This is a genomic window from Curtobacterium herbarum (assembly GCF_016907335.1).
Taxonomy (GTDB): Bacteria; Actinomycetota; Actinomycetes; order Actinomycetales; family Microbacteriaceae; genus Curtobacterium; species Curtobacterium herbarum.
The window spans coordinates 2,671,547-2,729,217 of sequence record NZ_JAFBBT010000001.1 but is presented as its reverse complement, the minus strand read 5'-3'; the positions used below and the strand labels follow the sequence as shown (position 1 = coordinate 2,729,217).

The following is a 57,671-nucleotide window of genomic DNA, read 5'->3' as shown; positions in this document are numbered from 1 at the left end:
CCTCGACCGGAGGTGCGACACGCCCGGGCTGGTACTGGTAGGCTTGCCCACGACTTCGGCGAGGGCCGCGTACGCGCGGCCGTGATCGACGCAGTGGGAGACCCGGCCAGACTCTGGGACCGTTCCTCACGCGTGCACGCGTTCGAGTTGCAACACCACAGACCCCCGATGCCGGCACTCCGGCGTCGTCCCGACACCAGGAGGCATCATGGCTGACTACACCAAGCTCGCGGCGGAAGTCCGCACCAAGTTCGGCAAGGGTGCGGCGCGCAAGCTCCGCGCTGCCGACAAGATCCCCGCCGTCGTCTACGGCCACGGCACCGAGCCGAAGCACATCAGCCTGCCGGGCCACGAGACCATGCTGCTCGTCCGTACCGCCAACGCGGTCGTCGACCTCGACATCGAGGGTGCGGCGCAGCTCGCCCTCGTCAAGGACGTCCAGCGTGACCCGGTGCGTCAGATCATCGAGCACATCGACCTCGTCGTCCTCCGCCGTGGCGAGAAGGTCACCGTCGACGTCCCCGTGGTCGTCGAGGGCGAGTCCTTCTCCGGCACCATCCACGTGCAGGACCTCAACACCGTCTCGCTGCTCGTCCTCGCGACGGACATCCCCGAGCACGTCGTCGTCGACGTCGAGGGCCTCGAGGACGGCAAGCAGATCGTCGCCTCCGAGCTGACCCTCCCCGAGGGCGCCGAGCTCGAGACCGACCCCGAGGCACTCGTCGTGCAGATCGTCACCCCGCGTGGCACCGCTGACGACGAGGCCGCGGACGAGGCCTCCGCCGAGGCCGGCGCCGAAGCCGGTGCCGAGGGCGGCTCCGCTCCGGTCGACTCCGAGTAAGCAGCACTCCGAAGAGGCATCTGGTCGACGCTGATGGCAGATCGTTCGTTCGTCGTGGTCGGGCTCGGGAACCCCGGGCCCGACTACTCGGGCAACCGCCACAACGTCGGCCAGATGGTCCTCGACGAACTGGCCGCCCGCATGGGTGCCACGTTCAAGAAGCACAAGACCCCGAACCAGGTCGCCGAGGGGCGCCTGGTGCCGGGCGGCCCGAAGCTCGTCCTCGCGAAGCCCGGGTCGTTCATGAACACCTCCGGGGGGCCGGTGTCGGCTGTCCTCGGGTTCTACTCCGCCTCGCCGGAGGACCTGATCCTGGTCCACGACGAGCTCGACCTGCCGTTCGACACCGTGCGTCTCAAGGGCAACGGCGGACACGGCGGGCACAACGGCATCCGTGACGTCATCAAGGCGACGAACACGAACGAGTTCGCGCGGGTGCGGGTCGGCATCGGCCGTCCGCCCGGTCGCCAGGACCCGGCCGACTACGTCCTGCGTGACTTCGCCGCCGCCGAGAAGAAGCTGCTGCCGAACCTGCTGGCCGACGCCGCCGACGCGGTCGAGGCGATCGTGACCGACGGCCTGCTCGCCGCGCAGCAGCGCTTCCACGCACCGGCATGACCACCGCCGTCGTGCTCGCGACGAACCCGCTCGCGATGGGCGCGATCATCGTCGTCGCCGTCGTGGGGATCACGTTCGCCGGGACAGCGCGCTTCCTCGTCCGCCGCTCGGCCGCGCAGGCGCGCGCGGACGAACCGACGCCCCCGCCGGACGACCTGGAGCCCGGTCGGTCCTGACACCGGCCCGGCCAGGAGGCCCGTCCCGCCTCCGCCACGCCCCTCCTGTTCGCCGGTCGCGCACGGGGCAACCGCTGTCGGGGGCCGCCGGTACCATCGTGTGAGTGACGATCTCGGGCCTCATCCCTGCGCTCTCGCGCGCCTCCTCCTTCGATCGTGCGCTCCGTGCCGCTCCTCGTGACGCCGACTTCTCGGTCGTCGACGGGCTCCGCGTGCCGCTGTTCGCCGCACTCCTGGCCGCCCGGACCGGCCCGCAGTGCGCCTTCGTCATCACCGCCACCGGGCGTGAGGCCGAGGCGGTCCGCGACGCCCTGAGCTGCACGATCCCGGACGCCGACGTGCTCGAGTTCCCGGCGTGGGAGACCCTGCCGCACGAGCGCCTCAGCCCGAGCCCGCAGACGGTCGGCACCCGGATCGCCACGCTCCGCGCGCTGCAGCGGTGGCAGGACACCCCGGTCGACGAGCGCCGCACGACCGTCGTCGTCGCCAGCGTCCGTGCGGCGCTGCAGCCGATCGCCGACAACCTGACCGAACTCGCGCCGGTCGTGCTGCACACCGGGTCGCGCGGCAACGACCTCAGCCGTCTGGCGTCCCAGCTCGTCGACCTGGCGTACGCCCGTGTCGACCTGGTCACCCGCCGTGGGGAGTTCGCCGTCCGCGGTGGCATCCTCGACGTCTTCCCGCCGACCGCCGACCACCCGGTCCGCGTCGACTTCTTCGGCGACGAGATCGACGGCGTCAAGGCCTTCTCGGTCGCCGACCAGCGTTCGACGGAGGACGACCTCGGCTCGGTCGAGCTGACGGCGTCCCGCGAACTGCTCCTCAGCGACGACGTCCGGCAGCGGGCGCGCGAGATGCTGCACGAGTTCCCGAACCTGTCCCAGATGCTGGCGAAGGTGGCCGAGGGGATCCCGGTCGAGGGCATGGAGTCCCTCGCGCCCGCACTGGTCCGCAAGCTCGTGCCGGTCACCGACTACCTGCCCGAGGCGGCGACGATCGCGGTGTTCTCGCCCGAGCGGGTGAGCGGCCGTGCGCACAGCCTGGCCGAGACCAACCAGGAGTTCCTGCAGGCCGCCTGGAGCGCCGCGGTCGCCGGTGCGCAGGCGCCGATCGACCTGGACGCCGGCAACTTCATGACCGTGCAGCAGCTCCGCAACACGCGTGGGCAGCGCACCTGGTGGACGGTGTCGCCGTTCGACTCCGGTGCCGACGAGCCGGTCTCCGACTCCGACGCCGTCGCCGAGGCGGGGGAGTACATCCGCGTCCCGGGTGAGTCGATCCCGAGCTTCGCCGGCAGCGCCGACGGTGCGGTCGCCCACGTCAGGGAGCTCACCGCCGACCAGTGGGCCGTCGTGGTGACAGCGCAGGGCCAGGGGCTCGTCGAGCGTGCGGTGCAGGTGCTGGCCGACGCCGGGGTGGCCGCGCGCGCCGGGGCGTTGGACGGGCCTCCCGAACCGGGTGTCGCCATCGTCACGACCGCCAGCGTCGAGCACGGGTTCGCCGTTGCCGACCCGCGCATCGCGCTGCTCAGCGAAGCCGAGTTCTACGGCCGGAGCGTCCAGCAGGGCGCCCGGACCGTCAAGAAGCTCGCGAGCCGCCGGAAGAACGTCGTCGACCCGCTGCAGCTGAAGCCGGGCGACGTCGTCGTGCACGCGACCCACGGCATCGGCAAGTTCGTCGAGCTCGTCAGCCGAGAGGTCTCGAGCGGCGGCCGGAACGCCGTGAAGCAGCAGCGCGAGTACCTGGTGCTCGAGTACGCGCCGTCGAAGCGGAACTACCCGGGCGACAAGCTCTTCGTGCCGACCGACCAGCTCGACCAGCTGTCCCGGTACGTCGGTGGCGAGAACCCGACCCTGTCGAAGATGGGTGGCTCGGACTGGTCCGCGGCGAAGTCGAAGGCGCGCAAGGCCGTCCGCGACATCGCCGTCGACCTGGTGAAGCTGTACTCGGCGCGGATGGCGTCGAAGGGGCACGCGTTCGGCCCGGACACCCCGTGGCAGCGCGAGCTGGAAGAGGCGTTCCCGTTCGCGGAGACCGCCGACCAGCTGACCACCATCGACGAGATCAAGCGCGACATGGAGAGCCCGATCCCGATGGACCGGCTGCTGTCCGGCGACGTCGGCTACGGCAAGACCGAGGTCGCGATCCGGGCGGCGTTCAAGGCCGTGCAGGACGGCAAGCAGGTCGCGGTCCTGGTGCCGACGACGCTGCTCGTCCGCCAGCACATGGAGACGTTCCAGGAGCGCTTCGCCGGCTTCCCGGTCAACCTGCGCGCCCTCAGCCGGTTCCAGACCGAGAAGGAGTCGAAGGAGACGCTCGCCGGCCTGGCCGACGGCACCGTCGACATCGTCATCGGCACGCACCGGATCCTGTCGCAGAACGTGCAGTTCAAGGACGTCGGGCTCGTCATCATCGACGAGGAGCAGCGGTTCGGTGTCGAGCACAAGGACCAGCTGAAGAAGCTCAAGACCAACGTCGACGTCCTGGCGATGTCCGCGACGCCGATCCCGCGCTCGCTCGAGATGGCGGTCACCGGCATCCGCGAGATGTCGACGCTCGCGACCCCGCCGGAGGACCGGCACCCGATCCTGACGTTCGTCGGCCCGCAGTCCGACCTGCAGGTGGCCGCGGCGATCAAGCGCGAGATGCTCCGCGAGGGCCAGGTGTTCTACGTGCACAACCGCGTCAAGGACATCCAGTCGGTCGCCTCGCACCTGGCCGAGATCGTGCCGGACGCCCGCATCGGTGTCGCGCACGGACAGATGGCGGAGAGCACGCTCGAGCAGGTCATGGTCGACTTCTGGGAGCGCCGGTTCGACGTCCTGGTGTCGACGACGATCATCGAGACCGGCCTGGACATCGCGAACGCGAACACGCTGATCATCGACAAGGCTGACAAGTACGGGCTGTCGCAGCTGCACCAGCTCCGCGGTCGTGTCGGTCGTGGCCGGGAGCGCGGCTACGCGTACTTCCTCTACGACGCCGACAAGCCGCTGTCCGAGACCGCTCAGGACCGCCTCGAGACGATCGCCGCGAACAACGAGCTCGGCGCCGGCATGCAGGTCGCGATGAAGGACCTCGAGATCCGCGGTGCGGGCAACCTGCTCGGCGGCGAGCAGTCCGGTCACATCGCGGGCGTCGGGTTCGACCTGTACCTCCGGATGATCGGTGAGGCGGTGTCGCAGTTCCGTGGGGACGTCGCCGAGGGGCAGACCGAGCTCCGGCTCGAGATCCCCGTCGACGCGCACATCCCGGACGACTACGTCGAGTCCGAGCGGCTGCGCCTCGAGGCGTACCAGAAGCTCTCCGCCGCGTCGGCCCCGGCCGCGCAGGCCGAGGCGATCGACATGGTCCTCGACGAGCTCACCGACCGCTACGGCACGCCCCCGCAGGCCGTGCTCACCCTGATCGAGGTCTCCCGCCTGCGCCGGATGGCGCAGCAGGTCGGCCTGTCCGACGTCGTCGTGATGGGCTCGAACCTGCGCGTCGCCGGCAAGGAACTGGCGGACTCCGCGCAGGTGCGGTTGAAGCGGATGTTCCCGGGGGCGCGCTGGTTCCCGCAGCAGGACGCGGCGAGCATCCCGGTGCCGAAGCCGCACGGCGAGACCCTGCCGGACGACGCCCTGATCGGCTGGGTGGAGAGCATCCTCACCGCCGTCTACGGGGCGCCGGCGCGCGAAGAGGCGTCGACCGCCTGAGACGGCGGTCGGTCCGGTGACCGCCGGACGGACGGGAGGCCCGTGGCGGATCCGCCACGGGCCTCCCGTCCGTCAGCTGGTCGCCCTGGTGCGCCGCCAGCCGCGGCCGCTACTCGGTCGCCTCGGCCTCGGACAGTTCGCGACGCCCGCGGTACCGGCGTGCGCGGACCGAGACGACGACCGCCGAGGCGACCATCGCGATGCCCGAGCCGACGAGCACGGCGAGGACTCCCTCGTCGACGATCTCCTCGTTCGCGGCGAACGCCAGCTCGTTCATGAGGAGCGACACGGTGAACCCGATGCCGCCGAGCACGCCGACGGTCATCACCGAGCCGAACGACAGCGTCGACCGGCCCGGCCCGCGGAACAGCCGTCCCGCGATCGTGCCGAAGAGCGTGATGCCGATGACCTTGCCGACGGGGAGCGACAGGGCCACGCCCCAGAACGTCGGCGACAGGTCGCTGATGCCGACCGCGGGGACGACCACCGCGGCGGAGACGAACGCGAACACCGGCAGGACGACGGCGTTCGACCAGGGCTCGACGTGCTCGTGGAACGTGCCTGCCGGACGGCGGGGGAGGACGAGTCCGAGCGCCACGCCCGCGATCGTCGCGTGGACGCCCGAGTGGTAGACGAGCCACCAGGTGACCAGGCCGACGATGACCATCGCGACGATCAGGTACGGCTGCGCGCGACTGCCGGGGCGCAGCCGACGACCGAGGACCGCGAACACCACGAGCAGGACCGCGGCGCCCCCGAGCGCCAGGAAGTCGGTGCCGTGTGCGAAGACCACCGCGATGATGACGATGGCGATGAGGTCGTCGAGGACGGCCAGGGCCAGCAGGAACACCCGGATCGTGCTGGGCAGGCCACGACCGAACATCGCCAGGACCCCGAGGGCGAACGCGATGTCCGTCGCCGTCGGGATCGGCCAGCCGTGGGTGTACGGGGTGCCGGCGGTGACGAGCAGGTAGACCAGCGCCGGGACGAGCACGCCGCCGACCGCGGCGATGGCGGGGACCACGGCGGTCTTCGGGTTCGCGAGCTCCCCGGCGACGAGTTCGTGCTTCAGCTCCACGGCGACGAGCAGGAAGAACACTGCCAGCAGGCCGTCGCTCACCCAGTGCGCGATCGACAGGTCGAGGCCGATCGCTCCCCAGGGGGTGTGCCAGTCGAGGCCCCGCTCGAGGCCAGGGCCGAGCGCGGTGTTCGCGATCACCAGACCGAGGACGGCGGCGGAGAGCAGCGCGACGGCGCTGAAGCGGGGGGAACGGAGGAAGGAGGGCATGCGGCTCCGGGGGCGTTTCGGGTACGGGGAACGGATCGTCGACCAGACTTCCCGACACGCCACCACCATCCTACCGGCTCGGCCCGCTGTCCGATCGGCGCGCGGTGGGTCCGATCGGCGCGGAGCCGTCGGTGGCAGCATGGCGTCATGACCTCCGTTGACGCACTCGTCGCCGTCGTGGACCGCCTGCTCGACCCCGAGCACGGCTGCGTCTGGAACCGCGAGCAGACCCATGCGAGCCTCGCCCGGTACGCCGTCGAGGAGACCTACGAACTGGTCGACGCCATCGACGGCGACGACACCGAGGAACTGCGCGAAGAACTCGGCGACGTGCTGTACCAGGTGGTGCTGCACGCCGGGATCGCTGCACACCAGGGGCGGTTCGACCTGGACGACGTCGCCGACAGCGTCCGCGAGAAGATGCAGCGCCGCCACCCGCACGTGTTCGGGGACGAGGAGGCGCACACCGTCGAGGACGTCGTCCGCGTCTGGCGTGCTGCGAAGGCCGCGGAGAAGGCGGGCCGCAGCAGCGTGTACGCCGGAGTGCCGCGGGCGATGCCGCCGCTCGAGCGTGCGGTGAAGCTGTTCGAACGGCTGGAGGAGCGCGGGGACCTGCACGCGGCGGTGGCCTCGGTCGCGGACGGCAGCGTGGTGGAGCAGGTCGGGACGGTCGACGGTGGGGCCGACCCCGTGGCGCCTGCGGTGCCTGCGGTCGGTGAGGCGGCGCAGCAGCCGTTCGGCAGCCGGGTCGACGTCGCCTGGGGAGCGGGGATGCTCGCCGAGGTGGCGGTGGTGCACGAGCAGGGGATCGACCCGGTGGCGAGTCTGCGGGCGGCGGTGGCGCTGCTGGAGGCGGCGGCTCGCCAGGCGGAGCAGGTGTCGGCCGAGGAGGTGGCGGGGTCGTAGACGTCCCCGCGCCGGAGTCGCCGTCGCCAGCACCGGGATCGCAGTACGGAGACGAAGAGCGGGCGTCCTCCTGACCCGAACCAGGAGCGGGACCCGAACGAAGAGCGGGCGCCCTCCTAACCCGAAAAAGGAGGACGCCCGCGAGCGGGAGAAGACGCCACCAGGGAGCAACGTCGTCAGGGGATCCCGCTCGAACCGCGTGGGCGTTTGCAGCACTTGCCCCCGCTGACGACCGATGCGTGGATCAGGCACCCACCGGCCGAGGTTCTGGATGAAGCATATCACCGGACACCGAGCCGCTGCAACCGGGCGTCGCGCTCTGCGAGAATCGACGGCATGGCGACGACCGTGACGGCCCCCCGGGGCATGCGAGACCACCTCCCCGCGGACAAGGCCCGGCGCGAGCACGTGCTCGGCGTCATCCGGGGTGTGTACGCGCGCCACGGGTTCGACGAGATCGAGACCCCCGTGCTCGAGGACGCGGCGCGGCTGCACTCCGGACTCGGCGGCGACAACGAGAAGCTCGCGTTCGCGGTCATGAAGCGCGGCCTGAGCACGGAGGACCTGCACCGTGCCGAGGCGCCGCTGGAGCTCGCCGACCTCGGCCTGCGGTTCGACCTGACCGTGCCCCTCGCCCGCTTCTACGCGTCGCACCGTGCCGAGCTGCCGACCGTGTTCCGCGCCGTGCAGATCGCGCCGGTCTGGCGTGCCGAGCGGCCGCAGAAGGGTCGCTACCGCCAGTTCGTGCAGTGCGACATCGACATCCTCGGTGAGCCCGGGCAGCTGGCCGAGATCGAACTGATCCGCGCGACGACGGCGGCGCTCGACAGCCTGGGCATCGCCGGCACCTCGATCCGCATCAACGACCGCCGCATCCTGCTGGCACTCCTCGCCTCGTGGGGGATCGCCGAGCAGACGGCCGCCGACCGGGCCCTGATCACGATCGACAAGCTCGACAAGATCGGACCGGACGGCGTCGCGAAGGAGCTGAGCGAGTCGCTGGACCTCGACGGCGCCGGGCTCGCCGACACCATCCGCGCGCTCGAGTCCGCCGACTGGGACAGCGTCCAGGGTGCCGAGTGGCTGGACGCCCAGGCCTTCGCCGAGCTCGAGCGACTGCGGGCAGCGCTGCCCGGCGTCGACCTGCGCTTCGACCCGACACTCGTCCGCGGCATGGGCTACTACACCGGGACGATCTTCGAGGTCGCCCACCCGGACTTCGGCTACAGCCTCGGTGGCGGCGGACGCTACGACGGCATGATCGGCCGCTTCCTCGGCCAGGACGTCCCCGCGGTCGGGTTCTCGCTCGGGTTCGAACGGCTCGTCGACCTGGTCACGCTGCCGGACGCCGACGCACAGGACGCCGTCGTCCTCGTGTACGACAAGGACACGGACCCGGTGCGCCTCGCAGCCCTGAAGACCGAGGCCCTCGGATCGCACCACCGGGTGCGCCTCGAGAAGCGCACGAAGAACATGAAGAACCTGCTCGCCGTCCTGGTGGAGCAGGGCTTCGGGTCGTTCGCCACGGTGGACGCCGACACGACGACGCTCGATGGCGTCGCGTTCCGGCCGCTCGCCTGATCGACGCCCACCGGTCATCCACAGGCCGCCGTCGGCAGCAACCGGCGTCGCTAGGATCGACCGTGAACCACAACAACCCAACGACAGGGAGTACCCAGTGGCAGTGATCGATGCCGTAGGCGCACGCGAAGTCCTCGATTCCCGAGGCAACCCGACGGTCGAGGTCGAGGTCCTGCTGGATGACGGCGTCGTCTCGCGCGCGCTCGTCCCCTCCGGTGCCTCCACCGGCGCCTTCGAAGCGTACGAACTGCGTGACGGCGACGACTCCCGCTACGGCGGCAAGGGCGTGCTCAAGGCCGTCGAGGCCGTGCTCGACGAGATCGGCCCGGCGCTCGAGGGCTTCGACGCCACCGACCAGCGCCTCGTCGACGCCGCGCTCATCGAGCTCGACGGCACCGAGAACAAGTCCCGCCTCGGCGCGAACGCGATCCTCGGCGCCTCGCTCGCCGTCGCCCGTGCCGCGGCCGACTCGGTCGACCTGCCGCTGTTCCGCTACCTCGGTGGCCCGAACGCGCACACGCTGCCGGTCCCGCTCATGAACGTCGTCAACGGCGGTGCCCACGCGGACACCAACGTCGACATCCAGGAGTTCTTCCTGGTGCCCTACGGCGCCGAGTCCTTCTCGGAAGCGCTCCGCTGGGGCGTCGAGACCTACCACGCCCTCAAGGGTGAGCTGAAGAAGCAGGGCCTGGCGACCGGCCTCGGTGACGAGGGCGGCTTCGCCCCGGAGCTCGCCTCGAACCGTGCGGCGCTCGACTTCCTGCTCGCCGCCATCGAGAAGGCCGGCTTCACCCCGGGCAAGGACATCGCGCTGGGCCTCGACGTCGCCAGCACCGAGTTCTTCCACGACGGCAAGTACGCGTTCGAGGGCAAGCAGCTCTCCAGCCAGGAGTTCACGCAGTACTTCGTCGACCTGGCGCGCGACTACCCGCTCGCCACGATCGAGGACCCGCTGGCCGAGGACGACTGGGAGGGCTGGACCCACCTGACCGCCGAGCTCGGTTCGAAGCTGCAGATCGTCGGCGACGACCTGTACGTCACGAACCCGAAGCGCCTGCAGCGTGGCATCGACGAGAAGGCCGGCAACTCGATCCTGGTCAAGGTGAACCAGATCGGCACGCTGACCGAGACCCTCGACGCGGTCTCGCTCGCGCAGCGCCACGGCATGACAGCGATCCTGTCCCACCGCTCCGGTGAGACCGAGGACACCACCATCGCCGACATCGCGGTCGCGGTCGACGGCGGCCAGATCAAGACCGGTGCGCCGGCTCGTTCGGACCGTGTCGCGAAGTACAACCAGCTCCTCCGCATCGAGGAAGAGCTCGGCGACGCCGCGGTCTACGCCGGCCGCTCGGCGTTCCCGCGCTCGGCTTCGCTGTAGTCAGCACCTCGGAACGTCAGCACCACCGGAACGCCGTCCTCCCGGCAGGGGAGGGCGGCGTTCTGCCGTGTCCACGGGCCGTGTGCACGGGCCGGGGGCGTACCCGGGAAGGTGCGGCGCGCCTCCCGGCCGAGACGCCCCCGTCTGCGGACGGCGCCGCGCTCTGGGTGCGACGCCGCGGATCCCGGCGGTGTCTCACGGACGTCGCGGCGTCTCGCCGGCAACGCGGCGTCTCGCCGTCCGGCCGGGAGGCCCGTGGTTCGCCTCCGCGCCGGCCGCGGTCCCTGAGAGGGTCCGGCACACGCGCGTGCCGGAGTGCCGGACCTCCGGCGCCGGGTTATCGTCGAGACGTGCCCAGCCAGAAGCCCCGCGTCCGCCGCGTCCCCGTGGCGATGCCCGAGGGAGCCGCCGCCGCGCAGCCCTGGTACCGCTCGCTGCACTTCTCCGGCTTCAGCCTGCTGATGCTCGCGATCATCGTGCTCTTCGTCGTCGTGCTCGCGCCCTCGCTGCGGACCCTCGTGCAGCAGCAGGAGCAGATCAGTAGCATGGAGCGACAGGTGGCGGCGCAGAAGGCCGACGTCGCGCAGAAGAAGCACGACCTTGCACGCTGGGACGACCCCGCGTACATCGAGGCGCAGGCCCGCGACCGCCTGCTCTACGTGTACCCGGGCGAGGAGAGCTACCTCGTGATGGGCGCGGAGAAGGGCGCCACGGCGACCCCGGCACCGACCACCGAGTCCGGGACGCCGGTCAGCTCGACGGTGCAGACCCCGAAGGTGGACTGGGTGCAGTCGATGCTGACCTCGGTCCTGCAGGCCGGCCTGTCGGACGAGACGCGCAGCGAGCTCGAACGCACGGGCAGCAAGGGCAGCACCGACAGTAAGGGCAGCACGGACAGCGGCTCGTCATCGAAGTAGGGCCGACGCCGGGATTCCGGTAGGCTCACGTCCCCGTGACGACCCCTCCGTTCGACCCGCCGACCGACCACGACGTCCGGGTGGTGTCCGCCCAGCTCGGACGTCCCGCTCGCGACGTCATCGGCATCGCGGCACGCTGCGTCTGCGGCAACCCGACGGTCGTGTCCACGAAGCCACGCCTGGGCAACGGCACCCCGTTCCCGACGCTGTACTACCTGTGCCACCCTGCCGCCACCGCGGCGGTGAGCACCCTCGAGGCGAACCAGGTCATGCCCGAACTGGCCGCACTCCTCGAGGACCCCGACACCGCTGAGCAGTACCGACGCGCACACCAGGCGTACCTCGACGACCGCGAGTCGATCGAGCACGTCGAGGAGATCGTGGGCATCAGCGCGGGCGGCATGCCCACCCGCGTCAAGTGCCTGCACGCGCTCGTCGGTCACGCCCTCGCCGCCGGCCCCGGCGTCAACCCCATCGGCGACCTCGCGCTCGAGCGCGCGGACTGGTCGCCCTCCCGGTGCGAATGCCGGGCATATGATGAGGGTGCAGACGCCGGAGTCGGGGCGGGTGGCGGCGAGAACTGACCAGCCTCCCAGCAGCTCACCCCACCCCAAGGAGAACACGAACCGTGCCCAAGATCCTCGTCGTCGGCGGCGGTTACGCCGGCTTCTACACCGCCTGGAAGCTCGAGAAGCACCTTCGCAAGGGCGAAGCCGACGTCGTGATGGTGGACCCGCTGCCGTACATGACGTACCAGCCGTTCCTGCCCGAGGTCGCCGCCGGGTCCATCGAGCCGCGTCACGCCGTGGTCTCGCACCGCCGCCACCTCAAGTCGACGCGCGTCGTCACCGCGAAGGTCACCAAGGTCGACCACGCGAACCGCACCGCGACGATCACCCCCGAGCTCGGCGAGCCGTGGGAAGAGTCCTACGACCAGATCGTGATGACGGCCGGCGCCGTGTCCCGCACGTTCCCGATCCCGGGTGTCGCGGACGAGGCCATCGGCCTGAAGACCATCGAAGAGGCCGCCGCGATCCGCGACAAGATCCTCACCAACTTCGCCAAGGCCGCCAACATGCCGGCCGGCCCCGAGCGGCAGCGTCTGCTCACGGTCGTCGTCGTCGGCGGTGGCTTCGCCGGCATCGAGGTGTTCGCCGAGCTCCGTTCCTTCGTGTCGGACCTGCTCAGCAGCTACCCGCAGATCGCCTTCGAGGACACGCACTTCCACCTGGTCGAGGCGATGGGCCGCATCATGCCCGAGGTCTCGCTCGAGACGTCGCACTGGGTGCTCAAGAACCTCGCCGAACGCGGTGCCACGGTGCACCTCGAGACACAGCTGGCCTCGGCCGTGGGCGGCGTCTGCCAGCTCAAGGCCAAGGACGAGTCGATCGAGGTCATCGAGTCCGACCTGATCATCTGGACCGCCGGCGTCATGGCGAACCCGATGGTCAAGGGCACCGACTTCCCGCTCGAGCCGCGCGGCCGCATCACCGTGCAGCCCGACCTGCGCATCGTCGACGAGGACACCGTCATCGCCGACGCCTGGGCCTGTGGTGACGTCGCAGCCGTCCCCGACCTCACCGGTGGTGGCGTCGGCGGCATGTGCGTGCCGAACGCCCAGCACGCGGTCCGTCAGGCGAAGCAGCTCGCCAAGAACCTCGTCGCCACGATCCGCGGCGAAGCGACGGTCGACTACAAGCACGAGAACCTCGGCGCCGTCGCGGGCCTGGGGCTCGGCATCGGTGTGTTCCAGTCCGGCAAGTTCGCCATGAAGGGCTTCCTCGCCTGGGGCGCCCACCGCGGCTACCACGGCCTGGCCATGCCGTCGTGGGAGCGCAAGATCCGCGTCGTCGGCGACTGGGTCGGCAACTTCTTCCTGGGGCGCGACATCGCGTCCCTCGACGACCGCGAGACCCCTCGCGCCGCGTTCGAGGCCTGGGCCTCCCGTCCGAAGCCGGCCGTCGAGGCTGCTCCGGAAGCGGAGTCCCCGGCCGCCGGCCAGCCCGCCGGCGCAGCAGGCCCCGCCTACGCGACGCCCGCCGAGGACGTCTCGAAGGAAGCCGAGCCCGTCGCCGCCGGCGAGTCGGCGAAGACCGAGTAAGCCGACCGAGCACGCAGCTCGAACACGTCCGGAGGAGGGCGGTCACCCGGTGGGTGGCCGCCCTCTTCCGCGTCGGTAGGCTGATCGGGCCCGACCGGCAGCGGTCGTGCGCCCCCGTGGCCCAATCGGTAGAGGCACGCGACTTAAAATCGCTGAGTTGTGGGTTCGAGTCCCACCGGGGGTACGAGAACCGACCGCCCCGGACTCGTTACGCTGACCCTGTGGTCGGGATCGGGAGTGCGCTGACGAACCTCCGGGACGCGCTCCGGCGCCCCGAGGCCCACGTCGAGGTCATCGACGGCGAGACCGTCCCGATCGGCATGCTCCTCGGCACGCTCGGCGCCCTGCTGCTGGACGCCGGCAGCTCGGTCACCGACGTCCGGTCCGCCCTCGAGAAGACCCGCGACGCCGCCGGGGTCGACGGCCTGGCGGTCGGCGTGCTGCCGGCCCTGGTGATCGTCAGCGAGACGGCGACCGGCGCCGCCACCATCGTGAACGCCGAGGGCATCGAGCTGTCGTTCCGCCAGTCCGCGCGGGCGAACCGTCTGGTCCTCGGACTCGAGCGGGGCGCGATCGCCCTGGCCGAGATCCCCGCCCGGGTCCGCAGCATCCGGCAGGGCACCCGTCCGCCGGCACCGCTGCCCTGGGTACTCGGCAACGCGCTGACGTCGGCCGGCCTCGCCGTCGTCTTCCGCTGCCCGTGGTGGGCGGTGCTCGTCGCGCTGGCGGTCGGCGCCCTCGTCGGTGTGATCGGGCTGCTGCTCCGGCGCTTCCGTGAGGCCATCGCCGTCGTCCCGTTCCTCGCCGCGTTCTGTGCGACCGCGGTCGTCGGGCTCGTGGCCGCGAGCACCGGGTTCGACCACGTCCCCCTGTACGCCGTCTGCGCCCCGGTCGCGGTGTTCGTGCCGGGAGCGCTCATCACCAACGCGCTGCTCGAGCTCACCGCGGCGGACATCGTCACCGGCTCGGCCCGGCTGATGCAGGGCCTGATCATGCTCGGCTTCATGGCGGCGGGCATCGCGGCCGGCAGCGCGGTCACCGGTCTGCACGTCGACCCGACCTCGGCTGCCCTCGTCGGCGAGGTCGCCGGCATCGGCACCGACCGCGCCGGGTGGGAGGCCGTGCCACCACTCTGGGCATCGTGGGTCGCCGTCGTGGTCCTGGCGACCGGCATCAGCCTGGTCTTCGGCTCGGGCTGGCGGCTCACCGCGGCCTCGGTCGTCGTGATGGTCACCGCCTACGCGGTCGTCTCGTGGCTGACCCCGTTCAGCGGCAGCGTCGTCGCGACCGGGCTGGCCGCCGCACTGCTCTTCGTCGCGACGCGTGTGCTGGAGCGGATCGTGCCCGTCATCCCGGCGACGGTGTCGTTCCGTCCGGCGTTCCTGCTGCTCGTGCCCGGCACGGTCGGGCTGGTCGCGCTGTCGACCTTCGACGCCGGGGCGCTCGCGACGCCGCTCGCCACGTTCATCAGCCTCTGCGTCGGCACGAAGATCGGCGGCCTCCTGCCGGGCCTCTTCGCCCGCTCGGCCCCCACGCACTGACGGCGCCGTCGCGCTGACCGCGCTGGCGTACTGACGCACTGCAGCACCGACGTCGGGGCCACGCCCCGACCAGCACGCGGGACGCGGTGCGGTGCCGTGACGGTGCCGGCGGCGGACGGGAGGTCCGTGGCGGGGCCGCACCGCGCCTCCCGTCCGACAGGACCCCCGGCTCCACCGCACGCAGCGAGCGGGGCGACTCAGGACCGGACGGCGGCCCCGTCGAACCGGAGCCACGCCCAGGCGGCCGCGGCCGCCAGCAGGACCACGCCGACGCCGGTGGCCATCGCGGCGACGGGGACGTGCGTGCCGGCCGTGCCGGAGTAGACGGCGGCGGCGAGGCCGACGCCGACCGCCGCGAGGGCTGCGTACCGGGGCCGGGAGACCGAGGCGAGCGCGGCACCCGCCGTCCCGCGGAGGGGCAGCAGCGTCACGACGAGCGATCCGAGGCCGCCGACGCAGAGGGTACTGGCGAACTCGGAGACGAGCGAGCCGGCGAACCCGGAGGACGGGGTGACGCTGTGCAGGACCCAGCCGACGACCGCCAGGACGAGCAGTGCGACCGACCGCCAGGTCGCACTCCGCGCGCAGGCCGCGACGCTCCGGCCGAGGTGCAGGGCGGCGGTGTCCAGGTCGGTCCGGGCGACCGGCACGAGGAGGACGCCGACGACGAGGGCGGGGGAGAGGTCCGCGGCCCGGGTCAGCCCACTCGCCAGGACGGCGGCCAGGAGCAGACCGGGGGAGAGCCGGTAGGTGACGGTGTGGCGGTCCTCGCCGGCGGTCCAGCGCGTGGTGAGGACGACACCGGCGCTGAGCACCGCGACCCCGGCGACGACGCCGATCGCGAGGCGGACGTAGCGGGCCTCCAGCGCGATGCCGGTGCCGAGGAGCGCGAGCAGACCGGCGACGGCGATCCCGATCGTGATCGTGATCCAGCTCGCGACGGCGTCGTCACCGCGGCGGCGTTCGGAGCGGGTGCGGTTGCGGCCGGTGAAGCGGGCGGCCCCGAACGGCATCCGACTCCGGACGGCCCCGGCGAGGACGCGCCCCGGACCGGCGACGAGCAGGAGGAACGCGGCCGCGACGCCCGCGGCGACGGCGAGGGTGCGCCAGGAGAACGCGGACTGGATGGTGGGGACGGCGTGGTCGTAGCCCGTGGCGACGGTCCAGTCGCCCGCCGGACCCGTCCAGTCCGGACCACCGCCGTGGCTGCCGGGTCCGCCGGGCAGTGCGCTGCCGGGGGTCCCGGCGCCGCCCGAACCGGAGCCGCCGGCCGGGCCGCCGGTCTGCCCGGCGCCGCTCGTCGGGCCGGCACCGTTCGTCGGGCCCGAGCCGGTCGTCGAGCCAGCGCCGTCGGCGGGGCTGGGACCGCCGGTCTGGCCGGCACTGTTCGTCGGGCCGGTGGACCCGTCGCCGGTGCCGTCCGCGCCGCTGCCGGTCCCGCTGCCCGAGGTCGACCCGGGCGTGCTGGTGGCCGGAGCGGACGATGCGGTCCCGCTGACCCGGAAGCTGAGCGCGGTCGCGGGGGACGAGGCGTTGCCCGCTTCGTCCTGGGCGACCGCCCGGACCTGGTGCGACCCGGCGCGGAGGCTGTCGGCGGCCCGGCAGGACCACGTGCCGTCGGCGGCGACCGACGCCTGGCAGACCGCGGTCGAGTCGACGTAGGCGGTGACGACGGTGTCCGGCTCGGCGGTCCCCGCGATCCGGACCCGCTCGGGACCGACCGTGGCGGACCGGGCCGGCGCGGTGATCCGTGGTGCGGCCGGGGCGGTCCGGTCGACGACCAGGGTCCGGGCGGCGGAGGCGGCACTCCGGAGGTCGGAGCGGTACCCGGTCGCGGTGCTCGCCGTCTGGGTGGCGCTGACGCTGACGGGGCCGTCGGCCGGTGCGCTCGCGCCGGAACCCCACCGGGCCGTCCAGGTGCCGCCGGCGGAGACCACGGCGGTCAGCACCGCGGTGGAGCCGGACCGGCTGACGGTCACGGTGGCGCCCGGGTGGCCGGTCCCGGTGACCGTCCCCGTGCTGGGCCGACGGGCGTCGATGGTCGGCGGGACGATGACGTCCGACGGCGCGGCATCGGCACTCGGCAGTGCGGACGCCGTCGTGTCCAGGACGGTGAAGACCTGCGCGGGGCCGGAGTGGACCGTCCCGACGCAGGACCAGTCCCCGGTCGTCGTCGCCGTGGCACGGCAGACCGAGGCAGAGGGGACGGCGGGTTCGGCGACACGGACCTGGTGGCCCGGGGTCGCCCGGCCGGTGAAGCGCGCGAGGGCGGTCGTGATGTCCCCCGGGTCCACGATCGTGGGTGCGGTCGGGGCGCCGCCGGACGGTGGGGTGGGGGTGGTCGTGGGGGCCGGGCTCGTGGCGTCGCTCGCGCCGGGGGCCGGTGCGGGGTTCGTGGAGGCCGGGGCCTTCGTCTGCGACGCCTGGGTTGCCGGCGTGGCTGCGGTGCCGGTGCCGGTGCCGGTGCCGGTGCTGGAGTCCGTGCCCGCGGCGCGGGTCAGCGTCTCGGCCCCGGGGAGCGTCGTCGCCAGGGCTGGGACGGACGCCAGGGGCAGGAGCACCAGGCCGAGCGCCGCGACCAGCAGGCGGGCCGCGGCGGTCCTGCGGGGTCGTCGAGGTCGGGCGTCGCCCCCGACGTCCCGGTGCTGCACGTTGTCCCCGGCCGTGTCCATCCGGTCCATCCCACGCGATCCGGGCGCTCCGGTCAACACCCCGCGCGGAGGAACACCCCGCTTCCGCGGCTCCGGCGGCCGTTCCTGAGTGGGACCCGGGGGCTGTACCGGACGTGGCCCGCGAGCTCGGTGTGCGTCACTCGGGAATCGGCCGTGAAGATGGGCCGGCGGAGAGGGTGCTCAGAGGTGCTCGGTAGGATCGATCCGGACCGCTGAGGTCCGACCAGCGGGCTGCGGAGGTCCGCACGCAACTGCGGCCCGACGCGCAAAGGAGTACGCCCGAATGGACACCGGACTCGTCACGACGCTCATCGTGATCGGCGTTGTGGTCGTCGTCCTCGTGGTGATCGGGATCTGGTTCTGGGCGAGCCAGAAGTCCCTCACCGCGCTGCAGCACCGCGTCGACACCGCCTGGGCCGAGATCGCCGCCCAGCTGCAGGAACGCGCCGAGCTCATCCCGACGATCGTCGACACCGTGCAGGGTCACGCCGCGCACGAGAAGTCCGCGATCGCGGCCGTCACCGACGCCCGCGCCGAGACGCTGGCCGCGCACGACGCGGTCGCCGCCTCCGCTGCCGAGGGGCACATGCAGAAGGCGCTGCGGGGCGTGTTCCGGGTCGCCGAGGGGTACCCGCAGCTGCAGTCCAGCCAGTCCTTCCTCGAGCTGCAGTCGCGGCTGGTCTCGACCGAGGACAAGATCCAGTCCGCCCGCCGGCACTACAACGGTGGCGTCCGCGAACTCAACACCAAGGTGAAGTCGTTCCCGGCGTCGAGCATCGCCAAACGTCGCGGGGTCGGCGAGGCACCGTTCTTCGAGACCGCCGAGCCCGCCGCGATCGCCGAGCCGCCGCGGGTGCAGTTCTAGCGAGCACCACGGCGACCACCGCGGCGACCACCACACCGACCGCCGTCAGTCGACCGGGACGGCACCGAGCTCCGGTGCCTCGACCGGGACGACGCCGAGCGCTGCTGCCAGCGCGCCGGCAGCGGTGCCGCGGTCGGTGACCTCGACCCCGTCGAGCCCCTGCCAGGCAGCCGTCCGCCGGAGCAGTACGGCCAGCCGCTCGACGTCGATCACTGCTGCCGGTTCGTGCCACGCCGTCCGGACGTGCAGCACCCCGCGCTGCCGATCGCTCTTCAGGTCGATCCGCCCGACCAGCACGTCGTCCTGCAGCACCGGCAGCACGTAGTACCCGAACACCCGCTTCGGCGCCGGGGTGTAGATCTCGATCCGGTAGTGGAAGTCGAACAGCCGCTCCGCCCGCGGTCGGAACCACACGACGGGGTCGAAGGGGCTGAGCACCGCGTCGACCTCGACTCGACGGGGCACCCGGGCGTCGACGTGCATCCACGCCCGGTCGCGCCACCCCTCGACCGACACCGGCACCAGTTCCCCGGCGTCCTGCAGGTCGGCGATCGCGGCGGCGGTGTCGTCGGAGCGCAGCCGGTGGTGGTCGGCCAGGTCGGCGCGGGTGCCGACACCCAAGGCCCGGGCGGAGCGGCGGACGAGCTCCCGTACGGCATCGGCCCGGTCGGGCGCGGCCTCGAAGTACCCCGCCGGCAGCACCTGCTCGGGCAGCGCGTAGACCCGCTCGAACCCCGACCGTCCGGCGCTGACCACGTCACCCCACCGGAACAGCTGCTCGAGCCCGTGCTTCACGTCGCTCCACCCCCACCACGGTCCGCGTCGGACGTTCGACTCGTGCTCGACGGCGCTCGCGGGCATCGGCCCCTCGGCGGCGAGCAGGGCCAGCAGTTCGCCCCGGACCCGTGCGGTGCGTTCGACGCCGGCGACCCGGAGCGGGTTCGTGGTGTCGCGCTGCCGGTACGCCGCCATCCGCCAGTGGAACAGCCGCAGGTCCTCCCGGGGGACGAACGCGGCCTCGTGCGCCCAGTACTCGATCCAGGGGCTGCGCTGCGTCAGCGTCAACCGGTCGAGGGTGCCCTTGTCGTAGGGGCCGAGCCGGGCGAAGAGCGGCAGGTAGTGGCTGCGCTCGAAGACGTTTACGGAGTCGATCTGCAGCACCCCGAGCCGGGCCAGGCCAGCCGACACCGAACGAGTCGTCACGGGCGCTGCCGAGGTCGCCCGGCCGAAGCCCTGGGCAGCCAGGGCGACGCGGCGGGCCTCGGCGGCGGAGAGCGTGGTCCTGACCATGACCGGAACGCTACCGAGGGCCGCCGACGCCCGGATCCGGCCCCCCCGGGGTCACACATGCCCCGACCGGTACATCCCCGGTTCCGCGTGGCTACAGTGGCGGGATGGCATGGGGAAAGAAGACTCATCCCGACCCCGTGGTCGAGGACTCGGTACCGCTCGGCATGCGCATCGCGGGAGCGTTCTCGTGGCGCGTGCTCGTCGTCGCGGGGGTCATCGCCCTCTTCATCTGGCTGGTGACGATCTTCAGCGAGATCCTCATCCCCTTCCTCATCGGCGTCGTGATCTCCGCACTGCTCGTGCCGATCTCGAACCGGCTGCAGCGCTGGCACGTCCCGAAGTGGCTCGCGGTGATCATCAGCCTGCTCGGTGGGCTCGCCGCCGTGGCGGCACTGGTGTGGCTCGTGATCGACCAGATCATCGCCTCGTACCCGTCCCTCCGCGACCGCATGGTGTCCCAGTACGGCAACGTGCGGCAGTTCGTGCTCAACTCCGGATTCGGGATCTCACAGAAAGACGTCAACCAGTGGCTCGATGACGCCACGAAGTGGGTGCAGGAACACTCGGGCACGATCCTGTCCGGGGTCGCCAGCGCCGGTTCGAGCGCCACGCACGTGTTCGAGGCGCTGTTCATCATCCTGTTCACCACGATCTTCCTGCTCATCGACGGCAAGAACGTCTGGCGGTGGACCGTCCGCCTGTTCCCGCGCAAGGCCCGGGCGACCGTCGACGGTGCGGGTGTCGCCGGCTGGATCACCCTGACGAGCTTCATCCGCGTGCAGATCTTCGTCGCGTTCGTCGACGCGGTCGGCATCGGGCTCGGTGCGTTCATCGTCGGCCTGTTCTTCGGCGGCATGCCGCTGGTGATCCCGATCGCCGCGATCGTGTTCCTCGGCGCGTTCATCCCGGTCGTCGGTGCGATCGTCACGGGCTTCCTGGCCGTCTTCGTCGCCCTCATCTTCAACGGCCCGCTCGCCGCCGTCCTGGTGCTCGGCATCGTGCTGCTCGTCCAGCAGATCGAGGGGCACATCCTGCAGCCGCTCGTGATGGGCAACGCCGTCAAGGTCCACCCGCTGGCCGTCGTGCTCGGCGTGACCGCGGCCTCCGGTCTGGCCGGCATCGCCGGTGCGTTCTTCGCCGTCCCGCTCATCGCCACCCTCAACGCGATGGTCACGACGATCGCGAGCGGACGCTGGCGCGGGCTCGACTCCGACCACGTCCTCGAGGCCATCCCGAAGCGCGGCCAGCACGGACGCATCCAGCTCCGGCGACGGCGGCACCAGGTCGGCGACGAGGTACCGGCGCCGGGCACCGACGCCGAGCCGGCCGCCGAGCCGGGCACCGCCAGCACCAACTGAGCGTCACGTGGCAGCTGCACACTCCACGACCGACGATGATGGGACCGTGACCGACACGACTGCTTCGCCGATCCCCACGCTCGCCGACATCGAGGCTGCGCGCGAGACGATCGCGGGCGTCGCACGGGTCACGCCGATGGAGACGTCGAAGTTCCTGGAGGGCCTGCTCGGCTCACCGGTGCACCTGAAGTGCGAGAACCTGCAGCGCACCGGCGCGTACAAGGTCCGTGGTGCCTACAACCGGCTGTCGACCCTGTCGGCCGCCGAGCGGCAGGCCGGGGTCGTGGCCGCCAGCGCCGGCAACCACGCGCAGGGCGTCGCGTTCGCCGCCCGAGAGCTCGGCATCCCCGCGACGATCTTCACCCCGGTCGGCGTCGCCCTGCCGAAGCTGCAGGCCACCCGTCGGTACGGCGCCGACGTCGTGCTGCGTGGACACTCCGTGGAGGAGGCGCTGTCGGCCGCGAAGGAGTTCGCCGCCCGCACCGGAGCCGTCTTCATCCCGCCGTTCGACCACCCCGCCGTCATCGCCGGACAGGGCACGCTCGGCTTCGAGATCCTCGACCAGGTCCCCGACGTCGACACGGTCGTCGTCCCGATCGGCGGTGGCGGGGTCATCTCGGGCATCGCGATCGCCGTCAAGGGCCTGGCCGAACGCCTGGGCCGGACGATCCGGGTCATCGGCGTGCAGGCCGAGAACGCCGCCGCGTACCCCTCGTCCATCGTCGCGGGGGAGCCGCTGACGATCACGACCTCGCCGACGATCTCGGACGGCATCGCGGTCGCACGTCCCGGCGACATGAACTTCCCGATCATCCGGGACCTGGTCGACGAGATCGTCACCGTCTCGGACGACGACACCGCCCGGGCCCTGCTCGTGCTCCTCGAGCGCGCCAAGCTCGTGGTCGAGGCAGCGGGAGCGGTCGGGGTCGCCGCGATCATGTCCGGCGCCGTGCACGACACCGGCCGGACCGTGGTGCTGCTCAGCGGGGGCAACATCGACCCGCTCATGATGGAGCGGATCATCACGCGCGGCCTGGTCGCCGCCTCGCGGTACATCGGCATCCGGATCATGCTGCCGGACCGTCCCGGCCAGCTGGCCCGCGTCTCGCAGATCATCTCGGACGCCGGCGCCAACGTCGTCGAGGTCCTGCACACCCGCCACGGCCAGGGGCTCGTCATCAACGAGGTCGCGCTCGACTTGTCGATCGAGGCGCGCGGACCGGACCACGCCGACGAGGTGATGGCGCGCCTGCAGGAAGCCGGGTTCCGCCCGGAGCAGCTCACCAACTGACGGACGGGTCGCCGCCGGTCCTCCGGTGCGACCGGACCGGCCTGGAGGCCCGCTACGGCTCCGACGTGCGGCGCGCGCCCGACGGGCCACGGGCCTCCCGGCCGTGCCGGTCGGTGCTGTCTCTCGGTGCTCGCCGGTCGGTGCTCGTCGGCCGGTGCTCGTCGGTCGGTGCTCGCCGGTCAGCGGCCGTCGGTCGGTGTCGTCCTGTCAGCGCCGCGCACGGATCCGTCCGGCGGGCGTCAGCGAGCCGTGAGGAGCGCACCACGCCGGTGCTGCCGGGGTGAGGCTCGTCAACATGACCCTGACCGCGATCCTCCCGTCGCTCCGTGCCTCGATCCCCGACCCGCTCGACGCGTCGGCCTGGCCGGCGCACACCGAGCCCACGACCGACGACGTGCGCGTCAGCGCCGTGTCGATGTCCCGCCTCGCCGACGTCGCCGGCACCCCGTGCGTGCACACTGCGGAGGAGGCTCCGCCCCGCTACCGCTCGCGTGACTGGACACCGCGGGGGATGAGCGTCGCGGTCGCCGCGGTGACCGGGGTGCGGCGGACGGACGGCGGGCTCGTGCTCGAGCTCGACGCGGTGCTGCCGGCGTGCGCGGTGCTCGACGAGGCGCGGCTGATCGGACGACGGACCACGGCGCCCCGGGCGACCGCGGTCGTGGGGGAGGTCCCGGCGGAGCGCGCCGGTGCCGGGGCCGCTGCCGGAGCCGTGTTCGACGAGGCAGCCGGTGTCGACGAGGCAGCCGGTGTCGACCAGGCTGCCGGGGCTGCCGTGCTCGTCGTGCCGGCCGACGTGGCGGTCGGGGACCTGGTCTGCTTCCCGTGCCGACAGGCCCTGACCCATCGTGCGCTGACCCATCGTGCGCTGACCCCTCGTGCGCTCGCCCCTCAGGCCCTGGCGGAGCGGGAGATCGTGGCGACCGTGACGTCGACCGAGGCGTCGCGATGACCGCCGTCGACGGCGTCCGCACCCGGATCGCCGACGGACCGCACCGCTGGGGCCGGCTCGACGTCCGCCCGGTCGGCCGCACGATGTGGGAGACCCGGACGCTCGTCGTCTACCCGCCCGGCACGGACCGACACGAACGGCTGCTGCTGCGGGTCGCGCACGCCTGGCCGCTGGCGGGCCTGGTGGTGGCGGGAGCGGCCACGGTCGCCTGGACCGCCGCTCCGGTGCTCGGCGCCGTCGTCGGGTTCGCCCTCTACGCGCTCGGGTTCGCGGTCCTCCGGTCGGCCACGCGGCGGCTGCGTCCGCTCGTCCGGTCGCTCACCGTGACGACGTTCCACGGCAGCGGTCACCCCGAGGTGCACGGCCAGGTGCACCTGTTCGCGGTGTCCCTCGACGCACTGTCGGCGTTCGAGGAGGCGCTGCGTGCGGGCAGGGTGGACGCGGTCGCGTTCGAGGCGGCCTGGGGCCACGTCTGGAACGCCCTCCCCGCACGCTGAGCGCCGCGTTCCTGCAAGGTGTCGACTGTCGCACCTGTCGCACCTGTCGCACCTGTCGCACCTGTCGCACCTGTCGCACCCGTCGCGCGTGCGGTGCCGGCCGCCGCACCCGCCGTGCGTGCATTGCCGACTGGCCACGTTCTGTCGGTTTGGGGAGCTCGGACCGACGGTTCGTGACCGTTCGGCGGCCTGCCCGCGGTGCGTCGTGACCGCTCGCCGCACGGTCGGTCCGGCTGAACGCGAGGTCTGGTCAGGAGGCGCGTGCCGACCTGGCGGACGGTGGTCGAGCCTCCAGACGGCCCCGGTCCCCGGTCCCCGACCGGCGGGGGACTCGCCCAGCCTGGGCTGCCGACTGGTCACGTCCCCGGTCCCCGACCGGCGCGGACTCGCCGAGCCCGGGCTGCCGACTGGTCACGTCCCGTCGGTCTGGGGCGCGGAGAGCGACAGATCGTGACCGGTCGGCGGAAGTGAGCGGGGTGTCGTGACCACTCGCGCCGGCGCGGGCTGGCACGCGCACGAGCCCGCGCGCACGAGCCCGCACACGCGACAGCCCGGCGTGCGCGTGAGGCGCCGCACGCCGGGCTGGGGTGTCCGATGCCGTCCGGTGGTGCGGGCCTACGGCTCGTAGCGCTCGACGTTCGTCACCTGGACGGCGATCTCCTTGCCGTTCGGCGCCGTGTAGGTCGTCGAGTCGCCGGCGCGGAGCCCGACGATCGCGGCACCCACCGGGCTGACCGGGCTGTACACGGTCAGGTCCGAGCCCTCGGCGACGATCTCGCGGTTGCCGACCAGGAACGTCGACGGGTCGCCGGCGATCGTGGCGGTGACGACGGTGCCCGGCTCGACGGTGCCGTCGAACTGCGCTTCCGTGACCGTGGCGTGCTTGAGGAGCTCGGTGAGGGCGCGGATGCGGGCCTCGATCTTGCCCTGCTCGTCCTTGGCGGCGTGGTAGCCACCGTTCTCCTTGAGGTCGCCCTCTTCACGGGCAGCCTCGATGCGGCTCGCGATCTCGATGCGGGCCGGGCCGGAGAGCTGCTCGAGCTCGGCGGTGAGACGGTCGAACGCCTCCTGGGTCAGCCAGGTGCCCTGCGTGTCGTTGCTCATGTCGTTTCCCTTCGGCCGTGGCGGTCGGGACCGGTCACAGCGTGTGGCGCAAAAGAATCGAGACCGGCCGGCGGCCGGTCTCGATCCGTGATTCCGAGCAGTCTAGGGAACCCAGCACGAGTGGATCAACCCGGTGACGGCCCGGGTCGTCGTGTTGACCTGCGTGGAGATCGACCGGTCGCGCTGCTCCTCTGCCGGCAGCGTCACGACCCGCCAGCCGACGATCGTGTACGACTTGTCGAGCGCCTGCACCGCGCACTGCACACTGGTGCCCGGGTCGACGGCGACCTGGGTGTGCACGACGACGCTGTGGTCGGACAGGACCTCGTACCCGACGTCGTCGGTGTCGAGCCCGTGCGTGGTCTGCCCCGGCCCCGCCCAGATCACCCAGACGGCGAACACGACCGCGATGGCGACCGCGATCACGACGGCCAGCAGCTTGCCGCGGCGCCGGGTGTCCGCACTGCGTCCGTACCGGTCGTCGAGTGACGTCCGGCCGTCGAGGACGGTGGACGTGCCGCGTGCGGTTCCGCCTGCTGGGGCGTGGTGCTGATCGGACAGTTCGGGGCTCCCGGGGTGATTATCCTGATCCCAGGGTAGTTCACGCTCGCCGTGCGCCACCCGCGACCGCAAGTCCGTGAGCTGTGAAGGAACGCCGTGCCCCATCGTCTGCTGGCCGTGCACGCCCACCCCGACGACGAGTCGAGCAAGGGAGCGGCCACGGCGGCGAAGTACGTGGCCGAGGGCGCCCAGGTCCTCGTCGTCTCGTGCACCGGTGGCGAAGCGGGGGACATCCTCAACGAGCAGCTCTCCGACGCCGCCAAGGCCCGGGCGCACCGTGACATGGCGGGCTTCCGGCGGACCGAGATGGCCGCCGCGCAGGCAGCCCTCGGCATCGACCACCTCTGGCTCGGCTACCACGACTCCGGTCTGCCCGACGCCGAGAAGGGCGAGACCGTCCGTCCCGGCACCTTCTCGACCGTCCCGCTCGAGTACAGCACCGAGGCACTGGTCCGCGTGATCCGGCGCTTCCGCCCGCACGTGCTGGTCACCTACGACGAGAACGGCGGCTACCCGCACCCCGACCACATCCGGACGCACGAGGTCTCGGTCGCCGCCTGGCACGCCGCCGCCGACCCCGAGCAGTACCCGGACGCCGGCCCTGCCTGGTCCGTCGCGAAGCTCTACTACGAGCGCACGATGAACCCGCGCCGCTTCTCCGCCTTCCACGACGCCCTGCGGGAGCGCGAGCCGGAGAACCCCCTGCTCGAGCAGCTCGGCGAATGGGTCGCCCGGTTCGCGGACCGGCCGGACCTCGCCACGTCACACGTCGACGTGCACGAGTACTTCGAGTCCCGTGACGCTGCCCTCCGCGCGCACGCCAGCCAGGTGCCGCCGGACAGCCCCTTCTTCTACTGGCCGAACGACCTGCTCGCCGAGGTCTGGCCGACCGAGGACTACCAGCTCGTCGAGTCCCGGGTCCCCACCGAGCTCCCCGAGTCCGACCTGTTCGCAGGCATCCCATCCGAAGAGGACGCGCACGCGTGAGCACCATCGCCGCGGTACTGGCCGCCACCACCCCCAGCCCGAGCCCGAGCGGCGTCCCCGACGTCGACGTCACCCCGGGGGTCGCCGGCTTCGTCGCCATCGCCCTGGTCGCGATCGTGACGATCCTGCTCGTCGTCGACATGACCCGGCGCATCCGCCGGACCCGCTACCGCGCCGAGATCCGGGAGCGCCTGGAGGCCGAGGTCGCCGGTGACACGGGGGACGCCGTGGTGACGGACGAGCCGTCCCGTCGCGCTGCCGAGGACGGTCGGGCCGACGTCGGCGACGACACCGAGCGCGGCTGACGCGACCCGGTGGTCGACCCGACCACACCACGGACGGGAGGCTCCCCACCAGCTGGTGGGGAGCCTCCCGTCCGTCGTGTGGCCCGGCCCGCCGCCGGCGGTGACGAGGTCAGCGGACGGGGTGCAGCGCGATCACGAGGATGCCGGCCCACTGCACCACGAACGCGACGACCGTGAGGGCGTGGAAGACCTCGTGGAAGCCGAAGAACGTCGGCGAGGGGTTCGGACGCTTGAAGCCGTAGACCGCTGCTCCGAGGATGTACGCCACCCCGCCGGCGAGGACGAGCACCGTCATCGGGACGCTCGCGGCGAAGAGCTGCGGCAGGATCAGGAACGCCGCGCAGCCGAGCGCCAGGTAGAGCGGCACGTACAGCCACCGCGGGGCGCCGATCCAGAAGACGCGGAACGCGACACCGAGCAGTGCGCCGCCCCACATCACCCACAGCACGATCACCATCAGCTCGTGCGGCAGCGCGCAGACCGCGACGGGCGTGTACGTGCCGGCGATGAGCAGGAAGATGTTCGTGTGGTCGATGCGCTTGAGCACGCGCTTGACGACCGGGCGCCAGGGGAAGCGGTGGTAGGTCGCCGAGACGCCGAACATGATGAGCGACGTCGCCATGAAGACCGCGCTCGCACCCTTCGCCGCCGGGGTGGCCGCGAGGGTGATGAGCACGATCCCCATCGCCGCGGCGAGCGGGAACGTGCCGGCGTGGATCCAACCGCGCCATGCCGGGCGGGTGTCGGCGGCGCCGACCATGGTCGGGGTGGTCTCGGCCTCCTCCGTGAACGGCACGTGGGGGAGGGCGGGCGCGCCCTGGTCTGACTGCATGCTCCGACCGTACGGCCGGGGGACGGGGCGGTGGCTGGGAGTCGACACGAGGGGTGCTTGCACTACAGTCGACGCCGTGACGGGCAGGCTGGGATGGGCGGGGCGTGGGCTCCTCTACCGCGCCTACCAGAAGCGCATCCGACGCGAGATCGACGGTGCGCAGAAGCCCCGCCACGTCGCGATGATCGTCGACGGCAACCGTCGGTGGGCTCGGCAGCTCGGCCTCGAGACCGCGGCGCACGGCCACCGGGCGGGGGCGGCGAAGATCCCCGAGTTCCTGTCCTGGTGCGACGACCTCGACATCCAGGTCGTCACGCTCTACCTGCTGTCCGCCGACAACCTGAAGGGCCGCGGCGGCGAGGAGCTCGACCAGCTCGTCGGGATCATCGCGGATCTGGCGGAGCGGCTGTCGCAGCACCGCACCTGGCGCGTCCAGCACGTGGGCTCGAACGACGGGCTGCCGCCGGAGCTGGTGGCGGCGCTCGCCGCGGCCGAAGCCCGCACCGCCGACCACACCGGGCTGCACATCAACCTCGCGGTCGGGTACGGCGGGCGCCGGGAGATCGCCGACGCCATGCGGAGCATCGTCCGCAGCCACGGTGAAGGCGGCGGGACGCTCGACACCCTGGCCGAGGTGCTGACGCCCGAGCTCATCGGCGACCACCTCTACACACAGGGGCAGCCGGACCCGGACCTGATGATCCGGACGTCGGGGGAGCAGCGGCTGTCGGACTTCCTGCTGTGGCAGAGCGCGCACAGCGAGTTCTACTTCGTCGAGGCGTTCTACCCGGACCTCCGCGAGGTCGACTTCCTCCGGGCGGTGCGCGACTTCGGGTTGCGGTCGCGGCGGTTCGGGGGCTGAGGGCCGAGCTCGGGCGCGGTGCCGGTGCCGGTGCCGGCGCTGGTGCGCCTGTCCGCCTGCGCTGGTGGTCCTGTCTGTCTGTCTGTCTGTCTGTGCTGTTGCACAGGAAGCGAGGTCCGCTCAGGGCTTGCCGGTACCCGGTACCTGCTCCCGGCGCTTCGCGGACTGCATTCGCCCCGACCTCCGGGTCCCAGTAGGCTCACAGGGTTCTGCCCACTGGAAGGTGCACCCGTGACCACGATCGACGAGTACGTCGCCGGCTTCGCCGAGGAGCCCGGTTACCTCGACCACGCTGCCTTCGGCCCCGTGCAGACCGCCGTCCTCGAGGAACAGCGCGTCCTCGGCCACATCCAGGAGCACATGCGCTTCGGGGCGATCGAGACGCTCGACGAGCAGGACGCCCGCGTCCGTGCCGTCGCCGCCCGACTCGTCCGTCGCCGGGAGGACCAGGTCGTCTCGCAGACCGCCACCACCCCCGGCCTGCTGCACACCGCCTTCGGCCTGACCGGCGGGGTGCTCGTCGCCGCGGACGAGTACCCGTCGCTGCCGCTCGCCCTCGCCAGCGCCGCCTCGGCCACCGGCGGTCGCGTGCAGCCCGTCGTGATCGAGTCCGGCGCCGGCTGGCTCACGCCCGACCGCATCCGCGAGCGACTCTCCGACGAGGTCACCGCGGTCGCGCTGTCCCTCGTCGACTGGCGGACCGGCTACCTCGCCGACCTCGCCGCCGTCCGGGACGTCATCGGCGACCGCCTGCTCATCGTCGATGCCATCCAGGGCTTCGGCGTCGTCGATGCCCCGTACGAGGTCGCCGACGTCGTCGCCACCGGTGGGCAGAAGTGGTTGCACGCCGGGTGGGGCACCGGCTTCACCGCGTTCAGCGACCGGGCCCTCGAACGCGTCAAGCCGGCGCTGTCCGGACCGCACGGCACCAGCGGCTGGCCGACCGAGGTGCCGAGCGTCCGCCCCGCAGCCGCCGCGTTCGCCATGTCGCGGGTGGACCCCGTGTCCCAGGCGCGCCTCGCCGTGTCGCTCGAGCGCCTCACCGCCGTCGGGGTCACCGCCGTGCAGGAGCGCATCGCCGACCGGATCGACCGGATCATCGACATCGCCGACGAGTTCGGGCTGCCCGTCGAGTCCAGCCGCGACCCCCGGGAGCGTGCCGGCATCGTCGTCCTCCGCCCTGCCGCCGGCCGGCTCACGGCGCTCACCGCGGCGATGCACAACCACGGCGTCACGGCGACCGCGCGCCTGGGCGAGGTGCGGGTCTCCGCGTTCGCGTCCACGACGGACGAGACGCTCGGCATGTTCCGCGACGCGTGCATCTCGTACGCCACGATGGGCTGACGCCGGCTCGTCCTGCCCGCCCGGCTCTCGCCGAGCGGTCACGACGCCCCGTGTGCGCCTCGCCGACTGGTCACGTCCTGTTGCTCTGGGGCGGCTGGACCGACGGTTCGTGACCGCTCGGCGGGCGGTGTGGGGCGTGTCGGGTCGGGCGGGAGGCGCGGGGCGGGCCCGTGCCGCGCCTCCCGGACGCCTCCGTGACTGGTCACGACGCCCCGTCTGCGTTCCGTCGAGTGGTCGCGTTGCGTCGTTCTGGGGCGGCTGGACCGACGGTTCGTGACCGCTCGGCGGGGGGTGTGGGGCGTGTCGGGGCGGGCGGGAGGGGCGTGGCGGGCTGGCACTGCGCCTCCCGACCGCGGCGCCGAGTGGTCACGACGCCCCGTCTGCGTTCCGTCGAGTGGTCACGTTCTGTCGCTCTGGGGCGGCTGGACCGACGGTTCGTGACCGCTCGGCGGGCGGGAGGGGCGTGGCGGGCCGGCAACGCGCCTCCCGGACGTTCAGCCGGACGACACACGACCGTAACCGCGGGAACAGGCGTGTCGCTGGTGCCGTCCGGCCGCGCGTCGTAGCTTGGCGACATCGGGCAACGCGCCCGGTCGGAGCGGCCACGGTCGGTGCTCCGGGACCGCTCCAGTGGCCGCGTCGAAGGACATGACCGGGTCGATCGCGGCCCGGGGATGGAGTGGTCGTGACCTCTCAGAACGTCTCTCGCGGAACGTCTTCCACCTCGCCGCAGCCCACCGCTGCGAGCAGCCGGGCCGCGGACTCGTCCACGCCGGTCGCCCAGCGCACGTACGTGCTGGACACGTCGGTGCTGCTCAGCGATCCGCGCGCACTGTTCCGGTTCGACGAGCATGCGGTGGTCCTGCCCGTCGTGGTCGTCAGCGAGCTCGAGTCGAAGCGCAACGACCCGGAGATCGGGTACTTCGCTCGGCAGGCACTGCGGATCCTCGACGAGCTGCGCATCGAACACGAACGCCTCGACTTCCCGATCGCGGTCGGCGACGGCGGCTCCCTGCGTGTCGAGCTGAACCACTCCAACCAGTCCGTCCTGCCCTCGGGGCTGCAGCTCGGCGACAACGACTCCCGGATCCTGGCCGTCGCGTCGAACCTGGCCAACGACGGGCTCGACGTGGTCGTCGTGTCGAAGGACCTGCCGCTCCGCGTGAAGGCCGCGTCGATCGGCCTCGCCGCGCAGGAGTACCGCGCCGAACTCGCCGTCGACAGCGGCTACACGGGCATCACGACCCTGCAGGTGTCCGGGGACCAGGTCGCCGACCTCTACGAGAAGGAGGAGATCCGCACCCCGGAACTCGACGGCGTCCCGGTCAACACCGGCGTCGTCATCCACTCCGAACGCGGCTCAGCGCTCGGCCGCGTGCACGCCGCCGGTGCGGTGTCGCTGGTGCGCGGCGACCGCGAGGTCTTCGGCCTCCGCGGCCGCTCCGCCGAACAGCGGCTGGCCATCGACGCGCTGCTCGACCCGGAGATCGGCATCGTCTCGCTCGGCGGCAGCGCCGGCACCGGCAAGTCCGCACTCGCCCTGTGCGCCGGACTCGAGGCCGTCCTGGAACGCCAGCAGCACAAGAAGATCATGGTGTTCCGCCCGCTCTACGCCGTCGGCGGGCAGGAGCTCGGGTTCCTGCCGGGAGATGCCTCCGAGAAGATGAACCCCTGGGCGCAGGCGGTGTTCGACACCCTCGGCGCGCTGGTCTCGGAGAACGTGCTGGACGAGATCGTCGAACGCGGCATGCTCGAGGTCCTGCCCCTCACCCACATCCGTGGACGCTCCCTGCACGACGCGTTCGTGATCGTCGACGAGGCGCAGTCCCTCGAACGGAACGTCCTGCTCACCATGCTGTCGCGCATCGGGCAGAACTCCCGGGTGGTGCTGACCCACGACGTCGCCCAGCGGGACAACCTGCGGGTCGGGCGGCACGACGGGGTCGCCTCGGTGATCGAACGGCTGAAGGGGCACCCGCTGTTCGCCCACGTGACGCTGACGCGGTCGGAGCGGTCGGCGATCGCGGCGCTCGTGACGGAGATGCTGGACTCGCCGGACCTCGCGTAGCGGGGCGGGGCGGCCGGTGCGGCCGGCCGCCCCGCCGCCGGGGGTCGGCCGGTGTCGGCCGGACTGGCATAACCGAAACCGCTCCGAACCACGGGATCCCGTGGTTCGGAGCGGTTTCGGTTGTGCGCCGCCGCCTCGCGCCGGGGCGCGGTGGGCGGGCGGATAGCGGACGGGAGGCGCGGTGCGGGCTGGTGCCGCGCCTCCCGTCCGTCGCGGTGCGGGCGAGGCGGTGCCGGGCAGGCGAGGCGCCGACAGGCAGGCGAGGCGGTGCCGGACGGGTGAGACGGTGCCGGGCGGGCGGGACGCCGCCCCGTGGGGCGGCGTCTCGAGGTGGTCGCGGCGTCTCGGGAGGACGCCGGTGTCGTGCGGACGGGTCAGTTCGGGTGCGTCATGCTCAGGACGTCGAGGGCGCTGTCGAGCTGTTCCTCGGAGACCTCGCCGCGCTCGACGAACCCGAGGGCGACCACTGCCTGTCGGACCGTGAGGCCCTCGGCGACGGCGTACTTCGCGACCTTCGCGGCCGACTCGTAGCCGATGACCCGGTTGAGCGGGGTCACGATCGACGGCGACGACTCGGCGTAGGCCCGCGCCCGCTCGAGGTCCGCCTGGAGCCCGTCGACGGTCTTGTCGGCGAGCACCCGCGAGCTGTTCGCCAGCAGGCGGATGGACTCGAGCAGCGCCGTGCCCATCACCGGGATCGCGACGTTGAGCTCGAACGACCCCGAGGCGCCGGCCCACGACACGGTGGCGTCGTTGCCGATCACCCGCGCGGCGACCATCAGCGTGGCCTCCGGGATGACCGGGTTGACCTTGCCGGGCATGATCGACGAGCCCGGCTGCAGGTCGGGGATGTGCAGCTCGCCGAGGCCCGTGTTCGGCCCGGAGCCCATCCAGCGCAGGTCGTTGTTGATCTTCGTCAGGCTGACCGCGATGACCTTGAGCGCGCCGGACGCCTCGACCAGGGCATCACGGGCACCCTGCGCCTCGAAGTGGTCGAGCGCCTCGGTGATCGGCAGCCCGGTGTCCTCGGCGAGCTGGGCGATGACCTGCTGCGGGAACCCCTTCGGCGTGTTGATGCCGGTGCCGACGGCCGTGCCTCCGAGCGGGACCTCGGCGACGCGGGGGAGCGTGGCGTTCACACGCTCGACGCCCAGGCGGATCTGGCGCGCGTAGCCGCCGAACTCCTGCCCGAGGGTCACCGGGGTGGCGTCCATCAGGTGCGTGCGTCCGGACTTCACCGCGTCTGCCCACTCGACCGCCTTGCGCTCGAGGGCCTCGGCGAGGTGCTCGAGCGACGGCACGAGTGACCGGATGAGGGCCTCGGTCACGGCGACGTGCACCGAGGTGGGGAAGACGTCGTTCGAGGACTGGGACGCGTTGACGTGGTCGTTCGGGTGGACCTCGGCGCCGGCGACTCGGGAGGCCAGGGTCGCCAGGACCTCGTTCATGTTCATGTTCGACGAGGTGCCACTGCCGGTCTGGTACACGTCGACGGGGAAGTGCTCGTGGTGCTCGCCGCCGATGACCGCGTCGGCCGCCGTGGCGATCGCCTGCGCGACGCTGTCGTCGAGGATGCCGAGCCGACCGTTCACGAGCGCCGCAGCGCGCTTGATCCGGGCGAGGGCCACGATCTGCGCCGACTCGAGGCCGGTGCCCGAGATCGGGAAGTTCTCCACGGCCCGCTGCGTCTGCGCACGGTAGAGGGCCGACGCGGGGACCCGCACCTCGCCCATCGTGTCGTGCTCGATGCGGAACTCGCCGTCAGCGGGGGTGGTGGTGTCGGTCACGTCGTCGTGGTCCTTCCTCGTGGTGCTCACACCGGGTCGCGGTCGCGGCGGTGTCGGTGGCGCTCGGGCGGCTCGTCGCTGCCGGAGCGGTCACGTCGTCGGGTCAGGCCTGTCCGACGACGGTGTCGATCGAGACCTCGCCCGTGGTGAGGTCGTAGGTCGCGCCGACCACGGCCAACCTACCGTCCGCGATCGCGTCGGAGACGGCACCCGACCGGTCGAGGATCGACTTCAGGCTGGACTCGAGGTGGGCGGCCCCGACGGACTCCTGCGCGACGTCCGGGTCGGTGGCGCGGACCCGCTCGACGCTCGGCGCGATCGCGTCGACCAGGGCCTGCAGGTGCGGGGCGGGGACCGGCTCGCCGGAGCGTGCGGCAGCGACGGCTCCGCACTTCGTGTGCCGCAGGACGACGACCAGCGGGGTGCCGAGTGCGACGACGGCGAACTCGATCGAGCCGAGCACGACGTCGTCGACGATCTGCCCGGCGTTGCGGATGGCGAAGACGTCACCGATGCCGGCGTCGAACACGTGCTCGAACGGCACGCGGGAGTCCGAGCAGCCGAGGACCGTCGCGAACGGCGCCTGGGAACCCTGCAGCTCGGAGCGGCGTTCGGGGTCGATCCGGCCGGTGCGGCGCTTGTCGGCGGCGAAGCGGGCGTTGCCCTCGACCAGGAGTCGGAGGGCGTCGGCGGGGGTGGAGGCGGCGCGGTCGGTCATCGTGTGTCGTTCCTCGGGCTGATCGGGTTCGCGGGGATGGTCGGGTCGTGCTGCTGGTGGTCGCGGTGGTGCCGGTGTTGCGTGGTGCTGCTGGCTAGCGGTCGAGTTCCTTGCCGACCGCCGTCGCCACCGTCGTGAAGGACTTCTGGTCGGCGGTGCCGGCGAGCACCACCGTGTCCTTGCCGGAGGTCGTCACGAGGGCGTACGCGTTGTTGCCGGCGGCCTTGCCCTCGTCGCGACGGTCGTACACGGTCCACTTCGTCCCGGCGATCGTGCGGGAACCGGTGGCGGACTTCTGGTCGAGCTGGTCGGCGACCCAGGTGTCGTTGGCGTCGATGCCCTGGTGCATGCCGATGTACTGCTCGTCCGGCGTCAGGAGACCGATCGTCCACACGGCGACGCCGCGAGCCGAACCGGACTGGTACTCGGCGTTGTTCGAGGTGTACGACGACGGCAGGTCCGGCACGAGCAGCTCCGCGCCGGAGACGTCGGCCTGCTGCGCGACCTGCCGGTAGTCGACCGAGCGGTCCACGGCCTGGTCGGGGCGGACCACGACGGCCACCAGGAACAGCACGATGCCGAGCGAGGCGATGAGCGCGAGGACGAGGTTGAACGCCGTCTGGTGCTCACGACGGGCCCGGCGCGCGGTGTCCTTCCGCGCCCAGGTCTCCTCGGCCGTCTCGGGGCGGCCGAGTTCGGCGACGATCGGTCGACCGGTCTCCGGATCGCTCATCGGGCGTCACCCGCGGCTGTCTGGTCCGCGCTGCCGTTCTCGGTCGCGGCGCGGGCGGCATCGAGCCGGGCACGGGCACCGACGAGCCACTCTTCACACCGGGCGGCCAGGGCTTCGCCGCGCTCCCAGAGGCCCAGGGACCGCTCGAGGGTCGCCGACCCCTGCTCGAGCTCGGAGACGACACGGACGAGTTCGTCACGCGCCGCTTCGTAGCTCAGCGAGCGGACGTCGGGCTGCTCGGACTGCTGCTCGGAAGACACGCTCCGATCCTACCGAGCCGACACCGGAGGGACCGCTGTGGCGGACGCCTGTGGAGAACACCAGAGCATGCAGCGCTGGTGGAGGACGAGGCGGGCGACCTGCCGGGGCCGGGACGGGCCTCCCGGGCTAGGAACCCGACCCATCGGGACCCGACCCATCGGGACCGGGCCCGTCCGCCTCGAGCGTGCCGACCGCGGTCCCCGTCCCGAGCGTGACGTGCACCGGCGTCGCGCCGTCGAGCTCGTCCGCCCCGCGGAGAACCGCACCACTGCTCGTCTGCACGATCGCGTACCCGCGGCGCAGGGTGTCCCGCGGCGACAGGGCGCGCAGCCGACCGGTCAGGTGCCCGACCTCGGAGTGGGAGCGTTCGATCCGCCGGTCCAGGAGTTCACGGGCGCGGGACAGGTCGCGAGCGACCTCTTCGGCGCGGGTGTCCACCAGCCAGGCGGTGGAGGCCAACGCCGGCCGCGAGCGCAGGGCCGCGATCCGGTCGGCCTCGACGGAGAGCGTGTGCGAGAGGCGCAGGCCGAGTCGCGCCCGGGCCTGCCGGACGTTGGCCAGTTCCTCGGCGACGTCCGGCACCACGCGCTTCGCGGCGTCGGTCGGGGTGGAGGCGCGGAGGTCCGCGACCTCGTCGAGGATCGGCCGGTCGGCCTCGTGCCCGATCGCGGAGACGATGGGCGTCGCCGCGGCCGAGGCGGCGCGGACCAGGCCCTCGTCGCTGAAGCCGAGCAGGTTCTGGAAGTCGCCGCCGCCGCGCGCGACGATGATGACGTCGACCTCGGGGTCCGCGTCGAGCTCCTGGATCGCCGCGGTGACCTCGGCCACCGCGCGGTCGCCCTGCACCGCGGTGTGCACGGTGCGGAACTCGACCTGCGGCCACCGGAGCTGCGCGTTCCGCTTGACGTCCTTCTCGGCGTCGGAGTCCTTGCCGGTGATCAGCCCGATGCGGTGCGGCAGGAACGGCAGGCGCTTCTTGCGGGCCGGGTCGAACAGGCCTTCCTCTGCCAGGGCGCGGCGCAGCCGTTCGAGCCGTTCGAGCAGGTCCCCGAGCCCGACGTGCTTCATCTCGACGACCTGCATGGTCAGCGAGCCGCCCTTGACCCAGTAGTTCGGCTTGACCGCCGCGACGACACGGGCGCCCTGCTTGAGGTCCGACGGCACCCGGGAGCGCACACTCGACCAGATGGAGAACGAGACGGTGGCGTCGACCTCGATGTCCTTGAGCTTGCCGTAGACGTTGCCGCCCGCGACGTTCCACTGCGTGATCTCGCCCTCGACCCAGGCGACGCCGAGCCGATCGATCCAGTCGCGGAGCTTCGCGCCGAGCAGCGCGACGGGCCACGGGTCCTCTGCCGTGGGCGGCCCCTGTTCGATCGCCATCGTGCCCCTCTCTCGTCGTGCGGACCATGCTGCCGGACACCGGTGACATCCCGGTCGGTGACGCTCCTCCACAGGCTCGTCGGTGCCCAGGCTGTGCGGGTCCTGCTCACCTATCATCGGGGACGTGACGATCACCAACGGCCACTCGGTCCCGCTCGCCCCGCCGCGGGTCCCGGCAGCGCGCGGTCGACTGCGCGACGTCCCGGTCAGCGGGCCCAAGCGTGTCCTGCTCGCAGCACCCCGCGGGTACTGCGCCGGCGTCGACCGGGCCGTGGTCGCGGTCGAGAAGGCGCTCGAGCAGTACGGCGAACCGGTCTACGTCCGCAAGCAGATCGTCCACAACGTCCACGTCGTGTCCACGCTCGAGCAGCGCGGAGCGGTCTTCGTCGACGACGTCGCCGAAGTACCGCGCGGATCGCACGTCGTCTTCAGTGCGCACGGCGTCTCCCCGGCGGTCGTCGCCGGCGCAGCGGAACGGGACCTGCACGCGATCGACGCGACCTGCCCGCTCGTCACCAAGGTGCACCGCGAAGCCACCCGGTTCGCCAAGGCCGAGCGCACCATCATCCTGATCGGGCACGCCGGCCACGAAGAGGTCGAGGGCACGATGGGCCACGCACCCGACCGCACGATCCTGGTCAACGGCCCGGCCGACGTGGCCGCGCTCGACGTCCCCGACCCGGACAACCTCGTCTGGCTGTCGCAGACCACCCTCAGCGTCGACGAGACCATGGAGACGGTGCGACTCCTGCGCGAGAAGTACCCGTCGATCGAGAACCCGCCCTCGGACGACATCTGCTACGCCACCCAGAACCGGCAGGTCGCGGTCAAGAAGGTGGCGCCGGCCGCGGACCTCGTCATCGTCGTCGGCTCCGCGAACTCGTCGAACAGCGTCCGCCTCGTCGACGTCGCCCTCGAGTACGGCGCGAAGGACGCGCACCGCGTCGACTACGCCGAGGAGATCCGGCAGGAGTGGCTCGACGGCGTCCGGACCGTCGGGGTCACGAGCGGCGCCTCGGTGCCGGAGGTCCTGGTCGCCGAGGTCCTCGGACAGCTCGCCGACGCCGGCTACGGCTCGGTCGAGGAGGTCGTCACCGCGCACGAGGACCTGATGTTCTCGCTGCCCCGCGAACTCCGCACCGACGCCGACGGCAAGTCGACGCGTCCGCTCGGCGGGCGCACCCGATGACCGCCCCCGATCCGCAGACGGACGGCTGGACCGGGGTCCCGCCGCGTGCGACGACGGCGGTGGACGGCCGGGAGGCCCGGATCACCTCCGACGGATCCGTCGACTCCGCGGGTGGTGACGCCGGTTCCGGCGCCGGTCCGTCCGGCGCTGGTCCGGCCGGCACCGGTCCTGTCGGCGCTGGTCCGTCCGGCGGTGACGGGACCGGCGTCCGGGCGACCGGTGTGGTCGGCCGTCCGGCTCCGCAGTACGGGGAGTACGCGCCCGAGGGATGGGTCAACCCCGTGCTCGCCGAACAGGAACGCCAGGAGCAGCGGGACCGGGAGCACACCGCCGCCTCGGCCGCCGCGTCCGCTGTCCGGTCGAACGGCACGGCGGAGCGCACGAACCGGACGACGGCTCGGACGAACCGGACGGCGGAGCGCACGCCGCAGGGTGAGCGTGGCGGGGCGCCGACCCCGCGCGACGGAGCGGCCGGCCGCCGACTCGGTGCTTCGCCGGTCGACGTGCTCCTGACCTTCGTGCTGCTGGCGATGGGCCTGGTCAGCGTCGTGCAGTCGCTGTCGATCGGTTCGGTTGCCTCGACCGTCCGGCAGACGCTCGAGACGAATTACACGGAACTGCAGGACCCCGGCACGCTCAACGGTGCCGCGATGATCAGCGCCGTCGGCATGCTCGTCGTGTTCGCCCTCGTGCTCTGGTGGTCGGTCGTCCGACTCCGGGCCGGCAAGCGGACGTTCTGGGTACCGCTGCTCGGTGGAGCCGTCGCGACGGTGTTCAGCTCGGTCGTGTTCGTCATCGTTGTGTTCCAGGACGACGGGTTCGTCGCGGCGATGATGCGTCAGGCCTCCGGGGGCTGACCGTCCGACGGTGACGGGGCTGCGGCCTGTTCTGCCGTCGGTGCCGCTCCGCGTTCTGCTGCCGGTGCTGCCGGGGCGGCTGTCCGGGCCGCCCACTCGTGGGCGAGCACGGACATGACGACCTCGTCGTGGAAGCGGCCTTCGTGGAACGTCGCCGCTCGACGGACACCCTCCTCCTGGTACCCCACCGTCCGGTACACGGCACGTGCTCGGTCGTTGAACGCGTGCACCCGGATCTCGATGCGGTTCAGGCCCATCTCGCGGAAGCCGTAGTCCGTGAGCACCCGGACCGCGTCGGTGCCGTAGCCACGGCCGACGTGCTCCGCGCCGATCATCACCGCGAGGGTCGCGGCACGAACCGGAAGCGCACCACCGAACAGGGTGACGTGCCCGACGAGCACGTCCGACTCGCGGTCCACGACGCTGAAGCCGACGTCACCGCCGCGCTCGCTGCTGCTCCACGACCGGAAGAGTTCCGTCACCGGCGCCTCGGGCCGCGGGCGGACGACCATCTGCTGCAGTACCGACCACTCCGGGTCCCGCCACCACCGCACCAGGTCGGCCAGGTCGGGGTCCTCGAGCGCACGGAACCGGACCCGCTCGCCCTGCAGCAGGGTCGAACCGTACCGTCGGGCGTCAGCGCTCGTGCTCCACGTCATGGTCCGACCCTGGCACGCGGTCGCTGGTCAGGCCAGGAAGGCCGCGACCGCCGCGTGCAGGTCGGCCAGGTCGTCGACGTGCACGAGCTCCCGCACCGAGTGCATCGACAGCAGGCCGACGCCGATGTCGATCGTCGGGATCCCCAACCGGGTCGCCGCGATCGGGCCGATGGTCGAGCCGCCGGGGATCGTGTTCACGTTGACGAACGGCTGGTGGTCGACACCGGCCGCTCCACACGCGGCAGCGAACACCGCGGTGCCCTTCGCCTCGGTCATGTACCGCTGGTTCGCGCTGATCTTCAGCAGGGGGCCGCCGCCCGGCCGGGGGCGGTTCGTCGGGTCGTGCTTCTCGGAGTAGTTCGGGTGCACCAGGTGTCCGGCGTCACTGGAGAGCAGCCACGAGGAACGGAAGGCGCGGGCCGAGTCGGAGCGGCTGGCGCCGAGGCCCTCCTGCACGCGGGCCAGGACGTCCTCGAGGAACGGCCCACCCGCACCCGACGGCGAGGACGACCCGATCTCCTCGTGGTCGAACGCCGCGAAGACCGGGATGTGGTCGCCGTCGCCCGGAGCCTCGAGCAGCCCGCGGAGACCGGCGTGCACGCTCGTCAGGTTGTCCATCCGGCCCGAGGCCAGGAACGCCCGGTCGATGCCGATCCGCGACGGCGCCTGGGCGTCGGCGAAGAAGAGGTCCCACGAGACCGCGCTCTCACCGAGCCGGGAGTGCAGCCACGCCATCGCGTCGCTGCCGCCCGTGCTGCCGTCGGTCCCGACGATCGGCAGGGTGTGCCGCTGCTTGTCGAGGGCGGGACCGTCGTTGGCGCCGCGGTCGAGGTGGATCGCCAGGTTCGGGATCCGGGCGACGGCGTCGACGGTGTCGAACAGCGAGGTGGTGCCGTCGCGGTGGACGACCCGGCCGGCGATGCGGAGGTCGCGGTCGAACCAGGTCGACAGGACCGGGCCGCCGTAGACCTCGACGTTGAGCTGCTCCCAGCCGCCGACCCGGACGGTCGGGTTCGGCTTGATGCGGAAGCCGGGGGAGTCGGTGTGTGCGCCGAGGATGCGGAACGGCGTCGTCGCGGTCGCGCTCTCCGGCAGTCGCCAAGCGATCACCGCGCCGTCGCGGACGACGACGTAGGCGCCCGGGTCGGTCGGCCACGCCGCGGTCTCGTCCAGGTCGGTGAACCCCGCGGCCACCAGGCGGTCACGGGCGACGGACGCCGCATGGAACGCGGTGGGGGACTCCGTGACGAAGTGGGCGAACTCGCTGGCGATGGCGTCGACGGTCATCCGACCATCGTGGCACGTCGTCCGGAGCCGGCGTGCAGTGGGCGTGCGGCGGACGCAGACGGGGGCGCGTCCGCCGGACGCGCCCCCGGGCCTCCCGGCCGGTCTGAGCTCGGTACTCGACTCAGCTCTGTACTGGACTCAGCTTGGTACTCGTCTCAGCTCGGTACTCGTCTCAGCTCTGGGACTGCCCCGCGGAACCGAGGACCTTCGTGGCCTCGACGACACGGGCGGCCATCGCGGACTCGGCGACCTTGCCCCAGGCACGCGGGTCGTACTGCTTCTTGTTGCCGACCTCGCCGTCGAGCTTGAGGACGCCTTCGTAGTTCGAGAACATCGACCCGGCGATCGAGCGCGTGAACGCGTACTGCGTGTCCGTGTCGATGTTCATCTTGATGACACCGTTGCGGACGGCCTCGTGGATCTCGTCGTCGGTCGAGCCCGAGCCACCGTGGAAGACGAGGTCGAGCGGGTTCTGACCGGTGCCGTGCTTCTGCGCGATGGCGTCCTGGATCTCGCCCAGGAGCTCGGGGCGGAGCTTGACGTTGCCCGGCTTGTAGACGCCGTGCACGTTGCCGAACGTCAGCGCAGCGATCCAGCGGCCCTGGTCACCCATGCCGAGTGCCTCGACGACACGCTCGACGTCGTTCGCCGTCGTGTAGAGGGCGTCGTTCGTGCCCTCGTGCTGCACGCCGTCCTCTTCACCGCCGACGACGCCGATCTCGACCTCGAGGATGGCGTTGATGTTGCGCGTCTTCTCGATCATCGTCTTCGCGATCTCGATGTTCTCGTCGAGCGGCACGGCCGAGCCGTCCCACATGTGCGACTGGAAGATCGGGTGGCGGCCCTGGCGGACCTCTTCCTCGCTCGCGGCGATGAGCGGCAGGACGAAGCCGTCGAGCGCGTCCTTCGGGCAGTGGTCGGTGTGCAGCGCGACCGTGATCGGGTAGTTCTTCGCCACTTCGTGCGCGAAGGCAGCCATGGCGAGTGCACCCGCAGCCCGGTTCTTCACGGTCTGTCCGGCGAAGTAGTCGGCGCCGCCGGTCGTGACCTGGATGATGCCGTCGGAGCCCGCCTCGGTCAGTCCCTGGAGGACCGCGTTGATGGTCTGCGAGGACGACACGTTGACCGCGGGGTAGGCGAACTTCCCGGCCTTCGCGCGGTCGATCATCTCGGCGTACTGTTCCGGCGTTGCGATGGGCACTGGGATCTCCTTCGACTTCTTCGGTGATGTCCAGTTCGATGCTAGTCAGGGCCGGTCGGTGCGCGTTCGGTGTCAGGGGTGCCTGTGGACGGATCGCGCTCTGCACATCCGTCCGCCGGGGAAGCCGGACGGTCGGCGCTCGGTACGCTGGGGGGTGTGACTCCCACGACTGAGACCGGCTCCCTGTTCCTCCAGCCCGACCGCAACCTCGCGCTCGAGCTCGTCCGCGCGACGGAGGCTGCTGCGATCCGGGCCCAGCCGTGGGTCGGCCGAGGTGAGAAGAACCTCGCCGACGGCGCCGCGGTGGACGCGATGCGCAAGTTCCTCGGCACCGTGAACTTCGACGGCGTGGTCGTCATCGGCGAGGGCGAGAAGGACAACGCCCCGATGCTCTACAACGGCGAGCACGTCGGCAACGGCCACGGCCCGGCCTGCGACATCGCGGTCGACCCGATCGACGGCACCTCGCTGACCGCCGCCGGCCGCCAGAACGCCATCTCGGTGATGGCCGTCTCCGACCGCGGTTCGATGTACGACCCGTCCGCCGTGTTCTACATGGACAAGATCGCCGCCGGTCCTGAGGGCCGCGGGGTCCTGGACCTCGAGAAGCCCATCGGCGACAACATCCGCGCGCTGGCCGAGGCGAAGGGCAAGGACCTCGAGGACATGGTCGTCGCCGTGCTCGACCGTCCGCGCCACGACGAACTCATCCGCGCCATCCGCGCGACGGGTGCCGGTACCCGACTGCTCCTCGACGGTGACGTCGCCGGTGGCATCGCGGCGGCCCTGCCCGGCTCGGCGATCGACATGTGCGTCGGCGTCGGCGGCACCCCGGAAGGCATCATCACGGCCTGCGCGATCAAGGCACTCGGCGGTGTGCTGCTCGGCAAGCTCCAGCCGAAGGACGACGAGGAGCGCCAGAAGGCGATCGACGCCGGCCACGACCTGGACAAGGTCCTCGACCAGGACGACCTGGTCACCGGTGACAACACGTTCTTCGTCGCGACCGGTGTCACCGACGGCGTGCTCGTCGACGGTGTCCGCCGTTCGCGTGGCGTCATCCACACCGACTCGCTCGTGCTGCGGTCGCGCTCGAACACCATCCGCCGCATCCAGGCCGACCACCGCGCCGAGAAGTGGTTCTGATCCGCTGAGCAGATCCCGCGGCGCCGATCGACGTCGCACGACAGGAACCCGCCCGAACCACGGCATCCCGTGGTTCGGGCGGGTTTCTGTTCTGCGACGCAGGCCGAGGCCGGCCGGGGCAGCCGGGGCCGGCCGGGGCAGCCCGGGGCAGCCGGGGCCGGCCGGTGGCGGGAAGCGCGAGCGGCCCGCGCTCAGTCCTCGGTCGCGCTGACGAGCTCCGGCGCCGTCAACAGCCGCGGCTCGTCCTCGATGCTCGCCGGGTCCGCGATCACCTTCGACTCGTCGAGCAGTGACAGCCGCCGGGCACTCGGCAGCACCTGCCGCTCGAGCGACCCCACGAAACGGTTGTAGTCGACGACACTGCCCCGGATGGATCGGCCGAGCTTGTCCACGTGGGTTGCCATCGTCGCGAGCCGTCCGTGCAGTTCGCGGGAGATCGTGAAGAGCTCACGCGCCTCTTGTGTGACGACGTCCTGCTGCCACGAGAACGCGACGGTCTTCAGCACCGACCAGAGCGTGACGGGGGAGGCCAGCGCAACACGCTTCCGGAAGGCGTGGTCGAGCAGCCCCGGGTCGGCGGCCAGGGCGCTGGCGATCAGTGACTCCGACGGGATGAACGCGACGGTGAGCTCCGGCGAGGCGTCGTAGCCCGACCAGTACTCCCGCGCGGCGAGGGCGTCGACGTGGGCACGGAGCGCCTTGACGTGCTGCGCGATGAGCTGTTCACGACGTGCGGCTTCGGCCCCGGTCGCACTCGCCGGGATCTCGGAGGCCTGCAGGTAGGCGGCGAACGGCACCTTCGCGTCGACGGCGATCGACTTGCCGCCGGGCAGGTGCACGATCATGTCCGGACGGGCAGCGCCGGCCGAGGTCGTCACGGCCGACTGCACGTCGAAGTCGACGCGTTCGAGCAGCCCCGCCGCCTCGACCACGTTGCGCAGCTGCGTCTCGCCCCAGACCCCGCGCGTGCTGTTCGACGACAGGGCACCGGCGAGTGTCTCGGCGGTGGCGCGGAGGCGTTCCTCGGACTCGGCGGCGGACCGGAGCTGGGCGGAGATCGCGCCGTACTGCTCGCTGCGGGAGCGTTCGAGTTCCGCGATCTTCTCGCGCATCACCTGCAGGGTGTCGGCGACCGGGCTCAGGGCTGTCAGGACCTTGGACTCGTCCTGTGCCCGGGCGGACTCCGCACCGTGGAGTCGCTGCACCAGGTGCTCGAGCTCGGCTGCGCGGCGCTCGAGGGACTCCACCTGCCGCCGGTACTGCGTGTCCTGAGCGTCGAGCCGGTCGTCGGCGTCGTGGCGGGACTCCTCGAGCTGGGAGCGCAGCGCCTCGGCGGTGGCGCGGGCGACCGCGGCGTCGACACCGGCGCGGGACTTCGCGAGCGTCCACGCGACGAGTGCGCCGACGAGGGCGCCGAGCACGAGGCCGATGACCAGGGCGAGGATCTGCATGACGCGACCCTGGCAGGACCCACCGACACCGCGCCTCCCGTCCGTGTGCCCGCGACCGGCGGGGACAGATCGCCGGGCCGGGCGGGGACGGACCACCGCGCCGAGCGGGGTCAGGCCACCGCGCAGAGCGGGGACGGACAACCGGGACCAGCCATGTCATGACATTAGGCCAAGCGTCGTGTACAGTCGGGCTGTCCGACGATGAAGCCGCACGGAAGGTCCTGCTGTCGCATGACGATCGAAGCACCGCACGCGTACGACGTGATCACGATGGGACGCGTCAGCGTCGACATCTACCCGCAGCAGACCGGGCCCCTCGAAGACGTCGAGACGTTCTCGAAGTCGGTGGGCGGCAGCGCCACGAACGTCGCGATCGCGGCGGCACGGCACGGCGCAGACACCGCCGTCATCACCCGCACCGGCAACGACCCGTTCGGCCGGTACATCGCCCGTACGCTGCCGGAGTTCGGCGTCGCCAACGACTTCGTCGACACCGTCGAGGGACTGAACACGCCGGTCGCGTTCTGCGAGGTCTTCCCGCCGGACGACTTCCCGCTCTACTTCTACCGCGCGCCGAAGGCACCGGACCTGATGATCACGGCCAAGTCCCTGCCGCTGCACGAGATCGAGCGCGCACGGGTCTTCTGGACCACGGTCACCGGGCTCAGCGAGGAGCCGAGCCGGACCGCGCACCACGTCGCCTACGCGGCCCGGACCGCATCGGAGCACGCGAGCAAGGTGCACACCGTGCTGGACCTCGACTACCGCTCGATGTTCTGGTCGACGCCTGCGGCCGCCACGCGTGAGGTCGCCGTCGCCCTCGAACACGCGACCGTCGCCGTGGGGAACCGCGAGGAGTGCGAGGTCGCCGTCGGCGAGTCCGACCCGGTCCGCGCGGCCGATGCCCTGCTCGAGCGCGGGGTCGAGATCGCGATCGTCAAGCAGGGACCGAAGGGCGTCCTCGCGAAGACCCGCGACGAGTTCGTCGAGGTCCGTCCGCACCACGTCGACGTGGTCAACGGCCTCGGCTCCGGCGACGGCTTCGGCGGTGCGCTCACGCACGGGCTGCTGCAGGGCTGGGGGCTCGAGCGGGTCCTGTCGTTCGCGAACGCGGCCGGCGCGATCGTCGCCACGCGGTTCGAGTGCTCGACGGCGATGCCGACGAGCGACGAGATCGACGCCTTCCTGCGGGCCAACCCGACGCAGGGCACGGCGACCGAGGGAACGAACGCCGAGGGAACGAACACCGAGGGAACCAACGCCGAGGAGGCGCTCCGTGCCTGAGCTGACCACTTCCGACTTCGACCGGCTGCGTGACACCCGCGCCGGTCACCCCGAGCGGATCGCCTCGGTCCTCGCATCGCGACGGAGGCGCCCCCTCCTGGGCGAGGACGGCAAGCTCTTCATCGTGGCTGCGGACCACCCCGCCCGTGGTGCACTCGCTGTGCGGGACGACCCGGCCGCGATGGCGAACCGCTACGACCTGCTCGAGCGGCTCGTCGTCGCCCTCGGCCGGCCCGGTGTCGACGGGGTGCTCGGCACGCCCGACATCCTGGAGGACCTGGCGCTCCTCGGCGCCCTCGACGACAAGGTGGTCGTCGGCTCGATGAACCGCGGGGGGCTCCGCGGTGCGTCCTTCGAGATGGACGACCGCTACACGGCGTACTCGGCGGCGTCGATCGCGGACTCCGGGTTCGACTTCGCGAAGCTGCTCATCCGCGTGGCCCTGTCCGACGCCGGCACCGCGCCGACGCTCGAGGCCACCGCGAAGGCCGTGACCGAGTCCGCCGCACGTCGGCTGCCGATCATGCTCGAGCCGTTCATGTCCGAGCACCGGAACGGCAGCGTCGTGAACGACCTGTCGGCCGAGGCCGTGATCACCTCGATGGCGATCGCCGCGGGCCTGGGGGAGTCGAGTGCCTACAGCTGGCTGAAGATCCCGGTCGTCGACGACATGGAGCGGGTGATGGCCGCGACCACGCTGCCGACGCTCCTGCTCGGTGGCGACCCGGCGTCCCGTCCGCTCGAGACGTACGCCAAGTGGGCCGACGCCCTCGCCCTGCCGGGCGTCCGCGGGCTGGTCGTCGGTCGGACGCTCCTCTACCCGTCGGACGGCGACGTGGCGGGGGCGGTCGACGTGGCCGCCGGGCTCGTCCACACGGGGACGCCGACCCGTGATCTGTCCACAGACCTGCACGACGCCACTCGGGAACCCGTCGGCTCCGCGAGCATGAACGAACCCGTCTCGGAAGGAAGCAACGCATGACCACCACGAGCGCACCCACCACGACCACCGGCGACGTCGCCGGGGACGCGGTCGTCGGGCACTGGATCGACGGCGCCCACGTCCCCTCGACCTCCGGCCGGACCGCGCCCGTGTACGACCCCGCCCGAGGCGTCGTGACGAAGCAGGTCGCGCTCGCCGACGAGCGCGAGGTGCAGGCCGCGATCGCCAGCGCCGCAGCCGCGTTCCCCGCCTGGAGCGAGCTGTCCCTGAGCAAGCGGCAGCAGATCATGTTCTCGTTCCGCGAGATCCTGAACCGCGACAAGGCCGAGCTCGCCGAGATCATCACGAGCGAGCACGGCAAGGTCGTCTCCGACGCGCTCGGGGAGATCGCCCGCGGGCAAGAGGTCGTCGAGCTCGCGACGAGCATCCCGCAGCTGCTCAAGGGCGAGTTCTCCGACCAGGTGTCGACCGGCATCGACGTGTACTCGATCCGTCAGCCGCTCGGCGTCGTGGGCATCATCAGCCCCTTCAACTTCCCGGCGATGGTGCCGCTCTGGTTCCTGCCGATCGCCATCGCCGCCGGCAACACCGTCGTGCTGAAGCCGAGCGAGAAGGACCCGTCCGCGGCCCTCTGGCTGGCGGCGAAGTTCACCGAGGCCGGCCTGCCGCCGGGGGTCTTCACGGTGCTGAACGGCGACAAGGTCGCGGTCGACGGGCTGCTGACCAGCCCCGACGTCGAGTCGATCTCGTTCGTCGGGTCGACCCCGATCGCGCAGTACGTCTACGAGACCGGGACGAAGCACGGCAAGCGCGTGCAGGCCCTCGGCGGTGCCAAGAACCACATGCTCGTGCTGCCGGACGCCGACCTGGACCTGGTCGCGGACAACGCGATCAACGCGGGCTTCGGGTCCGCCGGTGAGCGCTGCATGGCGATCTCGGTCGTCGTCGCGGTCGAGCCGGTCGCCGACGAGCTCATCGCGAAGATCGCCGAACGTGCCGCCACGCTGCGCATCGGGGATGGCCGTCGGGGCTGCGACATGGGTCCGCTCGTCACCGAGCAGCACCGGGACAAGGTCGCCTCGTACATCGAGGTCGCAGAGCAGGACGGTGCGGTCATCGTGGTGGACGGCCGCACCGTCCGTCCCGACGGGGACGAGAACGGCTTCTGGCTCGGCCCGACGCTGATCGACCAGGTGCCGACGTCGAGCCGCGTCTACACCGAGGAGATCTTCGGCCCGGTGCTGAGCGTGGTCCGCGTGGCATCGTACGAAGAAGGACTGGCGCTCATCAACGGTGGCGCCTACGGCAACGGCACGGCGATCTTCACGAACGACGGCGGCGCCGCCCGACGGTTCCAGCGGGACGTGCAGGTCGGGATGATCGGCATCAACGTCCCGATCCCGGTCCCGGTGGCCTACTACTCCTTCGGCGGGTGGAAGAACTCGCTGTTCGGCGACCACAAGGCGTACGGCGCCGACGGTGTCAGCTTCTTCACGCGGCAGAAGGCCGTCACATCCCGGTGGCTCGACCCCTCGCACGGCGGCGTCGACCTCGGCTTCCCGTCGAACAGCTGACGGGCCGCGCATGACGAACGACACCTGGTTCATCCCGGCCGGTTCCCGACCCGAAGACGGCTGGTCGACCGTCGTCGACGGCCGCGTCGACGGCTGGACGCACACCGGTCTCCGCACCGGCGAGCTGTCCGACGGCGGCGAGCTGCACCTGCCGTCCGACGCCGTCGAGCGCATCGTGGTGCCGCTCGCGGGCAGCTTCACCGTGACGTACGCCGACTCCACGAAGGCGGACACCACGCAGGTGCTCGACGGTCGGTCGAGCGTCTTCGACGGACCGACCGACGTGCTGTACCTCGGGTCCGGCACGACGGCGACGATCACCGGCCGCGGTCGGTTCGCGGTCGCCGAGGCACCGACCGACCAGCACAAGCCGGCCGCCTACGTGCCCAGGCAGGACGTCCCCGTGGAGCTCCGCGGTGCCGGTCAGTCGAGTCGCCAGGTGCACAACTTCGGCACACCCGCGGCGCTCGACGCGGTGAAGTTCATCGTGTGCGAGGTCATCACGCCCGCGGGCAACTGGTCGTCGTACCCGCCGCACAAGCACGACACGAACCGTCCCGGGCAGGAGTCCGACCTCGAGGAGATCTACTACTACGAGTCCGCCGTGGCTCGCGGGGTCGACGCCCCGGAGTCGGCCGACCCGTTCGCGCTGCACCGCACGTACGCGTCGGACGACCGGCAGATCGACGAGTTCCGGCAGGTCCGCACCGGTGACGTGGCCCTCGTGCCGTACGGCTGGCACGGCCCGGCCGTCGCTGCTCCCGGCTACGACATGTACTACCTCAACGTGATGGCCGGGCCCGACCCGGAACGCGTCTGGAACATCACCGACGACCCCGCCCACGGGTGGGTGCGCCAGGTGTGGGAGTCGGAGACGATCGACCCCCGACTGCCCTACACGCACGAGAAGGAGCCCGCGTGACCACTCCCACACGCCGCATGACCGTCGGGCAGGCGCTCGTCGAGTTCCTGGCCAACCAGTGGACGGTCGACGGCGACGTCCGCGAGCGCACGATCCCGGGGATCTTCGGCATCTTCGGCCACGGCAACGTCGCCGGTCTCGGCCAGGCCATCAAGCAGCTCCACGTCGACCAGCCCGGGCTGCTGCCGTACCACCAGGCGCGCAACGAGCAGGCGATGGTGCACGAGGCCGTCGGCTTCGCCCGGATGCACCGCCGACGTGCGACCTTCGCGGCCACGGCATCGGTCGGCCCCGGTGCGGCCAACATGCTCACCGCGGCGGCGCTCGCCACGACCAACCGGCTGCCGGCACTGCTGCTGCCCTCCGACACCTTCGCCACGCGCACCACCGACCCGGTCCTGCAGCAGATCGAGATGCCGCACGACACCTCGATCCAGGTGACCGACGCCTTCCGGCCGCTCTCGCGCTTCTTCGACCGCGTGGTCCGACCGGAGCAGCTCTTCTCGATCGCGCTGCAGGCCATGCGTGTCCTCACCGACCCGGCGGAGACCGGTGCGGTGACGATCGCCCTGCCCGAGGACGTCCAGGCCGAACAGCTCGACGTCCCGGTCGCGTTCCTGCAGCCCCGCGAGTGGCACATCCGGCGCCCGCTGCCGGAGACCGGTCCGCTCGAGCGTGCCGTCGCCGCGATCCGACAGGCGAAGCGTCCGGTCATCGTCGCCGGCGGCGGGGTCCTCTACTCCGGCGCCGAGGACGAGCTGCGCCGCTTCGTCGAGGCCACCGGGATCCCGGTCGGCACCTCACAGGCCGGCGGCGGTTCGCTGCTGTGGGACCACCCGCAGTACCTCGGCGGCATCGGGGCGACCGGCACGGCTGCAGCCAACGCCGTCGCCGCCCGGGCAGACGTCGTGATCGGGATCGGCACGCGCTACAGCGACTTCACGACGGCGTCCCGCACCGCGTTCCAGGACCCGGACGTCACCTTCGTGAACGTCAACGTGGCGTCCTTCGACGCGTACAAGCACGGCACGCAGCTGCCGGTGATCGCGGACGCCCGGGAGGCCCTGGTCGCCCTGACCGCGGCCCTCACCACCGACGTGTCCTCCGCCGACGCGTCCGCCGCCGACGCGTCCACCGCCGTCGACGCCGGCTACGCCGCCGAGATCCAGGACCGGAAGCGCCAGTGGGACGCGGTCGTCGACGAGGCGTTCACCCCGTCGGGCGCCGAGCTGCCGGGGCAGGCCGAGATCATCGGTGCCGTCCAGGCGGCCACCGACCCGCGGGACGTCGTCATCCAGGCCGCGGGCTCGCTGCCGGGTGACCTGCACAAGCTCTGGCGGGTCCGCGATGCGCTCGGGTACCACGTCGAGTACGCGTTCTCGTGCATGGGGTACGAGATCGCGGGCGGCATCGGCGTCCGCCGTGGGGCACCGGACCGCGACGCGATCGTGATGGTCGGCGACGGTTCGTACCTGATGCTGCACACCGAGCTCGTGACCGCCGTCGCCGAGGGGATCAAGATCATCGTCGTGCTCATCCAGAACCACGGGTACGCATCGATCGGCCACCTGTCGGAGACCGTGGGGTCGGAGCGGTACGGCACGAAGTACCGCTACCGGGACGAGACGCTGTCGTTCGAGAACGGCGAGCCGCTGCCCGTCGACCTGGCCGCCAACGCCCGGTCGTACGGCGTCGACGTCATCGAGGTGCAGCCCGGACCGGACAGCATCGCCGACCTGACCGCAGCCGTCCGTCAGGCGAAGGCGAACGACCACACCACCCTCGTCCACATCAACTCCGACCCGCTGGTGTACGCGCCGGACGGCGACGGCTGGTGGGACGTGCCGGTCGCGCAGACCTCCACCCTCCCCAGCACCCAGGCCGCCCGCGCCGAGTACGAGCAGCAGGTCGCCGCGCAGCGTCCGCTGCTCGGCTGAACCCGATCCGAGACAGAAAGCGACAGCGACGTCATGACCGACACCGCCACCCCCACCGGCGACCCCACCACCGACCGGGCGCCCGCCTCGATCCGCATCGGCACCGCCCCCGACTCGTGGGGCGTCTGGTTCCCGGACGACCCGAACCAGGTGCCGTGGCAGCGTTTCCTCGACGAGGCCGCCGCCGCCGGGTACGAGTGGATCGAACTCGGGCCGTACGGGTACCTGCCGACCGACCCGTCGCAACTGTCCGACGAGCTCGAGTCGAGGGGGCTCAAGCTGTCGGCGGGCACCGTCTTCACCGGGTTCCACAAGGGCGAGGACCAGTTCCAGCGCGCGTGGGACCAGGCCGTCGCCGTCGCGGGCCTGGCGGCGAAGCTGGGCGCCCAGCACCTGGTGACGATCCCGGACCTCTGGCGATCCGACGCCACGGAAGAGGTGCTCGAGGCGCGAACCCTGACGGACGAGCAGTGGGAGCGTCTGGGTGCGGGCCACGACCGGCTCGGCAAGGCGCTGCTCGAGGAGTTCGGTGTGCACCAGCAGTTCCACACCCACGCCGACAGCCACGTCGGGACGTACAAGGAGACCGTGCGCTTCCTCGACGTCACCGACCCCCGGTACACGAACCTGTGCCTCGACACCGGCCACTTCGCGTACTACGGCGGCGACAACCTCAAGCTGATCGCCGCGCACCCCGAACGCATCGGCTACCTGCACCTCAAGCAGGTCGACACCGACCTGCTGTTCGACGTCCTGAAGAACGACGTGCCGTTCGCCACCGCCGTGGCCCAGGGCATCATGACCGAACCGCCGCACGGTACCCCGGAGCTCGCCCCGATCATCGAGGCCGTCGCCGCGATCAACCCGGACGTGTTCGGCATCGTCGAGCAGGACATGTACGGCTGCTCGGTCGACGCCCCCGGCCCGATCGCGGAGCGCACCTTCCATCACATCTTCGGCGCCACCTCGGCCGCTCGCGTCTCCTGACGTCCCGTCCACGCAGCGTCCGCAACCCCAGGAGAAGAACACCATGACCACCACGCAGAACCTCCGCGTCGCCGTCGTCGGCGCCGGCATGATGGGCGCCGACCACGTCCGCCGCATCACCGCGAAGATCTCGAACGCGGACGTCGTCGCCGTCGTCGAGCCCGACGCCAGCCGCGCGGCTGCCGCAGCCGCCCTGGCCCCGGGTGCGATCACGGCAGCGTCGTTCGAGGAGGCCCTCGACACCACCGAGATCGACGGCGTCATCATCGCGACCCCCGGGTTCCTGCACGAGCCGATCCTGGTGACCGCGCTCGAGCGTGGCCTCGCCGTCCTCTGCGAGAAGCCGCTGACGACCAGCGCCGAGGACAGCCTGCGCATCGTCGAGCTCGAGCAGGAGCACGCCAGCCGTCCGACGATCCAGGTCGGGTTCATGCGTCGGTTCGACAGCGGGTACCAGGAGCTCAAGGCGCTCCGTGAGTCCGGCGCGAACGGTGCGCTGCTCGCGCTGCACCACGCCCACCGGAACCCGACGACCCCGCCCAACTTCAGCGAGTCGATGCTCATCCACGACTCGGTGATCCACGAGATCGACATCATCCCGTTCCTGACGGGCGAGGCGATCACGAGCGTCGAGGTCAAGAAGCCGCGGAAGAACTCCCTGGCCCCGGCCGACCTGCCCGAGCCGCAGTTCGTGCTGTTCACCACCGAGTCGGGGACGATGGCGATCGTCGAGATCAACGTGAACGCCCAGTTCGGGTACCAGGTCACGACCGACGCCGTGTTCGAGTCCGGCGTCGCGTACATCGGCCGCGACACCTCCCAGACGATCGTGTCCGCCGGGGTCTCGGGTCAGGGCGTCACCCCGTCGTTCAAGGAGCGGTTCGCGGCGGCGTACGACGAAGAGGTCCAGCGCTGGGTGGACGCAGCCCGCGACGGCGGCATCGACGGCCCGAGCGCCTGGGACGGCTACACGGCGTCCGTCGTCGCCGAGGTCGCGGTCCGTGCCCAGCAGTCCGGCGCGACCGAGCACGTCGAGTACGCCGTGCGGAAGCCGGCCTTCTACGACGCGACGGCCGACGCGCTGACCGGGGTGTAGTCCGTGCCGAAGATCGCGCTCGACCCGACACCGTTCCACCACGACCTGGACCTGCTGGAGTTCCCGCGGAAGGTCGCCGACCTCGGGTACGAGTACCTGCAGCTGACCCCGCACCGGGACTTCATCCCGTTCTACCGGCACCCGAAGGCGGACGACGACCTCGTCGACGCGTTCGCGGCGGCCTGCGTCGACGCCGGGGTGCAGGTGGCGTCGGTCCTGCCGGTGCTCCGCTGGTCCGGACCCGACCGCGAGACCCGTGAGACCGCCGTCAAGCAGTGGAAGCGGGTCATCGAGATCACGAAGCGGCTCGGCGTGGACACCATCAACACCGAGTTCTCCGGCCGCCCCGAGCGTGCCGAGGAGTCCGAGGCGCAGTTTTACTGGGCGATGGAGGAACTGCTGCCGATCATCGAGGACGCGGACCTCCGGGTGCTCATCGACCCGCACCCCGACGACTTCGTCGAGGACGGACTCGAGGCGCTCCGGGTGATCCGCGGGCTCAACTCGAAGAACATCGGCTTCGTCTACGTCGCGTGCCACACCTTCCACTACGGCGGGGACATCGACGCGGTCATCGACGCGGCCGGCGACTCGCTGCAGCTGGTCCACGTCGCCGACGCGTACGACCACCGTCGTTCGCACGGCCTCCGGTACATCACGAACCCGCCCGGCAACCCGGTCCGGGTGCACCAGCACCTGCCGGTCGGGCAGGGCGACGTCGACTTCGACGCGTTCTGGCGCGCGCTCGACCGTGTCGGGTTCTCGGCGCGGGACGACACCGTCGCGGTGTCGAGCGTCTTCGCCGAGGACGAGAACGCCGATGCGGTGTCGCGGTTCCAGCTCGACCAGATCACGAAGGGACTCCACCGATGACGAGCACGATCGAGACGCACCGCACGGCCGCGGTCGACGACCGCCCGGTCACCCTGCAGGCGACGGAGCAGACCCCGACCGCGCTGTGGAACGACTCCGCCGACCCGCACGAGCTCGCGACCGCGATCGCTGAGTACGGTGCGGTCGGGGCGACCTGCAACCCGGTCATCGCCTACACGTGCATCCAGCAGGACCCCGAGGTGTGGGTGCCGCGCATCCGGCAGCTCGCCGAGGAACACCCGACCGCGGGGGAGTCCGCACTCGGTTGGATGGCCGTCGAGGAGCTCTCCGTCAACGCCGCCGCGCAGCTGCTGCCGGCGTTCCAGGCCTCCGGGGGCCGCAACGGACGACTCTCGATGCAGACGGACCCGCGACTGCACCGCGACCGTGACGCCCTCGTCGAGCAGGCGGTTCGGTTCTCCGGCCTCGCGCCGAACGTCATCGTGAAGATCCCGGCGACGAAGGTCGGCATCGCCGCCATCGAGGAAGCCGCCTACCGTGGTGTCTCGATCAACGCGACCGTCTCGTTCACGGTGGCGCAGGTCGTCGCCGTCGGCGCGGCCATCGAGCGCGCCCTCGACCGCCGCGCCGCCGACGGCCTGCCCGAGCAGGAGTTCGGCCACGTCGTCACGCTGATGGCCGGCCGGCTCGACGACTGGCTGAAGGCCGTCGTCGCGCGTGACCACGTGCTGATCGACCCCGGGTACCTGGAGTGGGCCGGGGTCGCCGCGGTCAAGAACGCGTACCGGGTGTTCCAGGAGCGTGGGTTCCGCTCGCGGGTGCTGGTGGCGGCCTTCCGCAACGCGTTGCAGTGGTCCGAGTTCCAGGGCGGTGACCTCGTCGTGTCGCCGCCCTTCCAGTGGACGAAGGACATCAACGACAACGCGTTCCCGTTCCGGCCGGACGCCATCGACGACGAGGTCCCGGCGCACGTCATCGACGCGCTCCGCCGCGCGACGCCGGAGTTCGCCCGTGGCCACGACGTCGACGGCATGACCATCGACGAGTTCGACCGGTTCGGCGCCACGGTGAAGACGCTGCGGCAGTTCCTGGACGCCGACGCGAAGCTCGACGCCCTGGTCCGGGACATCATCGTCCCGGCCGAGTAGGACGACGTCGATGGTCATGGACACGATCGGGGTCGGCCTCATCTCGGTGGGCTGGATGGGGCGGCTGCACTCCCGCGCGTACCGGGCGCTGCCGGACCACTTCCCGGAACTCGGGGTCCAGCCGCGCCTGGTGGTCGCCGCCGATCCGGTTCCGGAGGCCCGGGAGCAGGCCACGGAACGGCTCGGGTACGAACGTGCCGTGGCCGACTGGCACGAGGTCCTCGCCGACCCGGAGGTCGACGTCGTCTCGATCTGCTCACCGAACTTCCTGCACCGCGAGATGGCGATCGCCGCTGCCCAGGCGGGCAAGCCGTTCTGGATCGAGAAGCCGATGGGTCGGTACGCCAGCGACTCCCGCGACATCCACGACGCCGTCCAGCAGGCGGGCGTGATCACGAGCGTCGGGTTCAACTACCGGCACGCACCGGCGGTGGAACGGGCCCGCGACCTCATCCGCAGCGGGCGACTCGGCCGGATCACGAACGTCCGTGGCTCCCTGCTCGCCGACTACTCGTCCGACCCGGCCGCTCCGTTGACCTGGCGGTTCGAGCGAGAACGTGCAGGTTCAGGAGTCCTCGGTGACCTGCTGTCGCACGGCCTCGACCTGGCGCAGTACCTCGTGGGCCGGATCGCCAGCGTCACCGCACTCGCCCAGACCGTCATCACCGAACGCCCACTGCCCGGTGCGGGGATCGTCGACCGCAGCGCCGCAGCGACCGGGGACACGAAGCCCGTCGAGAACGAGGACTACGCAGCCCTGCTCTTCCGCTTCGACGACGGGGCGGTCGGCACGATGGACTCCAGCCGGGTCGTGCACGGCCCGCACGCCGAGTACACGATCGAGGTCTACGGCACGGCGGGTTCGATCCGCTGGGACTTCCAGCGGATGAACGAACTGCAGGTCTGCCTCGACGGGCAGGAGGCGGCTGGCTACACGACCGTGTACGTCGCTCCCGGTGACGGCGAGTTCGCCCGCTTCCAGCCCGGTGCCGGCACCGCGATGGGCTACGACGACCTCAAGACGATCGAGGCAGCGCAGTTCCTGGCGAGCGTCCGGAGTGGGCGGCAGCTCGCGCCCTCGGTGGCGGACGGGCTCGCAGCAGCATCGATCGTGGAGGCGGCGGAGGCCTCGCTCGCCGACGGGGCGTGGCACGAGGTGGCGCGCGTCGACGGACCGCTCACGTTCGACGCCCCGACTCCGGTGATCTGACTCCGGAGATCTGACCGGGCCGGCCCACGGGGTCACGGGCCTCTGGGACGGGCCACCGGCCACTCGGCCACACGACGGACGGGAGGCGCGTCACCAGCTGGTGACGCGCCTCCCGTCCGTCGTCGGCGTCGGATGACGCCGGTCCGCTGCAGCGACGGAGAGGCGATAGTATGTCCTGACAAAGTCACCACCAGCAGGAGGCACCATGCCGCTCGTCCGATTCGACCTCGCCACCGGGCGCACCCCCGAAGCAGTCCGCGCGATCGCCGACGCCACGCACCAGGCGATCGTCGACGTCTACGGGATCCCGGAGCGCGACCGCTTCCAGGTCATCACCGAACACCCGGCGACGCAGATCATCGCGCAGGACGCCGGCCTGGGCTTCGAGCGCACCGAGGGTGTCGTCATGATCCAGGTCTTCACGCAGCGCGGCCGTTCGGACGAGGCGAAGCAGGCGCTCTACGCCGCGATCCACGACGCGCTCGCCGGGGTCGGAGTCGCCTCGGAGGACGTCTTCATCGGCTACGTCGAGAACGGCCCCCAGGACTGGTCGTTCGGTTTCGGTCGCGCCCAGTACCTGACCGGCGAACTCGGCGTCCCCTCCGCCAGCTGACGCGGCGGCCGAGCCCTACTTGTCGACGAGCGTGACCTCGAACGAGTACCGGTCCGGCCGGTAGCAGTGCAGGCCGTACTCGACCGCTCGACCCGAGGCGTCGTACGCTGTCCGGCTCATCGTCAGCACGGGGTCGCCGTCCTCGATCTCGAGCAGCCCGGCCTCGTCGTCCGTCGCCGCACGGGCACCGATCCGTTGCTTCGCGACCCGCATCGTCACCCCGCGTGACCGGAGCAGCTGGTAGAGCCCGTGGGCACGGAGGTCCTCGTCGGTGATGTCGGCGAACTCCGGCGGCAGGTAGTTCTCGAGAACCGCCATCGGGACGTCCTCGGCGAACCGGACGCGGAGCACGTGCACGACGGTGGCTCCGACCTCGACGCCGAGGGCCTCGGCGACGACCGGGGTCGCCGGCACG

Annotated in this window: 51 protein-coding genes and 1 tRNA gene (1 of these 52 cut by a window edge); 36 read left to right on the top strand and 16 right to left on the bottom strand. The window is 71.7% G+C overall.

All coding sequences use genetic code 11. The annotated features are described in order from the left end of the window. The first annotated feature begins 208 nt into the window (after positions 1–208). The 4 genes from JOD51_RS12935 to mfd all read left to right on the top strand — a co-directional run bounded on the left by JOD51_RS12935 (position 209) and on the right by mfd (position 5,333). Positions 209–841: a 50S ribosomal protein L25/general stress protein Ctc gene (locus JOD51_RS12935; RefSeq protein WP_111076430.1), complete on the top strand. Its 633-nt coding sequence runs from the start codon at positions 209–211 to the stop codon at positions 839–841. A gap of 33 nt (positions 842–874) precedes the next feature. Further along, positions 875–1,459 carry an aminoacyl-tRNA hydrolase gene (gene pth, locus JOD51_RS12930; protein WP_111076429.1) on the top strand — a complete coding sequence of 195 codons (585 nt, stop codon included), beginning with the start codon at positions 875–877 and terminating at the stop codon, positions 1,457–1,459. Continuing rightward, positions 1,456–1,635: a hypothetical protein gene (locus JOD51_RS12925; protein ID WP_204609129.1), complete on the top strand. Its 180-nt coding sequence runs from the start codon at positions 1,456–1,458 to the stop codon at positions 1,633–1,635. Before pth ends, JOD51_RS12925 begins: the two co-directional genes overlap by 4 nt. Positions 1,636–1,739: 104 nt before the next feature. Next, positions 1,740–5,333, top strand: a complete 3,594-nt coding sequence (mfd, locus tag JOD51_RS12920; protein ID WP_204609127.1) for a transcription-repair coupling factor — start codon at positions 1,740–1,742, stop codon at positions 5,331–5,333. 109 nt (positions 5,334–5,442) lie between these two features. Here mfd and nhaA read toward each other — a convergent pair whose 3' ends face one another. After that, positions 5,443–6,621, bottom strand: coding sequence for a Na+/H+ antiporter NhaA (nhaA, locus tag JOD51_RS12915; RefSeq protein ID WP_204609125.1), 1,179 nt, complete (start codon positions 6,619–6,621; stop codon positions 5,443–5,445). Positions 6,622–6,768: 147 nt separating this feature from the next. Here nhaA and JOD51_RS12910 point away from each other — a divergent pair, with 147 nt between their 5' ends. From JOD51_RS12910 to JOD51_RS12875, 8 genes are all read left to right on the top strand, one after another. Then, positions 6,769–7,527, top strand: a complete 759-nt coding sequence (locus tag JOD51_RS12910) for a MazG family protein (protein ID WP_204609123.1) — start codon at positions 6,769–6,771, stop codon at positions 7,525–7,527. A 336-nt stretch (positions 7,528–7,863) separates the two neighbouring features. Beyond that, positions 7,864–9,108: a histidine--tRNA ligase gene (gene hisS / locus JOD51_RS12905; protein ID WP_204609121.1), complete on the top strand. Its 1,245-nt coding sequence runs from the start codon at positions 7,864–7,866 to the stop codon at positions 9,106–9,108. Positions 9,109–9,205: 97 nt separating this feature from the next. Beyond that, the gene (eno, locus tag JOD51_RS12900; protein WP_111076424.1) at positions 9,206–10,489 is read left to right on the top strand and encodes a phosphopyruvate hydratase; all 1,284 of its coding nucleotides are present in this window, start codon (positions 9,206–9,208) and stop codon (positions 10,487–10,489) included. A 350-nt stretch (positions 10,490–10,839) separates the two neighbouring features. After that, positions 10,840–11,406: an FtsB family cell division protein gene (locus JOD51_RS12895; protein ID WP_204609119.1), complete on the top strand. Its 567-nt coding sequence runs from the start codon at positions 10,840–10,842 to the stop codon at positions 11,404–11,406. Between the two features lie 35 nt (positions 11,407–11,441). Then, the gene (locus tag JOD51_RS12890; protein WP_204609117.1) at positions 11,442–11,990 is read left to right on the top strand and encodes a DUF501 domain-containing protein; all 549 of its coding nucleotides are present in this window, start codon (positions 11,442–11,444) and stop codon (positions 11,988–11,990) included. 44 nt (positions 11,991–12,034) lie between these two features. Further along, positions 12,035–13,507, top strand: coding sequence for an NAD(P)/FAD-dependent oxidoreductase (locus JOD51_RS12885; protein WP_204609114.1), 1,473 nt, complete (start codon positions 12,035–12,037; stop codon positions 13,505–13,507). A gap of 110 nt (positions 13,508–13,617) precedes the next feature. After that, a tRNA-Leu gene (locus tag JOD51_RS12880) sits at positions 13,618–13,691 on the top strand. A 37-nt stretch (positions 13,692–13,728) separates the two neighbouring features. Continuing rightward, positions 13,729–15,048, top strand: coding sequence for a threonine/serine exporter family protein (locus JOD51_RS12875; protein WP_204609111.1), 1,320 nt, complete (start codon positions 13,729–13,731; stop codon positions 15,046–15,048). 197 nt (positions 15,049–15,245) lie between these two features. On the opposite strand, the gene JOD51_RS12870 is transcribed toward JOD51_RS12875, so the two are convergent. Then, positions 15,246–17,720, bottom strand: coding sequence for an Ig-like domain-containing protein (locus JOD51_RS12870; RefSeq protein ID WP_204609108.1), 2,475 nt, complete (start codon positions 17,718–17,720; stop codon positions 15,246–15,248). Between the two features lie 283 nt (positions 17,721–18,003). On the opposite strand from JOD51_RS12870, the gene JOD51_RS12865 reads away from it, so the two are divergent. Continuing rightward, positions 18,004–18,585 (top strand): LemA family protein, encoded by a 582-nt coding sequence (locus tag JOD51_RS12865; RefSeq protein ID WP_204609106.1) that lies wholly within the window; start codon positions 18,004–18,006, stop codon positions 18,583–18,585. A gap of 45 nt (positions 18,586–18,630) precedes the next feature. Here the strand turns inward: JOD51_RS12865 and JOD51_RS12860 are convergent, their stop codons facing one another. Beyond that, on the bottom strand, positions 18,631–19,875 hold the full coding sequence (locus JOD51_RS12860) for a winged helix-turn-helix domain-containing protein (protein ID WP_204609104.1): 1,245 nt from the start codon (positions 19,873–19,875) through the stop codon (positions 18,631–18,633). Positions 19,876–19,979: 104 nt separating this feature from the next. On the opposite strand from JOD51_RS12860, the gene JOD51_RS12855 reads away from it, so the two are divergent. The 4 genes from JOD51_RS12855 (at position 19,980) to JOD51_RS12840 (ending at position 23,973) form a co-directional block, all read left to right on the top strand. After that, a complete protein-coding gene (locus tag JOD51_RS12855) occupies positions 19,980–21,233 on the top strand; it encodes an AI-2E family transporter (RefSeq protein ID WP_239539874.1) in 1,254 nt (417 codons plus the stop codon). Between the two features lie 46 nt (positions 21,234–21,279). Next, positions 21,280–22,524: a threonine ammonia-lyase gene (gene ilvA, locus JOD51_RS12850; RefSeq protein ID WP_204609102.1), complete on the top strand. Its 1,245-nt coding sequence runs from the start codon at positions 21,280–21,282 to the stop codon at positions 22,522–22,524. Between the two features lie 295 nt (positions 22,525–22,819). After that, positions 22,820–23,476 carry a hypothetical protein gene (locus JOD51_RS12845; protein ID WP_204609100.1) on the top strand — a complete coding sequence of 219 codons (657 nt, stop codon included), beginning with the start codon at positions 22,820–22,822 and terminating at the stop codon, positions 23,474–23,476. Then, positions 23,473–23,973, top strand: a complete 501-nt coding sequence (locus tag JOD51_RS12840; protein ID WP_204609098.1) for a DUF6611 family protein — start codon at positions 23,473–23,475, stop codon at positions 23,971–23,973. Before JOD51_RS12845 ends, JOD51_RS12840 begins: the two co-directional genes overlap by 4 nt. A gap of 615 nt (positions 23,974–24,588) precedes the next feature. Here the strand turns inward: JOD51_RS12840 and greA are convergent. Together greA and JOD51_RS17585 are read right to left on the bottom strand one after the other, a co-directional pair. Next, a complete protein-coding gene (gene greA / locus JOD51_RS12835; protein ID WP_204609096.1) occupies positions 24,589–25,077 on the bottom strand; it encodes a transcription elongation factor GreA in 489 nt (162 codons plus the stop codon). A 102-nt stretch (positions 25,078–25,179) separates the two neighbouring features. Beyond that, entirely contained in the window at positions 25,180–25,503 is a 324-nt protein-coding gene (locus JOD51_RS17585) for a DUF4307 domain-containing protein (RefSeq protein ID WP_181439381.1), read from the bottom strand. 231 nt (positions 25,504–25,734) lie between these two features. Here JOD51_RS17585 and mca point away from each other — a divergent pair, with 231 nt between their 5' ends. Then, positions 25,735–26,625 carry a mycothiol conjugate amidase Mca gene (gene mca / locus JOD51_RS12825; protein WP_204609094.1) on the top strand — a complete coding sequence of 297 codons (891 nt, stop codon included), beginning with the start codon at positions 25,735–25,737 and terminating at the stop codon, positions 26,623–26,625. Beyond that, entirely contained in the window at positions 26,622–26,930 is a 309-nt protein-coding gene (locus JOD51_RS12820) for a hypothetical protein (RefSeq protein WP_204609093.1), read from the top strand. The genes mca and JOD51_RS12820 overlap by 4 nt, the downstream gene beginning before the upstream one ends. A gap of 109 nt (positions 26,931–27,039) precedes the next feature. Here the strand turns inward: JOD51_RS12820 and trhA are convergent, their stop codons facing one another. Continuing rightward, positions 27,040–27,762, bottom strand: coding sequence for a PAQR family membrane homeostasis protein TrhA (trhA, locus tag JOD51_RS12815; protein ID WP_204609091.1), 723 nt, complete (start codon positions 27,760–27,762; stop codon positions 27,040–27,042). Positions 27,763–27,838: 76 nt separating this feature from the next. Between trhA and JOD51_RS12810 the strand changes: the two genes are divergently transcribed. The 3 genes from JOD51_RS12810 to phoH2 all read left to right on the top strand — a co-directional run bounded on the left by JOD51_RS12810 (position 27,839) and on the right by phoH2 (position 32,036). Next, the gene (locus JOD51_RS12810) at positions 27,839–28,624 is read left to right on the top strand and encodes an isoprenyl transferase (RefSeq protein ID WP_259557642.1); all 786 of its coding nucleotides are present in this window, start codon (positions 27,839–27,841) and stop codon (positions 28,622–28,624) included. A gap of 231 nt (positions 28,625–28,855) precedes the next feature. After that, on the top strand, positions 28,856–29,968 hold the full coding sequence (locus tag JOD51_RS12805) for an aminotransferase class V-fold PLP-dependent enzyme (protein WP_204609087.1): 1,113 nt from the start codon (positions 28,856–28,858) through the stop codon (positions 29,966–29,968). Positions 29,969–30,647: 679 nt separating this feature from the next. Beyond that, on the top strand, positions 30,648–32,036 hold the full coding sequence (gene phoH2, locus JOD51_RS12800; protein ID WP_372378115.1) for an RNA 5'-3' helicase PhoH2: 1,389 nt from the start codon (positions 30,648–30,650) through the stop codon (positions 32,034–32,036). A 374-nt stretch (positions 32,037–32,410) separates the two neighbouring features. On the opposite strand, the gene JOD51_RS12795 is transcribed toward phoH2, so the two are convergent. The 5 genes from JOD51_RS12795 to xseA all read right to left on the bottom strand — a co-directional run bounded on the left by JOD51_RS12795 (position 32,411) and on the right by xseA (position 36,918). Further along, a complete protein-coding gene (locus JOD51_RS12795) occupies positions 32,411–33,823 on the bottom strand; it encodes a class II fumarate hydratase (RefSeq protein WP_204609082.1) in 1,413 nt (470 codons plus the stop codon). Positions 33,824–33,926: 103 nt separating this feature from the next. Then, positions 33,927–34,541: a carbonic anhydrase gene (locus JOD51_RS12790; protein ID WP_111075720.1), complete on the bottom strand. Its 615-nt coding sequence runs from the start codon at positions 34,539–34,541 to the stop codon at positions 33,927–33,929. 94 nt (positions 34,542–34,635) lie between these two features. Then, on the bottom strand, positions 34,636–35,274 hold the full coding sequence (locus JOD51_RS12785; protein ID WP_204609079.1) for a DUF4245 domain-containing protein: 639 nt from the start codon (positions 35,272–35,274) through the stop codon (positions 34,636–34,638). After that, positions 35,271–35,534, bottom strand: coding sequence for an exodeoxyribonuclease VII small subunit (locus JOD51_RS12780; protein ID WP_204609077.1), 264 nt, complete (start codon positions 35,532–35,534; stop codon positions 35,271–35,273). The genes JOD51_RS12785 and JOD51_RS12780 overlap by 4 nt, the downstream gene beginning before the upstream one ends. Positions 35,535–35,661: 127 nt before the next feature. Beyond that, positions 35,662–36,918 carry an exodeoxyribonuclease VII large subunit gene (gene xseA / locus JOD51_RS12775; RefSeq protein ID WP_204609075.1) on the bottom strand — a complete coding sequence of 419 codons (1,257 nt, stop codon included), beginning with the start codon at positions 36,916–36,918 and terminating at the stop codon, positions 35,662–35,664. A 124-nt stretch (positions 36,919–37,042) separates the two neighbouring features. On the opposite strand from xseA, the gene JOD51_RS12770 reads away from it, so the two are divergent. Together JOD51_RS12770 and JOD51_RS12765 are read left to right on the top strand one after the other, a co-directional pair. After that, a complete protein-coding gene (locus tag JOD51_RS12770; protein ID WP_204609074.1) occupies positions 37,043–38,107 on the top strand; it encodes a 4-hydroxy-3-methylbut-2-enyl diphosphate reductase in 1,065 nt (354 codons plus the stop codon). Next, positions 38,104–38,964 carry a DUF6264 family protein gene (locus JOD51_RS12765; protein ID WP_204609072.1) on the top strand — a complete coding sequence of 287 codons (861 nt, stop codon included), beginning with the start codon at positions 38,104–38,106 and terminating at the stop codon, positions 38,962–38,964. Before JOD51_RS12770 ends, JOD51_RS12765 begins: the two co-directional genes overlap by 4 nt. Here JOD51_RS12765 and JOD51_RS12760 read toward each other — a convergent pair. The 3 genes from JOD51_RS12760 to fbaA form a co-directional block, all read right to left on the bottom strand. After that, on the bottom strand, positions 38,946–39,623 hold the full coding sequence (locus tag JOD51_RS12760; RefSeq protein ID WP_204609070.1) for a GNAT family N-acetyltransferase: 678 nt from the start codon (positions 39,621–39,623) through the stop codon (positions 38,946–38,948). The genes JOD51_RS12765 and JOD51_RS12760 overlap by 19 nt on opposite strands. A gap of 27 nt (positions 39,624–39,650) precedes the next feature. Next, the gene (locus JOD51_RS12755; protein WP_204609068.1) at positions 39,651–40,910 is read right to left on the bottom strand and encodes a M18 family aminopeptidase; all 1,260 of its coding nucleotides are present in this window, start codon (positions 40,908–40,910) and stop codon (positions 39,651–39,653) included. 172 nt (positions 40,911–41,082) lie between these two features. After that, positions 41,083–42,111 carry a class II fructose-bisphosphate aldolase gene (gene fbaA / locus JOD51_RS12750; protein ID WP_204609066.1) on the bottom strand — a complete coding sequence of 343 codons (1,029 nt, stop codon included), beginning with the start codon at positions 42,109–42,111 and terminating at the stop codon, positions 41,083–41,085. A gap of 156 nt (positions 42,112–42,267) precedes the next feature. Between fbaA and glpX the strand changes: the two genes are divergently transcribed. Beyond that, positions 42,268–43,257: a class II fructose-bisphosphatase gene (glpX, locus tag JOD51_RS12745; protein WP_204609063.1), complete on the top strand. Its 990-nt coding sequence runs from the start codon at positions 42,268–42,270 to the stop codon at positions 43,255–43,257. A 191-nt stretch (positions 43,258–43,448) separates the two neighbouring features. Here the strand turns inward: glpX and JOD51_RS12740 are convergent, their stop codons facing one another. After that, positions 43,449–44,708, bottom strand: a complete 1,260-nt coding sequence (locus JOD51_RS12740; protein WP_204609061.1) for a DNA recombination protein RmuC — start codon at positions 44,706–44,708, stop codon at positions 43,449–43,451. A 231-nt stretch (positions 44,709–44,939) separates the two neighbouring features. Here JOD51_RS12740 and iolC point away from each other — a divergent pair, with 231 nt between their 5' ends. From iolC to JOD51_RS12685, 11 genes are all read left to right on the top strand, one after another. Further along, positions 44,940–45,992, top strand: a complete 1,053-nt coding sequence (gene iolC, locus JOD51_RS12735; RefSeq protein ID WP_204609059.1) for a 5-dehydro-2-deoxygluconokinase — start codon at positions 44,940–44,942, stop codon at positions 45,990–45,992. Beyond that, positions 45,985–46,974: a class I fructose-bisphosphate aldolase gene (locus JOD51_RS12730; RefSeq protein ID WP_204609057.1), complete on the top strand. Its 990-nt coding sequence runs from the start codon at positions 45,985–45,987 to the stop codon at positions 46,972–46,974. The genes iolC and JOD51_RS12730 overlap by 8 nt, the downstream gene beginning before the upstream one ends. Next, on the top strand, positions 46,971–48,509 hold the full coding sequence (locus JOD51_RS12725) for a CoA-acylating methylmalonate-semialdehyde dehydrogenase (protein ID WP_204609055.1): 1,539 nt from the start codon (positions 46,971–46,973) through the stop codon (positions 48,507–48,509). Before JOD51_RS12730 ends, JOD51_RS12725 begins: the two co-directional genes overlap by 4 nt. A gap of 10 nt (positions 48,510–48,519) precedes the next feature. Further along, complete coding sequence (gene iolB, locus JOD51_RS12720) at positions 48,520–49,431, top strand: 5-deoxy-glucuronate isomerase (protein WP_204609053.1); 912 nt, start codon at positions 48,520–48,522, stop codon at positions 49,429–49,431. 17 nt (positions 49,432–49,448) lie between these two features. Next, the gene (gene iolD / locus JOD51_RS12715; RefSeq protein ID WP_204611211.1) at positions 49,449–51,368 is read left to right on the top strand and encodes a 3D-(3,5/4)-trihydroxycyclohexane-1,2-dione acylhydrolase (decyclizing); all 1,920 of its coding nucleotides are present in this window, start codon (positions 49,449–49,451) and stop codon (positions 51,366–51,368) included. A 33-nt stretch (positions 51,369–51,401) separates the two neighbouring features. Continuing rightward, positions 51,402–52,355: a sugar phosphate isomerase/epimerase family protein gene (locus JOD51_RS12710; protein WP_204609051.1), complete on the top strand. Its 954-nt coding sequence runs from the start codon at positions 51,402–51,404 to the stop codon at positions 52,353–52,355. A gap of 43 nt (positions 52,356–52,398) precedes the next feature. Next, positions 52,399–53,451, top strand: coding sequence for a Gfo/Idh/MocA family protein (locus JOD51_RS12705; protein ID WP_204609048.1), 1,053 nt, complete (start codon positions 52,399–52,401; stop codon positions 53,449–53,451). Between the two features lie 3 nt (positions 53,452–53,454). Beyond that, a complete protein-coding gene (locus tag JOD51_RS12700; RefSeq protein WP_204609045.1) occupies positions 53,455–54,324 on the top strand; it encodes a sugar phosphate isomerase/epimerase family protein in 870 nt (289 codons plus the stop codon). Further along, complete coding sequence (locus JOD51_RS12695; protein ID WP_204609042.1) at positions 54,321–55,433, top strand: transaldolase family protein; 1,113 nt, start codon at positions 54,321–54,323, stop codon at positions 55,431–55,433. Before JOD51_RS12700 ends, JOD51_RS12695 begins: the two co-directional genes overlap by 4 nt. 16 nt (positions 55,434–55,449) lie before the next feature. Next, complete coding sequence (locus JOD51_RS12690; RefSeq protein WP_204611209.1) at positions 55,450–56,643, top strand: Gfo/Idh/MocA family protein; 1,194 nt, start codon at positions 55,450–55,452, stop codon at positions 56,641–56,643. Positions 56,644–56,848: 205 nt separating this feature from the next. After that, positions 56,849–57,256 carry a tautomerase family protein gene (locus JOD51_RS12685; protein ID WP_204609039.1) on the top strand — a complete coding sequence of 136 codons (408 nt, stop codon included), beginning with the start codon at positions 56,849–56,851 and terminating at the stop codon, positions 57,254–57,256. 15 nt (positions 57,257–57,271) lie between these two features. On the opposite strand, the gene JOD51_RS12680 is transcribed toward JOD51_RS12685, so the two are convergent. Further along, positions 57,272–57,671, bottom strand: partial view of a GntR family transcriptional regulator gene (locus JOD51_RS12680; RefSeq protein ID WP_204609036.1) — the 3' portion only. It continues 359 nt past the right edge of the window; only the last 400 of its 759 coding nucleotides appear in the window; its start codon lies beyond the right edge, outside the window — the gene reads right to left on this strand; its stop codon occupies positions 57,272–57,274.

Coding starts and splice junctions, on each gene's coding strand:
- JOD51_RS12935 (WP_111076430.1), top strand. CDS start 209: ATGGCTGACTACACCAAGCTCGCGGCGGAAGTCCGCACCAAGTTCGGC.
- pth (WP_111076429.1), top strand. CDS start 875: ATGGCAGATCGTTCGTTCGTCGTGGTCGGGCTCGGGAACCCCGGGCCC.
- JOD51_RS12925 (WP_204609129.1), top strand. CDS start 1,456: ATGACCACCGCCGTCGTGCTCGCGACGAACCCGCTCGCGATGGGCGCG.
- nhaA (WP_204609125.1), bottom strand. CDS start 6,621: ATGCCCTCCTTCCTCCGTTCCCCCCGCTTCAGCGCCGTCGCGCTGCTC.
- JOD51_RS12910 (WP_204609123.1), top strand. CDS start 6,769: ATGACCTCCGTTGACGCACTCGTCGCCGTCGTGGACCGCCTGCTCGAC.
- hisS (WP_204609121.1), top strand. CDS start 7,864: ATGGCGACGACCGTGACGGCCCCCCGGGGCATGCGAGACCACCTCCCC.
- JOD51_RS12870 (WP_204609108.1), bottom strand. CDS start 17,720: ATGGACACGGCCGGGGACAACGTGCAGCACCGGGACGTCGGGGGCGAC.
- JOD51_RS12865 (WP_204609106.1), top strand. CDS start 18,004: ATGGACACCGGACTCGTCACGACGCTCATCGTGATCGGCGTTGTGGTC.
- JOD51_RS12860 (WP_204609104.1), bottom strand. CDS start 19,875: ATGGTCAGGACCACGCTCTCCGCCGCCGAGGCCCGCCGCGTCGCCCTG.
- JOD51_RS12855 (WP_239539874.1), top strand. CDS start 19,980: ATGGCATGGGGAAAGAAGACTCATCCCGACCCCGTGGTCGAGGACTCG.
- JOD51_RS12845 (WP_204609100.1), top strand. CDS start 22,820: ATGACCCTGACCGCGATCCTCCCGTCGCTCCGTGCCTCGATCCCCGAC.
- JOD51_RS12840 (WP_204609098.1), top strand. CDS start 23,473: ATGACCGCCGTCGACGGCGTCCGCACCCGGATCGCCGACGGACCGCAC.
- greA (WP_204609096.1), bottom strand. CDS start 25,077: ATGAGCAACGACACGCAGGGCACCTGGCTGACCCAGGAGGCGTTCGAC.
- trhA (WP_204609091.1), bottom strand. CDS start 27,762: ATGCAGTCAGACCAGGGCGCGCCCGCCCTCCCCCACGTGCCGTTCACG.
- JOD51_RS12790 (WP_111075720.1), bottom strand. CDS start 34,541: ATGACCGACCGCGCCGCCTCCACCCCCGCCGACGCCCTCCGACTCCTG.
- JOD51_RS12785 (WP_204609079.1), bottom strand. CDS start 35,274: ATGAGCGATCCGGAGACCGGTCGACCGATCGTCGCCGAACTCGGCCGC.
- xseA (WP_204609075.1), bottom strand. CDS start 36,918: ATGGCGATCGAACAGGGGCCGCCCACGGCAGAGGACCCGTGGCCCGTC.
- JOD51_RS12765 (WP_204609072.1), top strand. CDS start 38,104: ATGACCGCCCCCGATCCGCAGACGGACGGCTGGACCGGGGTCCCGCCG.
- JOD51_RS12760 (WP_204609070.1), bottom strand. CDS start 39,623: ATGACGTGGAGCACGAGCGCTGACGCCCGACGGTACGGTTCGACCCTG.
- JOD51_RS12755 (WP_204609068.1), bottom strand. CDS start 40,910: ATGACCGTCGACGCCATCGCCAGCGAGTTCGCCCACTTCGTCACGGAG.
- JOD51_RS12740 (WP_204609061.1), bottom strand. CDS start 44,708: ATGCAGATCCTCGCCCTGGTCATCGGCCTCGTGCTCGGCGCCCTCGTC.
- iolC (WP_204609059.1), top strand. CDS start 44,940: ATGACGATCGAAGCACCGCACGCGTACGACGTGATCACGATGGGACGC.
- JOD51_RS12725 (WP_204609055.1), top strand. CDS start 46,971: ATGACCACCACGAGCGCACCCACCACGACCACCGGCGACGTCGCCGGG.
- iolB (WP_204609053.1), top strand. CDS start 48,520: ATGACGAACGACACCTGGTTCATCCCGGCCGGTTCCCGACCCGAAGAC.
- iolD (WP_204611211.1), top strand. CDS start 49,449: ATGACCGTCGGGCAGGCGCTCGTCGAGTTCCTGGCCAACCAGTGGACG.
- JOD51_RS12710 (WP_204609051.1), top strand. CDS start 51,402: ATGACCGACACCGCCACCCCCACCGGCGACCCCACCACCGACCGGGCG.
- JOD51_RS12705 (WP_204609048.1), top strand. CDS start 52,399: ATGACCACCACGCAGAACCTCCGCGTCGCCGTCGTCGGCGCCGGCATG.
- JOD51_RS12695 (WP_204609042.1), top strand. CDS start 54,321: ATGACGAGCACGATCGAGACGCACCGCACGGCCGCGGTCGACGACCGC.
- JOD51_RS12690 (WP_204611209.1), top strand. CDS start 55,450: ATGGACACGATCGGGGTCGGCCTCATCTCGGTGGGCTGGATGGGGCGG.
- JOD51_RS12685 (WP_204609039.1), top strand. CDS start 56,849: ATGCCGCTCGTCCGATTCGACCTCGCCACCGGGCGCACCCCCGAAGCA.